The organism is Actinomadura sp. NPDC023710, assembly GCF_040639875.1.
Lineage (GTDB): Bacteria > Actinomycetota > Actinomycetes > Streptosporangiales > Streptosporangiaceae > Spirillospora > Spirillospora citrea.
The window spans coordinates 336,145-389,305 of sequence record NZ_JBFAGB010000002.1; the positions used below are offsets into that span (position 1 = coordinate 336,145).

At 72.7% G+C, this 53,161-nt stretch carries 63 protein-coding genes and 1 tRNA gene (2 of these 64 running past the window's edge); 27 read left to right on the forward strand and 37 right to left on the reverse strand.

What is annotated here, in order from left to right; translation table 11 throughout:
- From AB0H37_RS03645 to AB0H37_RS03655, 3 genes are all read left to right on the forward strand, one after another.
- On the forward strand, nt 1–47 hold the final stretch of the coding sequence (locus AB0H37_RS03645) for an SDR family oxidoreductase (RefSeq protein WP_360611119.1). The gene continues 703 nt to the left of window position 1, outside the view; 47 of the gene's 750 nt are visible here — the last part of the coding sequence; its start codon lies beyond the left edge, outside the window; it ends in the stop codon at nt 45–47.
- A 49-nt stretch (nt 48–96) separates the two neighbouring features.
- On the forward strand, nt 97–468 hold the full coding sequence (locus AB0H37_RS03650; RefSeq protein WP_179837192.1) for a MerR family transcriptional regulator: 372 nt from the start codon (nt 97–99) through the stop codon (nt 466–468).
- Nucleotides 469–540: 72 nt separating this feature from the next.
- Complete coding sequence (locus AB0H37_RS03655) at nt 541–1,161, forward strand: LysE family translocator (RefSeq protein ID WP_329086328.1); 621 nt, start codon at nt 541–543, stop codon at nt 1,159–1,161.
- A 48-nt stretch (nt 1,162–1,209) separates the two neighbouring features.
- Here AB0H37_RS03655 and AB0H37_RS03660 read toward each other — a convergent pair whose 3' ends face one another.
- The 8 genes from AB0H37_RS03660 to purU form a co-directional block, all read right to left on the reverse strand.
- Nucleotides 1,210–1,653 carry a helix-turn-helix domain-containing protein gene (locus AB0H37_RS03660; protein WP_179837194.1) on the reverse strand — a complete coding sequence of 148 codons (444 nt, stop codon included), beginning with the start codon at nt 1,651–1,653 and terminating at the stop codon, nt 1,210–1,212.
- 39 nt (nt 1,654–1,692) lie between these two features.
- Complete coding sequence (locus AB0H37_RS03665; protein WP_360611122.1) at nt 1,693–2,856, reverse strand: thiolase family protein; 1,164 nt, start codon at nt 2,854–2,856, stop codon at nt 1,693–1,695.
- Between the two features lie 378 nt (nt 2,857–3,234).
- Entirely contained in the window at nt 3,235–3,396 is a 162-nt protein-coding gene (locus AB0H37_RS03670) for a hypothetical protein (protein ID WP_179278653.1), read from the reverse strand.
- Between the two features lie 48 nt (nt 3,397–3,444).
- On the reverse strand, nt 3,445–4,116 hold the full coding sequence (locus AB0H37_RS03675; protein ID WP_360611124.1) for a response regulator: 672 nt from the start codon (nt 4,114–4,116) through the stop codon (nt 3,445–3,447).
- A complete protein-coding gene (locus AB0H37_RS03680; protein WP_360611126.1) occupies nt 4,113–5,819 on the reverse strand; it encodes a sensor histidine kinase in 1,707 nt (568 codons plus the stop codon). The genes AB0H37_RS03675 and AB0H37_RS03680 overlap by 4 nt, the downstream gene beginning before the upstream one ends.
- A gap of 410 nt (nt 5,820–6,229) precedes the next feature.
- Nucleotides 6,230–6,805: a hypothetical protein gene (locus tag AB0H37_RS03685; protein ID WP_329086317.1), complete on the reverse strand. Its 576-nt coding sequence runs from the start codon at nt 6,803–6,805 to the stop codon at nt 6,230–6,232.
- Nucleotides 6,806–6,911: 106 nt separating this feature from the next.
- Nucleotides 6,912–7,526, reverse strand: a complete 615-nt coding sequence (locus tag AB0H37_RS03690) for a DUF6286 domain-containing protein (protein WP_360611128.1) — start codon at nt 7,524–7,526, stop codon at nt 6,912–6,914.
- Nucleotides 7,527–7,646: 120 nt separating this feature from the next.
- Entirely contained in the window at nt 7,647–8,507 is an 861-nt protein-coding gene (gene purU / locus AB0H37_RS03695; protein WP_329086315.1) for a formyltetrahydrofolate deformylase, read from the reverse strand.
- A 209-nt stretch (nt 8,508–8,716) separates the two neighbouring features.
- Between purU and AB0H37_RS03700 the strand changes: the two genes are divergently transcribed.
- From AB0H37_RS03700 to AB0H37_RS03715, 4 genes are read left to right on the forward strand one after another with little or no spacing between them, the layout of a single operon-like run.
- The gene (locus tag AB0H37_RS03700) at nt 8,717–9,658 is read left to right on the forward strand and encodes a PHB depolymerase family esterase (protein ID WP_360611131.1); all 942 of its coding nucleotides are present in this window, start codon (nt 8,717–8,719) and stop codon (nt 9,656–9,658) included.
- Nucleotides 9,659–9,700: 42 nt separating this feature from the next.
- Nucleotides 9,701–10,885, forward strand: coding sequence for an amino acid deaminase/aldolase (locus AB0H37_RS03705; protein WP_329098572.1), 1,185 nt, complete (start codon nt 9,701–9,703; stop codon nt 10,883–10,885).
- A 30-nt stretch (nt 10,886–10,915) separates the two neighbouring features.
- Entirely contained in the window at nt 10,916–11,587 is a 672-nt protein-coding gene (locus AB0H37_RS03710) for an SIMPL domain-containing protein (RefSeq protein ID WP_179837201.1), read from the forward strand.
- A 52-nt stretch (nt 11,588–11,639) separates the two neighbouring features.
- On the forward strand, nt 11,640–11,957 hold the full coding sequence (locus AB0H37_RS03715) for a zf-HC2 domain-containing protein (RefSeq protein WP_218935380.1): 318 nt from the start codon (nt 11,640–11,642) through the stop codon (nt 11,955–11,957).
- Here AB0H37_RS03715 and AB0H37_RS03720 read toward each other — a convergent pair.
- Nucleotides 11,908–12,216, reverse strand: a complete 309-nt coding sequence (locus tag AB0H37_RS03720) for a DUF3618 domain-containing protein (RefSeq protein ID WP_179837202.1) — start codon at nt 12,214–12,216, stop codon at nt 11,908–11,910. The genes AB0H37_RS03715 and AB0H37_RS03720 overlap by 50 nt on opposite strands.
- A gap of 154 nt (nt 12,217–12,370) precedes the next feature.
- Between AB0H37_RS03720 and bcp the strand changes: the two genes are divergently transcribed.
- Entirely contained in the window at nt 12,371–12,838 is a 468-nt protein-coding gene (gene bcp / locus AB0H37_RS03725) for a thioredoxin-dependent thiol peroxidase (RefSeq protein ID WP_229809970.1), read from the forward strand.
- 34 nt (nt 12,839–12,872) lie between these two features.
- Here bcp and AB0H37_RS03730 read toward each other — a convergent pair.
- A tRNA-Leu gene (locus AB0H37_RS03730) sits at nt 12,873–12,957 on the reverse strand.
- The gene (locus AB0H37_RS03735) at nt 12,920–14,521 is read right to left on the reverse strand and encodes an MFS transporter (protein WP_360611134.1); all 1,602 of its coding nucleotides are present in this window, start codon (nt 14,519–14,521) and stop codon (nt 12,920–12,922) included. The genes AB0H37_RS03730 and AB0H37_RS03735 overlap by 38 nt, the downstream gene beginning before the upstream one ends.
- A gap of 38 nt (nt 14,522–14,559) precedes the next feature.
- Here AB0H37_RS03735 and AB0H37_RS03740 point away from each other — a divergent pair, with 38 nt between their 5' ends.
- The 4 genes from AB0H37_RS03740 (at nt 14,560) to AB0H37_RS03755 (ending at nt 18,268) form a co-directional block, all read left to right on the forward strand.
- Nucleotides 14,560–15,177 carry a TetR family transcriptional regulator gene (locus AB0H37_RS03740; RefSeq protein WP_360611136.1) on the forward strand — a complete coding sequence of 206 codons (618 nt, stop codon included), beginning with the start codon at nt 14,560–14,562 and terminating at the stop codon, nt 15,175–15,177.
- Nucleotides 15,178–15,333: 156 nt separating this feature from the next.
- Nucleotides 15,334–16,311: a sensor histidine kinase gene (locus AB0H37_RS03745; RefSeq protein ID WP_360611138.1), complete on the forward strand. Its 978-nt coding sequence runs from the start codon at nt 15,334–15,336 to the stop codon at nt 16,309–16,311.
- Between the two features lie 131 nt (nt 16,312–16,442).
- Nucleotides 16,443–17,348, forward strand: a complete 906-nt coding sequence (locus tag AB0H37_RS03750; RefSeq protein WP_360611140.1) for an MEDS domain-containing protein — start codon at nt 16,443–16,445, stop codon at nt 17,346–17,348.
- The gene (locus AB0H37_RS03755) at nt 17,348–18,268 is read left to right on the forward strand and encodes a sensor histidine kinase (protein ID WP_360611142.1); all 921 of its coding nucleotides are present in this window, start codon (nt 17,348–17,350) and stop codon (nt 18,266–18,268) included. Before AB0H37_RS03750 ends, AB0H37_RS03755 begins: the two co-directional genes overlap by 1 nt.
- Nucleotides 18,269–18,299: 31 nt before the next feature.
- Here the strand turns inward: AB0H37_RS03755 and rdgB are convergent, their stop codons facing one another.
- From rdgB to clpS, 11 genes are all read right to left on the reverse strand, one after another.
- The gene (gene rdgB, locus AB0H37_RS03760; protein ID WP_360611144.1) at nt 18,300–18,914 is read right to left on the reverse strand and encodes an RdgB/HAM1 family non-canonical purine NTP pyrophosphatase; all 615 of its coding nucleotides are present in this window, start codon (nt 18,912–18,914) and stop codon (nt 18,300–18,302) included.
- On the reverse strand, nt 18,911–19,630 hold the full coding sequence (gene rph / locus AB0H37_RS03765; protein WP_179837207.1) for a ribonuclease PH: 720 nt from the start codon (nt 19,628–19,630) through the stop codon (nt 18,911–18,913). The genes rdgB and rph overlap by 4 nt, the downstream gene beginning before the upstream one ends.
- Before the next feature lie 76 nt (nt 19,631–19,706).
- Nucleotides 19,707–20,456: an MBL fold metallo-hydrolase gene (locus AB0H37_RS03770; protein WP_179837208.1), complete on the reverse strand. Its 750-nt coding sequence runs from the start codon at nt 20,454–20,456 to the stop codon at nt 19,707–19,709.
- A 28-nt stretch (nt 20,457–20,484) separates the two neighbouring features.
- Complete coding sequence (murI, locus tag AB0H37_RS03775) at nt 20,485–21,324, reverse strand: glutamate racemase (RefSeq protein ID WP_179837209.1); 840 nt, start codon at nt 21,322–21,324, stop codon at nt 20,485–20,487.
- A 113-nt stretch (nt 21,325–21,437) separates the two neighbouring features.
- Nucleotides 21,438–22,268, reverse strand: coding sequence for a thioesterase family protein (locus AB0H37_RS03780; RefSeq protein WP_179837210.1), 831 nt, complete (start codon nt 22,266–22,268; stop codon nt 21,438–21,440).
- Between the two features lie 108 nt (nt 22,269–22,376).
- Nucleotides 22,377–23,324 carry a cysteine synthase gene (locus AB0H37_RS03785; protein WP_179837211.1) on the reverse strand — a complete coding sequence of 316 codons (948 nt, stop codon included), beginning with the start codon at nt 23,322–23,324 and terminating at the stop codon, nt 22,377–22,379.
- Between the two features lie 21 nt (nt 23,325–23,345).
- Complete coding sequence (locus tag AB0H37_RS03790) at nt 23,346–23,618, reverse strand: MoaD/ThiS family protein (protein ID WP_179837212.1); 273 nt, start codon at nt 23,616–23,618, stop codon at nt 23,346–23,348.
- Between the two features lie 91 nt (nt 23,619–23,709).
- Entirely contained in the window at nt 23,710–23,898 is a 189-nt protein-coding gene (locus tag AB0H37_RS03795) for a hypothetical protein (RefSeq protein ID WP_329086298.1), read from the reverse strand.
- Between the two features lie 31 nt (nt 23,899–23,929).
- Nucleotides 23,930–24,343 (reverse strand): M67 family metallopeptidase, encoded by a 414-nt coding sequence (locus AB0H37_RS03800; protein ID WP_360611148.1) that lies wholly within the window; start codon nt 24,341–24,343, stop codon nt 23,930–23,932.
- A gap of 24 nt (nt 24,344–24,367) precedes the next feature.
- Entirely contained in the window at nt 24,368–24,892 is a 525-nt protein-coding gene (locus tag AB0H37_RS03805) for a DUF2017 domain-containing protein (protein ID WP_329086294.1), read from the reverse strand.
- A 4-nt stretch (nt 24,893–24,896) separates the two neighbouring features.
- A complete protein-coding gene (gene clpS, locus AB0H37_RS03810) occupies nt 24,897–25,193 on the reverse strand; it encodes an ATP-dependent Clp protease adapter ClpS (protein ID WP_179839018.1) in 297 nt (98 codons plus the stop codon).
- Between the two features lie 121 nt (nt 25,194–25,314).
- Between clpS and AB0H37_RS03815 the strand changes: the two genes are divergently transcribed.
- The 3 genes from AB0H37_RS03815 to AB0H37_RS03825 all read left to right on the forward strand — a co-directional run bounded on the left by AB0H37_RS03815 (nt 25,315) and on the right by AB0H37_RS03825 (nt 27,873).
- Nucleotides 25,315–26,667, forward strand: coding sequence for a nicotinate phosphoribosyltransferase (locus AB0H37_RS03815; protein ID WP_360611214.1), 1,353 nt, complete (start codon nt 25,315–25,317; stop codon nt 26,665–26,667).
- A 76-nt stretch (nt 26,668–26,743) separates the two neighbouring features.
- On the forward strand, nt 26,744–27,325 hold the full coding sequence (locus AB0H37_RS03820; protein WP_179837216.1) for a nicotinamidase: 582 nt from the start codon (nt 26,744–26,746) through the stop codon (nt 27,323–27,325).
- Nucleotides 27,326–27,327: 2 nt separating this feature from the next.
- Nucleotides 27,328–27,873, forward strand: a complete 546-nt coding sequence (locus tag AB0H37_RS03825) for a gluconokinase, GntK/IdnK-type (protein ID WP_360611151.1) — start codon at nt 27,328–27,330, stop codon at nt 27,871–27,873.
- 235 nt (nt 27,874–28,108) lie between these two features.
- On the opposite strand, the gene AB0H37_RS03830 is transcribed toward AB0H37_RS03825, so the two are convergent.
- Nucleotides 28,109–28,717 (reverse strand): hypothetical protein, encoded by a 609-nt coding sequence (locus AB0H37_RS03830; RefSeq protein ID WP_360611153.1) that lies wholly within the window; start codon nt 28,715–28,717, stop codon nt 28,109–28,111.
- A 956-nt stretch (nt 28,718–29,673) separates the two neighbouring features.
- On the opposite strand from AB0H37_RS03830, the gene AB0H37_RS03835 reads away from it, so the two are divergent.
- Nucleotides 29,674–29,877, forward strand: a complete 204-nt coding sequence (locus AB0H37_RS03835) for a hypothetical protein (protein ID WP_360611155.1) — start codon at nt 29,674–29,676, stop codon at nt 29,875–29,877.
- A 98-nt stretch (nt 29,878–29,975) separates the two neighbouring features.
- Here AB0H37_RS03835 and AB0H37_RS03840 read toward each other — a convergent pair whose 3' ends face one another.
- Nucleotides 29,976–30,161, reverse strand: coding sequence for a DUF397 domain-containing protein (locus tag AB0H37_RS03840; protein WP_360611157.1), 186 nt, complete (start codon nt 30,159–30,161; stop codon nt 29,976–29,978).
- Entirely contained in the window at nt 30,152–30,940 is a 789-nt protein-coding gene (locus AB0H37_RS03845) for a helix-turn-helix transcriptional regulator (RefSeq protein WP_360611159.1), read from the reverse strand. The genes AB0H37_RS03840 and AB0H37_RS03845 overlap by 10 nt, the downstream gene beginning before the upstream one ends.
- A 150-nt stretch (nt 30,941–31,090) precedes the next feature.
- On the opposite strand from AB0H37_RS03845, the gene AB0H37_RS03850 reads away from it, so the two are divergent.
- Entirely contained in the window at nt 31,091–31,231 is a 141-nt protein-coding gene (locus AB0H37_RS03850; protein WP_360611160.1) for a hypothetical protein, read from the forward strand.
- The gene (locus AB0H37_RS03855) at nt 31,228–31,593 is read left to right on the forward strand and encodes a hypothetical protein (RefSeq protein ID WP_360611162.1); all 366 of its coding nucleotides are present in this window, start codon (nt 31,228–31,230) and stop codon (nt 31,591–31,593) included. Before AB0H37_RS03850 ends, AB0H37_RS03855 begins: the two co-directional genes overlap by 4 nt.
- Before the next feature lie 4 nt (nt 31,594–31,597).
- Here the strand turns inward: AB0H37_RS03855 and AB0H37_RS03860 are convergent, their stop codons facing one another.
- The 4 genes from AB0H37_RS03860 to AB0H37_RS03875 all read right to left on the reverse strand — a co-directional run bounded on the left by AB0H37_RS03860 (nt 31,598) and on the right by AB0H37_RS03875 (nt 35,498).
- Nucleotides 31,598–33,340 (reverse strand): DEAD/DEAH box helicase, encoded by a 1,743-nt coding sequence (locus AB0H37_RS03860; RefSeq protein ID WP_360611216.1) that lies wholly within the window; start codon nt 33,338–33,340, stop codon nt 31,598–31,600.
- Between the two features lie 36 nt (nt 33,341–33,376).
- A complete protein-coding gene (locus tag AB0H37_RS03865; RefSeq protein WP_360611164.1) occupies nt 33,377–34,441 on the reverse strand; it encodes a zinc metalloprotease in 1,065 nt (354 codons plus the stop codon).
- A 207-nt stretch (nt 34,442–34,648) separates the two neighbouring features.
- Complete coding sequence (locus AB0H37_RS03870; RefSeq protein WP_179837220.1) at nt 34,649–34,912, reverse strand: DUF3039 domain-containing protein; 264 nt, start codon at nt 34,910–34,912, stop codon at nt 34,649–34,651.
- 10 nt (nt 34,913–34,922) lie between these two features.
- The gene (locus AB0H37_RS03875; RefSeq protein WP_179837221.1) at nt 34,923–35,498 is read right to left on the reverse strand and encodes a YqgE/AlgH family protein; all 576 of its coding nucleotides are present in this window, start codon (nt 35,496–35,498) and stop codon (nt 34,923–34,925) included.
- A gap of 161 nt (nt 35,499–35,659) precedes the next feature.
- Here AB0H37_RS03875 and AB0H37_RS03880 point away from each other — a divergent pair, with 161 nt between their 5' ends.
- Nucleotides 35,660–36,325 (forward strand): hypothetical protein, encoded by a 666-nt coding sequence (locus AB0H37_RS03880; protein ID WP_360611166.1) that lies wholly within the window; start codon nt 35,660–35,662, stop codon nt 36,323–36,325.
- A gap of 42 nt (nt 36,326–36,367) precedes the next feature.
- On the opposite strand, the gene AB0H37_RS03885 is transcribed toward AB0H37_RS03880, so the two are convergent.
- Together AB0H37_RS03885 and AB0H37_RS03890 are read right to left on the reverse strand one after the other, a co-directional pair.
- Nucleotides 36,368–37,771 (reverse strand): NAD-dependent malic enzyme, encoded by a 1,404-nt coding sequence (locus AB0H37_RS03885; RefSeq protein WP_329086270.1) that lies wholly within the window; start codon nt 37,769–37,771, stop codon nt 36,368–36,370.
- A gap of 524 nt (nt 37,772–38,295) precedes the next feature.
- Nucleotides 38,296–39,252 carry a tetratricopeptide repeat protein gene (locus AB0H37_RS03890; RefSeq protein ID WP_360611169.1) on the reverse strand — a complete coding sequence of 319 codons (957 nt, stop codon included), beginning with the start codon at nt 39,250–39,252 and terminating at the stop codon, nt 38,296–38,298.
- A 439-nt stretch (nt 39,253–39,691) separates the two neighbouring features.
- Between AB0H37_RS03890 and AB0H37_RS03895 the strand changes: the two genes are divergently transcribed.
- Both AB0H37_RS03895 and AB0H37_RS03900 read left to right on the forward strand, forming a co-directional pair.
- Nucleotides 39,692–40,600, forward strand: coding sequence for an ATP-binding cassette domain-containing protein (locus tag AB0H37_RS03895; protein ID WP_360611218.1), 909 nt, complete (start codon nt 39,692–39,694; stop codon nt 40,598–40,600).
- Nucleotides 40,593–41,879, forward strand: a complete 1,287-nt coding sequence (locus AB0H37_RS03900; RefSeq protein ID WP_360611171.1) for a hypothetical protein — start codon at nt 40,593–40,595, stop codon at nt 41,877–41,879. The genes AB0H37_RS03895 and AB0H37_RS03900 overlap by 8 nt, the downstream gene beginning before the upstream one ends.
- 41 nt (nt 41,880–41,920) lie before the next feature.
- Here AB0H37_RS03900 and AB0H37_RS03905 read toward each other — a convergent pair whose 3' ends face one another.
- Nucleotides 41,921–42,229 (reverse strand): DUF3817 domain-containing protein, encoded by a 309-nt coding sequence (locus AB0H37_RS03905; RefSeq protein ID WP_360611172.1) that lies wholly within the window; start codon nt 42,227–42,229, stop codon nt 41,921–41,923.
- Nucleotides 42,230–42,352: 123 nt separating this feature from the next.
- On the opposite strand from AB0H37_RS03905, the gene AB0H37_RS03910 reads away from it, so the two are divergent.
- The gene (locus tag AB0H37_RS03910; protein ID WP_360611174.1) at nt 42,353–43,150 is read left to right on the forward strand and encodes a DUF2127 domain-containing protein; all 798 of its coding nucleotides are present in this window, start codon (nt 42,353–42,355) and stop codon (nt 43,148–43,150) included.
- Between the two features lie 34 nt (nt 43,151–43,184).
- Nucleotides 43,185–43,898: a DUF4230 domain-containing protein gene (locus AB0H37_RS03915; protein WP_360611176.1), complete on the forward strand. Its 714-nt coding sequence runs from the start codon at nt 43,185–43,187 to the stop codon at nt 43,896–43,898.
- A gap of 319 nt (nt 43,899–44,217) precedes the next feature.
- Here the strand turns inward: AB0H37_RS03915 and AB0H37_RS03920 are convergent, their stop codons facing one another.
- Nucleotides 44,218–45,417, reverse strand: a complete 1,200-nt coding sequence (locus tag AB0H37_RS03920; protein ID WP_360611178.1) for an acetyl-CoA C-acetyltransferase — start codon at nt 45,415–45,417, stop codon at nt 44,218–44,220.
- A gap of 107 nt (nt 45,418–45,524) precedes the next feature.
- Here AB0H37_RS03920 and mce point away from each other — a divergent pair, with 107 nt between their 5' ends.
- The 3 genes from mce to AB0H37_RS03935 all read left to right on the forward strand — a co-directional run bounded on the left by mce (nt 45,525) and on the right by AB0H37_RS03935 (nt 49,181).
- A complete protein-coding gene (mce, locus tag AB0H37_RS03925) occupies nt 45,525–45,959 on the forward strand; it encodes a methylmalonyl-CoA epimerase (RefSeq protein WP_360611180.1) in 435 nt (144 codons plus the stop codon).
- A gap of 329 nt (nt 45,960–46,288) precedes the next feature.
- Nucleotides 46,289–47,620, forward strand: coding sequence for a DivIVA domain-containing protein (locus tag AB0H37_RS03930; protein ID WP_179837232.1), 1,332 nt, complete (start codon nt 46,289–46,291; stop codon nt 47,618–47,620).
- 100 nt (nt 47,621–47,720) lie between these two features.
- Entirely contained in the window at nt 47,721–49,181 is a 1,461-nt protein-coding gene (locus AB0H37_RS03935; protein ID WP_360611182.1) for an AI-2E family transporter, read from the forward strand.
- A gap of 28 nt (nt 49,182–49,209) precedes the next feature.
- Here the strand turns inward: AB0H37_RS03935 and AB0H37_RS03940 are convergent, their stop codons facing one another.
- The 4 genes from AB0H37_RS03940 to AB0H37_RS03955 all read right to left on the reverse strand — a co-directional run bounded on the left by AB0H37_RS03940 (nt 49,210) and on the right by AB0H37_RS03955 (nt 52,770).
- Nucleotides 49,210–50,001, reverse strand: coding sequence for an alpha/beta fold hydrolase (locus AB0H37_RS03940; RefSeq protein ID WP_329086249.1), 792 nt, complete (start codon nt 49,999–50,001; stop codon nt 49,210–49,212).
- 63 nt (nt 50,002–50,064) lie between these two features.
- Nucleotides 50,065–50,787 carry an alpha/beta hydrolase gene (locus tag AB0H37_RS03945; RefSeq protein ID WP_329086247.1) on the reverse strand — a complete coding sequence of 241 codons (723 nt, stop codon included), beginning with the start codon at nt 50,785–50,787 and terminating at the stop codon, nt 50,065–50,067.
- Between the two features lie 56 nt (nt 50,788–50,843).
- Nucleotides 50,844–51,155 (reverse strand): ATP/GTP-binding protein, encoded by a 312-nt coding sequence (locus AB0H37_RS03950; protein WP_179837235.1) that lies wholly within the window; start codon nt 51,153–51,155, stop codon nt 50,844–50,846.
- A 28-nt stretch (nt 51,156–51,183) separates the two neighbouring features.
- A complete protein-coding gene (locus tag AB0H37_RS03955; protein WP_329086245.1) occupies nt 51,184–52,770 on the reverse strand; it encodes a 3-hydroxybutyryl-CoA dehydrogenase in 1,587 nt (528 codons plus the stop codon).
- 55 nt (nt 52,771–52,825) lie between these two features.
- On the opposite strand from AB0H37_RS03955, the gene AB0H37_RS03960 reads away from it, so the two are divergent.
- Nucleotides 52,826–53,161, forward strand: partial view of an LLM class flavin-dependent oxidoreductase gene (locus AB0H37_RS03960; RefSeq protein ID WP_360611220.1) — the beginning only. The gene runs 648 nt beyond the window's last position; 336 of the gene's 984 nt are visible here — the first part of the coding sequence; it begins with the start codon at nt 52,826–52,828; the stop codon falls past the right edge of the window.

The following is a 53,161-nucleotide window of genomic DNA, read 5'->3' on the forward strand; positions in this document are numbered from 1 at the left end:
TCACCGGCGTCGTCCTCGCGGTGGACGGGGGCGCGGTGATCGCCTGAGCGCGGGCGGGCGCGGCACCTGGTAGGACTGGGGCCGGAGGTGGTGGCGGTGCGGATCGGCGAGCTGGCGCGGATCACCGGGACGACGCCGCGCGCGCTGCGGCACTACGAGGAGGCGGGTCTGATCACGTCCCGCCGGGCGGAGAACGGGTACCGGATCTACGACCAGAGCGCGGCCGTGCGGGTCCGCAACATCCGGGAGCTGCTCGCCGTCGGCCTCACCCTCGACGACGTGCGCGCCTTCTCGGTCTGCCTGGACGGCGACGTCGCGGCCTCGCCCCCGTCCGCCAGGGGCCTCCAGATCGCACAGGACCGCCTCGCGATCCTCGACGCCCGCATCAGCGCCCAGGCCGAAGCCCGCGACCGCCTCGCGACCGCCCTGGCCCGGGCGGGCGAGCGACGCCCCGCACCGGCCCGCTGACGCGCGACTTCCGAAGGCCCCGCCCGGGTCGGCCAGTTCCGAACAAACCGGGAACCGTGTGATGATCGCGACATGCCGATCGACGCGCATCTGCTCGCGGTGTTCTTCGTGACCTCGATCATCGCCATGGTGATCCCCGGTCCCGACATGCTGTTCGTCCTCGGGTGCGGCATGCGGGGCGGCCCGCGGGCGGGGCTGCTCGCCACGGCCGGAGTCGCGACGAGCGAGGCCCTGCACATCGCCGTGGCCGCGGCGGGGCTGGCCGCGCTCTTCGCGGCGGTACCGGTCGCGTTCACGGTGGTGCGGGTCGCCGGGGCCGCCTATCTGATCTATCTGGGCGTCCAGACCCTGCGGCACCGCAGGGACGTGGACGCGGCACCGGACGGCGTCTCGGGGCGGCGGGCGTATCTCAACGGGCTGCTGACCAACCTGCTGAACCCGAAGATGGTCACCTTCACCGTCGCGTTCCTGCCCCAGTTCATCGATCCCGGGCTCGGGCATGTCTGGGCGCAGTTCGCGATCCTCGGCGCCATCCTGATCGCGCTGGAGTTCCTCGTGGACGGCACCGTCGGCGTCCTCGCCGGACGCATCGGAGACTGGCTGCGCCGCCGCCACACCGCCCGCCGCAGGCTCAACGCCACGGTGGGAACCCTCTTCATCGGCCTGGGCATCCGCCTGGCCGCGGAGCGGTGACGCCGCGAACCGCACCCGCCCGGGAAGGCGCCGCCCGGGAAGGGGTGGTCAGGGGCGGGCGCCTCGGCCTGTGGGGGAGTGCGCGCCTTGGCGGGCCTCGTTGCCGCAGTGACGGCAGACGACCAGGGGGCTGACCGTCTCGCCGCAGGAGTGGTGCCACCGGACGGGCGGGTCGTCCGGGTGCAGGTGCCGGTCGCCCCAGGCCATCAGCACGAGCAGGACGTCGCACAGCTCTGTGCCGGCGGGCGTGAGGCGGTACTCGTGGCGCACCGGATGGTCGCTGTAGCGCTCCCGGCGGATGATGCCGCCCGCCTCCAGCTTGCGGAGGCGGGCGGTGAGGATGTCGCGGGACGCGCCGGTGTTGTGGACGATCTGGTCGAAGCGCCGCACTCCGTAGCTCAGCTCCCGGATCGCCAGCAGGCTCCAGCGCTCGCCGACCAGGTCCAGGGTGTCGGCGATCGAGCACTCGCGCGGATCGGCGTCCTTCGGCATACCGGGAAGCCTAGCCGCCGGACCTGGCCGGACCGCCCGTCAGAGCCGCTCCACGACGGTGGCGTTGGCCAGCCCGCCCGCCTCGCACATGGTCTGGAGGCCGAACCGGCCGCCGCGGTCCTCCAGGGCGTGCAGCAGGGTCGTCATGAGGCGGGCGCCGCTCGCGCCGAGCGGGTGGCCGATGGCGATCGCGCCGCCGCGCACGTTGACGCGCGCGAGGTCGGCTCCGGTCTCGCGCGCCCACGCGAGGACGACCGGTGAGAACGCCTCGTTCACCTCGAACAGGTCGATGTCGTCCAGGGTGAGGCCGCCGCGCTCCAGCACCTTCGCGGTGGCGGGGATGATCGCGGTGAGCATCAGCAGGGGGTCGTCGCCCGTCACGGCGAAGGCGTGGAAGCGGGCGCGCGGGCGCAGGCCGAGCCGCGCGGCGACGTCGGCGCCCATGACCAGGACGGCCGCGGCGCCGTCGTTGACCGGGGAGGCGTTGCCCGCGGTGATCTTCCAGCCGATCTCGGGGAACCGCTCGGCCATGCGATCGTCGTCGTAGGCGGGCCTCAGGCCGGCGAGGATCTCCGGCGACGTCCCCGGGCGGACGGTCTCGTCCCGCTGCCCGGTCCAGGCGACCTCCCGGTCGAACTCGCCGTTCTTCCACGCCTCTGCGGCGCGGCGGTGGGACTCGTAGGCGTAGGCGTCGAGCTCCTCCCGGGACAGGTCCCAGCGGGCGGCGATCAGCTCGGCGCTGATTCCCTGGCCGACGAGCCCGCCGGGGTAGCGGTCGGGGAGCAGCGTTCCGAACGGGTCGCTGCCCGGCAGCACGCTCGACCCCATCGGCACCCGCGACATCGACTCGACCCCGCAGGCGATGGCGATGTCGTAGGCGCCGCTCTGCACGCCCTGCGCCGCGATGTGCAGGGCCTGCTGGGACGAGCCGCACTGCCGGTCGACCGTCATCGCGGGAACGCTCTCGGGGAACCCGGCGGCGAGGACGGCCGTGCGGGTGATGTTGAGCGCCTGGTCGCCGGCCTGGGTGACCACGCCGCCGATCACGTCGTCCACGGCCGCCGGGTCGAGGCCCGCCCGCTCGACCAGGGACGCCAGCGTCCGCGCCAGCAGGTCGGCCGGGTGGTCGCCGTGCAGGGCCCCGTTCGCCCTGCCCTTGCCCAGCGGCGTGCGCACCGCTTCCACGATCACCGCGTCCCGCATGAACCCCACCTCCGTTGTGTTTTCCAACTCACTCGGGCAGTATCCGCTCGGCCGACTGGAGAGCACAATCCACATCGCGAGTGAGTTGGATTACACAACTAAGTGCGCAAAAAACCCGGGGGCCGCAGCCATCGCCACAACCCCCGGGTCTTCGGGCCGCTCAGCGGGAGGGGCCCGTGCCGTGGTCCGTCTCTACCCTCCATGCGTCGAAGAGCCCCTCGGGCGGGCCGCCCGAATGTCGTCGGTCGGACAAGCGTGCCTCCTCGATCTCCTCGACGTCGCGTTCACTATGGACGTTAGTCCCACAAGCCGACATAGACCCAAAATGGGAGTCCAAACCGCCGTCAAGCATCGGGGACCGCCGTCCCGGCGGACCGTCTAGCCCTTGTACATCTCCCGCATCTTGCGCGCGGCGTCGCCCGGTTTGCGCTTCGGCCCCTTGCCCGTGGCCTCCTCGCCGCGGCGCGGCCGCTTCTCGCGCTCAGGTTCGGACTCCGCCTTGCCCGTGGGCTTCCCGGGCTTGCCAGGCTTGTCGTTCACGACAACTCCCCCGATGTCGTTCCAACTGTCGGTCCTTAGGTACCCCGTCTAGCGGGGATAGAAGCGCACCTCAGGACGGCCGACCTGGCCGTAGTGGGGCCGGCGGTCCGCCAGCCCGCTCTCCGCCAGGTACTCCAGGTACCTGCGCGCGGTGACCCGGGAGACGCCGCTGAGATCGGCGGCAGCGGCGGCGGAAAGGCCCTCGGCGGCCGACACGAGCACGTCGGTCACGGCCTGGAGGGTCTCCCCGCTCATCCCCTTGGGCAGCGCGTGGTGGTCGGGGGTGCGCAGGGTGGCGAGCATCCCGTCCACGTCCGCCTGCCCGCTGACCTCCCCCGAGCCGACCGCCTGCTCCCGGAACCGCGCATACCGGACGAGCTTGTCGCGCAGCGAGGCGAACGTGAACGGTTTCAGCAGGTACTGGACGATGCCCACCGCCACGGCGGTGCGGATCACCGCGAGGTCCCGCGCGGACGTCACGGCGATGACGTCCACGTCCCGTCCCCCGGCGCGCAGCGCGCGGCAGACGGTGAGGCCGTGCGTGTCCGGCAGGTAGAAGTCCAGCAGGACGACGTCGACCTGCGTGCGCCCGCAGAACCGCAGCGCGTCCGCCCCCGAGTGCACGACCCCGGCGACGGTGAATCCGGCGACCCGCTCGACGTAGGTCCGGTGGGCCTCCGCCGCCACCGGGTCGTCCTCGACCACCAGCACTCTGATCACGGCTCGCCGCCCCCGTGCCCCGCCTCGACGGTCCGCCTCGGCAGCGGCAGCCGGACGGTGAACACGGCGCCGTGATCGGGACCGGCGGCGCTCACCCGCACGTCACCGCCATTGCGGCGGACCGCCTGGCCGACCAGGGCGAGGCCGAGGCCGTGCCCGACCGGGCCGCCGGACGACTTCGTCGTCCACCCGCGCCGGAACAGCGCGGGCACGGCGGACGGGTCCACGCCCGGCCCGCTGTCGGACACCTCCAGCACGAGCGCCCCGTCCTGCTCGCCTGCGCTGACGGCGACGCGCGGCGGCCGGTCGCCGGCGCCCTCGACGGCCGCGTCGACCGCGTTGTCGATGAGGTTGCCGAGAATGGTGACCAGGTCGCGCGGCTCGATCGTGCCCTCGATCACGCTGTCCTCGCCGATCACGAGCTCCACGCCGCGCTCCCCCGCCTCGGCGGACTTGCCGAGCAGCAGCGCGGCCAGCACCGGCTCGCCGACCGAGCCGACGACCCGGTCGGTGAGCCGCTGCGCGCTCGCCAGTTCGGCGGTCGCGAACTCGACGGCCTGCTCGGAACGGCCCAGTTCCACCAGCGACACCACCGTGTGCAGCCGGTTCGCGGCCTCGTGCGCCTGCGAGCGCAACGACTCGGCGAACCCGCGCACCGTGTCCAGCTCACCCGTCAGCGCCTGCAGCTCGGTGTGGTCCCGCAGGGTGACGACGTTTCCCATCACGCGGTCCCGCGACCGGACGGGCGAGGTGTTCACCACGAGCACCCGCGTGTCCCCCACATGGATCTCGTCCGACCGCCGCTCGCCCGACACCAGCGTCGCCACCAACTCCTCCGGCAACCCCAGCTCCGCCACGTTCCGCCCCCGCAACTCCCCCGAGGCCCGCCCGCGCGGCATCCCACCCCCGCGCACCGCGGCGGGTGGGGACGGGGTGCGGGGGCCGCCGAGGTCGAGGAGGTGTCGTGCGGCGTCGTTGCAGAGGACGATGCGGCCCGCGCGGTCGAGGATCAGGAGGCCTTCGCGGACGGCGTGCAGGATCGCCTCGTAGTACTCGAACATGCCGCGCAGCTCGTCGGGGGCGACGCCGCGGGTCTGGCGGCGGAGGCGGGCGGAGACGAGGTAGCTGCCCGCCATCCCGACGGCGAGGACGGCCGCGGCGACGGCGCCGAGGGCCAGCAGGCGCTGGCGGAGCTCGGCCGAGATCGCCTTGACCGTGATCCCGACCGCGACCAGGGCGACCACCCGGTGGTCCTCGCCGAAGACGGGGGCGACGGTGCGCACGGACGGTCCGAGCGTGCCGGTGTAGGTCTCGGTGAACGTCCGGCCCGCGAGCGCGGGCGCGGTGTTGCCGACGAACGGCCCGCCGATGCGCGACGGGTTCGGGTGCGTGTAGCGGATCCCGGCCGGGCTCATGATCGTGATGAAGTCGACGCCGGTGTCGTGCCGGACGCGTTCGGCGTAGGGCTGCAGGAGGCGGCTCGGGGCCGGGTCGGCGAGCGCGGCCCGGACGGTCGGGGCGTCGGCGATGCTCGCCGCGACCGCCGACACCGTCTGGGCCGCGCTGTCGTCGACGGCGCGGCCGGAGTCCAGGAAGGCCAGCGCCGCGCCGGCCGCCACCAGGAGCCCGACGATCGCCGCCTGGAGCACGAGCAGCTGCCGTGCCAGGCTCCAGCGGCCGGGCGCCGCCCATCGAGGACGCACTCCCGCCCCCCTCGCCTCTCGACGTCACCACATCGCACCTTGCCGTGAACGAAATGTACACAAGGGTGACCGCCGTCACGGAACCGCGCATAGTACCTGCGAGCTCACCTCCAGAGCGGCGCCCATGGTGTGCATGCTCCGGCTTCGGCCGGAGGATGGGTGCCGCCGCGGGGCGGCCGCCCGCCCGCCGATCCGACCGGACCGGGCGGGCGCCGCTCCTCGCACCGAGGCCGGGGGTCCTGAGCCGAGGAGGTGCCCCGTGACCCCGCCCGCCTCCTTCATGATCGTCGCATCGGCCGCCGAGCCGTCCGGGACGCGGAAGGCCCCGCTCCCCGCGCCGGGCGGCGCGCCCGTCCAGAGGCCCGGCCGCCCGGCGCCGCGCGTCCCCGCTCCGGCGCCGGGCGGCCGTTTCACGCGGACTCGGGCTGCGGACGGCGCCCGCGCAGGCGCCTGCGGGGCCGTTCGGCCACCGGCCGGAAGCGGATCACCACCGGGAGGTCGGGCATGCCGACCGCGCGGCGGTACCGCTCGACCGGGCCCGCGCCGAGTTCCCCGTACACCTCGCTGACGAGCGCATCGCCCCCGCAGGACACGTTCAGCCGCAGGCGCGGCCGGTCGACCGTCCCGGTGAGGCGGGCGCGGGCGTCCTGGACGCCAGGCAGGCCGCGCGCGTCCCGGTGCAGGACGTCGGCGGCGGCGCGGGCCCGGGCGCGGGTCTCGGGGTCGAGGTCGGGCCACCGGTGGTGGACGACGGCCCGCCCCTGGAGGACCAGCCACAGCTGGCCGGCGAGCGCCAGCACCTCGGCGGCGCCCGCCGCGGCCGGCAGGAACCAGCCGGTCTCCCGGGTGAAGCGCGCCAGGGCGGGGTCGAGCAGCGGCCGCTCCGACAGGGCGCCGAACGCGTCGAAGGCGCCGAGGCCGAGGGCGAGACCGGACGCACCGGCCAGCAGCAGCACCGCCCCGGTCACCGCGAGCGCGATCCTCATCGTCAGTCCTTCCGTCGGTACCGTCGGTCCTTTCGCAGCCCTGTCAGACGTCCCGCCCGGCGCCGTCGGACGCTCCGCCGGCACGGTCGGTCCCTCCGCCGGCACCTCAGTCCTTCCGCCAGCCGAGGCGGACGTCGACCGGCGGCCGGTGCATCGGCTCGATCCGGTCCAGGCGCGCGTCGACCGCGTCGTGGACGAGGTCGGCGAGGTTCGCCGGGTTGCGGTAGTGGGTGGCGGCCCGCACGAGCAGGCCCCGCCGGAAGATCCCGAGGCCCCGGACACGTGCGCGCTCGATGCCGGGGACCTCCAGCGCCGCGGCGGCGAGCGTGCGGCGCAGCGCGGCGCGGCCGATGACGCCCGCCAGCCGCGGATCGGCGCCCGCCAGCGGCACCCCGCGCAGCCGTCCGGGCAGCGCGGCCGCCATGAGGGCCGCCCCGAGGGCGGCCAGCGCGCCCGACGCCGCCAGCACGTCCGGGTCGTTCCAGGCGTGCCGCCGCAGGGCCTCCACGACCGGGGCGACGCCCGGCACCGGGTGGACGGCCGATCCGAGCGCCCCGGCGAGCAGTTCGATCGCGGCCACCCCGGCGAACGCGGTCACCAGCAGCGCCGCGGCGAGCCCCGCGAACGCGCGGCGGGGCCGCAGCTCGCGGACGGCGAGCCGGCGCGCCAGCCGCCTGCCCTGCGCCTCCTCGATCAGCTCCTTGACCAGCGTCTCGGCCATAGCCACCCCCGTGAGCCCTCGGCACATCCGGCTTCGTCACCCATGGTGCGCGAAAGTCACGCGGAGTGAAACACGCCATGCCGACATCTCACGCGTTCGCCGGTCGGGGAAACCCGCAGGTCAGCGGAAGACGACCGTCCGGTCGCCGTTGAGCAGCACGCGGTGCTCGGCGTGCCAGCGGACGGCGCGGGCGAGCGCGAGGCACTCCACGTCGCGCCCCACGGCCACCAGCTCCTCCGGGCTGTGGCTGTGGTCGACGCGCGCGACCTCCTGCTCGATGATCGGCCCCTCGTCCAGGTCGGCGGTGACGTAGTGCGCGGTCGCGCCGATCAGCTTCACGCCGCGCGCGTGCGCCTGGTGGTAGGGGCGGGCGCCCTTGAAGCTCGGCAGGAACGAGTGGTGGATGTTGATGATCGCGCCGGGCAGCTTGGCGCAGAAGTCGTCGGACAGGATCTGCATGTACCGGGCGAGGACGACGAGGTCGACGCGGTAGTGCTCGACCAGCGTCAGGATCTCGGCCTCCTGCGCGGCCTTGCCGCCCGGCCCGGCCGGCAGGTGGTGGTAGTCGATCCCGTACGACTGGGTGAGCGGCCGCAGGTCGGGGTGGTTGGACGCGACCGCGACGATGTCGATGTCGAGCAGCCCGGACCGCGTCCGGTACAGCAGGTCGTTGAGGCAGTGCCCGCCCTTCGACACCATGATCAGCACACGCGGGCGCTCGGCCAGCGGGTGCAGCCGCCACTCCAGGCCGAGCTCGGGCACCAGGGACGCGAACGCCCCGCGCAGCTCGTCGGGGTCGGTGTCGTCGAGCGCCGTGAACTGCACCCGCATGAAGTAGGTGCCGGTCTCGCCGTCGCCGAACTGCTGGCTCTCGACGATGTTGCACCCGCGCTCGGCCAGCAGCCCCGAGACGGCGGCCACGATGCCGGGCCGATCGGGGCAGGACAGGGTCAGCACGTACTCGTTCACGGGTTCGCTCACGGGTCTCATTCTCGCCTCGGCGCGGGAGGCGCCGGCTCAGGACGGGTCCCTCCCGAGCTTACGCGGCGGCGTTCCGTCCCGCCGCTGTACAGGCCGGTCGGGCGGGGATCCGCGCGGCGGCCGGCGGCCCTGCCGCGTGCGCCTTTCCACCGCCCCCTTGTCTACCGGTGAGTAGTTTGAAGCCTTGGCTTGGGGTTACCTTTGCCCCCATGCGGCGAATCGCGCTCGTGGCGCTGGCGGTCACCCTGGCCCTGGCGGGCTGCACCGACAAGACCGGCGAGAAGGGCGGCGAGGGCGGGAAGGGCGGCCGTCCCGCGACGGTCGACGGCGTCCCGACCTCCGAGGGGACGCACAAGCAGAAGCTCGACGTGGGGACGGTCGGGCACCGCGAGTACCTGCTGCACGTCCCGTCCAAGGTCGCGGACGGGACATGGAAGGACGGCAGGCCGGCCGACAAGCCCGCGCTGGTCATCGCCCTGCACGGCGGCCTGGCCACCATGTCGAAGATGCGGGACCTGACCGGCTTCGACAAGCTGTCGGACGAGCACGGCTTCCTCGTCGCCTACCCCGACGGGTTCATGACCACGTGGAACGCGGGCGACTGCTGCGGCGCGGCGAAGGTCGGCAACGTCGACGACGTGGGGTTCCTCGGCAAGCTCATCGACAAGCTCACCGGCGCCAGGCTGGCCGACCCGAAACGCGTCTATGTCACCGGGTTCTCCAACGGCGCCGGGATGGCGTACCGGATGGCCTGCGAGAAGCCGGGCAAGGTGGCGGCGATCGGAGTGGTCGAGGGCGCGCTGGTGACCAAGTGCGATCCGGGCCGTCCGGTCTCGGCGATGATCTTCCACGGGACGGCGGACGGGAACGTCCCCTTCAACGGGGGCGGCAACCGGGACTTCAACGACAAGCGCCCGTTCCCGCCGGTCTCGGACGCGGTGGACTTCTGGCGCAGGCTCGCGGGGCTGCCCCAGCCGCGCGAGCGGGTGAAGGCGCTGAGCGACGACACCCGGTGCGAGAGCACGGGCAAGGGCGGCCGCGGCGTCGCCGTGACCTTCTGCAAGATCGACGGGGGGCGGCACCAGTGGCCCAAGGAGGCGAGCTCGATGCTCTGGAGCTTCTTCGCCGCCCATCCGCGCAGCGGGACGTGAGAGCTTTTCATATTCTCCCGGTAGTATGGCATCGTGACGAGCATGAACCTCCGGGACCGCTATGACGCCGCGACCGCCGGACTAGAGGCGCCGTTCGCCGTCGTCGACCTCGCGGCCTTCCGCGCCAACGCCGCCGACCTCGTGCGCCGCGCCGCGGGCAAGCCCATCCGGGTCGCCAGCAAGTCGGTGCGCTGCCGGGCCCTCCTGGAGGACGTCCTCGCGATGGACGGCTTCGCCGGGATCATGGCGTTCACCCTCCCGGAGGCGCTCTGGCTGGCCGCCGAGGGCGTCAGCGACGACATCCTCGTCGCCTACCCCACGGCCGACCGCAGCGCGATCGCCGCGCTCGCCGACGATCCCCGCGCCGCCCGCGCCGTCACGCTGATGATCGACTCCCCCGAGCACCTCGACCTGATCGAGTCCGCCGCGGGCGACCGGCGCGTGCGGGTCTGCATCGACATCGACGCCTCGTTCCGCACGCTCGGCGGCCGGGTCCGGATCGGCGCGCTGCGCTCCCCGCTGCACACCGCCGCCGACGTCGGGGAGTTCGCCGAGCTGGTCCTCAAGCGGCCCTCGCTCGACCTCGTCGGCCTGATGGCCTACGAGTCGCAGATCGCGGGCGTCGGCGACGTGCCGCCCGGCCGGCCCGCGCGGGGCCGCGTCATCCGCGCCATGCAGCGGCAGTCCCGGGCGGAGCTGGCCCGGCGCCGCGCGGCGATCGTCCGGGCCGTCCGGGGGCTGACCGAGCTGGAGTTCGTCAACGGCGGCGGCACCGGCAGCGTCGAGAAGACCGCGGCCGAGCGGGCCGTCACCGAGGTCGCGGCGGGCTCCGGCCTCTACCAGCCGCACCTGTTCGACCAGTACTCCAACTTCACCGGACGGCCGGCCGCGCTGTTCGCGCTGCCCGTCGTCCGGCGTCCGGCGCCCGGTGTCGTGACGTGCCTCGGCGGCGGCTACCTCGCGTCCGGACCGGCCGACGCCGTCCGCCTCCCCCAGCCCTATCTGCCGACGGGCCTGTCCTACAACGGCAACGAGGGCGCGGGCGAGGTGCAGACGCCGCTGCTCGGACGCGCCGCCGACCTGCTGGCGGTCGGCGACCGCGTCTGGTTCCGCCACACCAAGGCCGGGGAGCTGTGCGAACGCTTCGACGCGCTGCACCTCGTCGAGGACGGCCGGCACGTCCGCACCGTCCCCACCTACCGGGGCGAGGGCCGCACGTTCCTGTGAGCGCCCGCCCGACCGTCTAGGTTGGGGGGCATGAGCGACGCTCCCATGATCAGTGTCCGCGGCGAGGCGGTGCTGGAGGCCGAGCCGGAGATCGCGCGGCTGTCGGTGCACGTCCAGTCGCAGGAGTCGGACCGGCGCGCGGCCCTCGATCGGCTCACCGAGCGGAACCAGCGGTGCCTCGACCTGGTCAAGTCCTACGGCGAGGCTGTGGAGAAGCTGGAGACCGGCGGCCTGTCGATCACGCCGCTGCTGAAGTACAAGCGGCGCGAGGGCGACGTCCGCGCCTACCGCGGCACCGTCTGGATCAAGATCACGGTCAGCGACTTCGCGGTGCTGGGCGAGCTGGTCACCCGGCTCGGCGACCTGGAGCGCACCTACGTCTCCGGGCCGGAGTGGGAACTGCGGCACGACAGCGAGGTGTACCGGCGGGCCGCGCGGCAGGCGGCGAACGAGGCCGTCGAGCGGGCCCGCGGCTACGCCGAGGCGCTCGGGGCCCGGCTCACCGGGCTGGTGGAGCTGTCGGACGAGGGCCTCGGCCGCGACAACGGCGCGGGCGGGCCCGTCGCGCTCGCCGCCGCCTACGGGCGCGCGCCGGGCGGGGCCGCCGAGGAGCCCGAGCCGATCGACCTGGAGCCCGAGACGCAGATCGTCCGCGCCACGGTCGAGGCCCGGTTCACCGCGACGGCGCCCGACCTCGGCTGACCGGCCCGGCCTCCGCTGAACTGCGGGGGCCGCCGCGCCCGTACTCCAGGACGTGGGAGGAACGGACTGCGGGGAGTACCGGATCGGCCTCGGCGTCTACGCCATCGGGCGGCTCGCCGACGCCGAGGCGGACGCGCTGTCGGCGCACCTGGACGACTGCCCGCCGTGCCGGGACGAGCTCGCCCGGCTCCGCGACGTCGCCGAGCTGCTCGCCCGCTCCGCCCGGCAGTGGAACGGCGCCGTCCCGCCGCACCCGAGTCCCGCCCGGAAACGCGGAAGCGCCGGCCGCGGACCGCGGACCGGCGCCTCGGGGGCGGGGCTCAGGGGCGCCTGCGCCTACGGCGCCGCAGGACCAGGGCGGTCACGATGACCGCCGCGCCGACGCCCGCGAGCACCAGCCGCCTGTCGATCTGACCGCCCTCGCCGTCCTCGTCCTCGGAGGGGCGCACCATCGCGCCGAGCGCCTTGGCGACCTGGTCGGCCTCCTCCTTCAGCCGCTCCGCGCCACGCTGCGCGACGTTCCGCGGGCTGACCCGGTCGGCGAGCTCGTCGATGGTGCGGGCCAGTTGCCGCCGGCTGCGCTCTATCTCCCGTTCCAGCGCCTCCGGGTCGCGGCTCTTGTCAGCCATGCCGTGTCCTTATCGTGTCGGGCGTACTCGCGCGGGCCGGGACCGTGACGAGCCGAGCGGTGATCCGCACAGTCTTGCAGGTCTTCCCGGCGGATGCCCGCCGCACCCCAGCCGGTACCGTTGGACCCACCATCCGAGCGAAAGGCGGGACAGGGTGTCCGAGCGGCTGCAGCCGGGCGACGTCGCCCCCGAGTTCGAGCTACCCGACGCCGACGAGACCGCGGTGTCGCTGGCCTCGCTGCGCGGCAAGCGCGTGATCCTCTACTTCTACCCGGCGGCCATGACCCCCGGCTGCACCAAGGAGTCGGTCGACTTCGAGGGAAGCCTGCCCGAGTTGGAGGCCGCGGGCGTCACCGTCGTCGGCGTCTCCCCCGACAAGCCGGCCAAGCTCGCCAAGTTCCGGGACAAGGAAGGGCTCACGTTCCCGCTCCTGTCCGACCCGGACACGAAGGTCCTGCAGGCCTACGGCGCCTACGGGGAGAAGAAGCTGTACGGCAAGGCCGTCGTCGGGGTCATCCGGTCGACGTTCCTCATCGACGCCGACGGCAAGATCGAGAAGTCGTACTACAACGTGAAGGCGGCGGGGCACGTGGAGCGCCTCCGCCGCGACCTCGGCCTGTAGGCACCGCGCCGGCCCGCGCTCCGCGCGGGCCGGGTGCGGGCGGGGGGATTCGAACCCCCACGGTGTCGCCACCAACAGGACCTAAACCTGCCGCGTATACCTGATTTCGCCACGCCCGCCCGTGCCCTCGTCCGGGCTCCCGTTCGAGGGCGCGTTCAGCTTAGCGCCCTGATCGGCGGGTGCGGGAACGGATTCCGCGGCCTCCCGCCGGGGCGCCCGGTACAGGATCGCGACGGCGACCGCGGTGACGGCGAGCGCGATCGACGCGGTGAGGAACGCCGACTGGAGGCCGTCGCTGAAGGCCGCCCGCGCGTGGTCGGCGGCCTGCGGGCCGAGCCGTACCGCCACCGCGACGGACGTCCTCGCCTGCTCGGCGGCCGGGTCCGGAAGGTTCCCGAGGTCGAGGTTCGCGCGGTAGACCGACTGGAGGAGGCTGCCGAGGACGGCGATGCCGAGCGCGCCGCCGAGCTCCCGGGCCAGGTCGTTCATCGCCGAGCCCACGCCCTGCTTCTCGGCGGGCAGCGCGTCGGTGATCGAGGCGGTGGACGGGGTCATGGCGAGGCCCATGCCGGCGCCGAACGGGATGAGGCCCGCGAGCAGCAGCCAGTAGGTGCTGTCCTCGTCCAGCAGCGAGAAGACCAGCATCCCGACGCCGACCAGGAGCAGGCCGGCCGTGATGACGCGGCGCGGGCCGAGCCTCGCGGCCAGCTTCGGCGCGACGACCCGGGCGGACGGCATCATCGCGAGCGCCATCGGCACCAGGCTGAGGGCGCCCACGAGCGCGCTGTCGCCCTTCACCAGTTGCAGGTACTGCAGGATGATGAAGACGAAGCCGAAGAAGGCGAAGAACTGCAGGGTGATCGTGAGGGAGCCGGCCGAGAAGGCCCGGAGCCGGAACAGCCGCGGGTCGAGCAGCGGGTTCGGCCGCTTCAGCTCCCACGCGACGAACCCGGCGAGGACGACCAGGGCGGCGGCGATGCCGAGCAGGGTCCGCGCGGAGGCCCAGCCGTGCGTCGGCGCCTCGATGATCGAGTAGACGGCGGCGCCGAGCCCGGCCACGGTGATCAGCGCGCCGGTCAGGTCGAGCCTCGGCGCGTCCGGCTCGGCGGACTCGGGGACGAACGCGAGCGTCGCGACCAGCGCGACCACGGCGAGCACGACGTTCATCCAGAACACCGACCGCCACGACCAGAACTCCAGCAGGGTCCCCGACACCAGCAGGCCGAAGATGGCGCTGGCCCCGGCGACGCCCGCCCAGGCGCCGACCGCGCGGGTGCGCTGCGCGGCCGGGAACGTCGAGGTGATCGTGGACAGCGTCGCCGGCATGACCAGGGCCGCGCCGACGCCGAGGACGCCGCGCATCGCGATCAGCCAGTTCGGGTCGCCCCCCAGCGCCGCCGCGGCCGAGCCCGCACCGAACACGACGAGCCCGGCGGCGAGGGCGCGCCGCCGTCCGTAGCGGTCGCCGATCGCGCCGCCGAGCAGCAGCAGGGCCGCGAAGACCAGCGCGTAGGCGTCGATGATCCACGACAGCTCGGTGAGGCCGGCGTGGGTGTCGCGGGCGATGGACGGCACCGCCGTGTTGAGCGAGGCCACGGCCGAGACCACCGTGGCGAGGGACAGCATCACCGCCGGCAGCACCGCCCGGTGGACGGCGCCCGGCCCCTGCTTCGTGGTGTTCATACCTCGACCGTGCCTCCGGCCCGGCCTATATTTCAACCATGATGAATAAACCCGGGGCCGGACGCGGGCGCCGGCGCGGCAGCCCCGACACCCGCGAGACGATCCTCGCGGTGGCCCGCCGGCGGTTCCTGGCCGACGGGTACGGGCCGGTCACGATGCGGTCCGTCGCCGCCGAGGCGGGCGTGGACGCCGCGCTGATCAGCTATTTCTTCGGCTCGAAGAAGGGCCTTTTCGGGGCGGTGCTCGGGCTCGTCGCCAACCCGCCCGAGGTGCTGGCGGGCGCGCTGCCCGGCGACCCCGCCGAGCTGCCCGAACGCGTCCTGCGCGCGCTGGTCGCCACATGGGACGACCCCGAGCGCGGCGCGCCGCTGCTGCTCATGGTGCGCGCGGCCGTCCAGGACCCGGACCTGACCCGGCTGGTGCGCGACCTCCTGGAACGCGAGGTGGTCGGCCGCATCGCCGACCATCTCGGCGGCCCCGACGCCACCGCGCGGGCCGGGGCGTTCGGCGCCCAGCTCGCCGGGCTGATCTTCGTGCGCTACATCCTCGCGATGGAACCCGTCGCCTCGATGCCGCCCGATGAATTAATCCGGTACCTCGCCCCCGGCCTCCGCGCCGCCGTCCACAGCCCGTCCCGCCGGTCCCGGATGCGGTGAGCCGGTAGCGGACACGCCGCGGCGGGATTGCGGACGACACATCGGACGATTCGGGCAAAGATTCCCAGCGCGCCCGGGGCGGGCGCTCTAGGCTGGCCGCACCCTTTCACCACGCGCAGCCGGTGACAACATGATCACACATCTGGCGGGACCGCCGTGAGCGCCGGCTCCGCGAGCGCCGATCTCCTGAGCGGCGGCTTCACCCATCGCCTGCTGCCCTTCTCCGGTGCGGAGGAGTTCCTCGGCGGCGCGGTGCCCTTCCTGCGCGCCGGCCTCGACGCGGGCGACCGCGTCCTCGCGGTGTGCGGCACGGGGCGCGAGATGCTGCTGCGCGACGCCCTCGGGCCCGCCGCGGCGGGCGTCGAGTTCACCGAGGCCGCCGCCTGGTACGCGCACCCGTCCCGCTCGCTGGCGGACTGCCTGGGCGTCGCCTGCGAGACCGCGCGGCACGGACGACGGCTGCGCGTCCTCGGCGAGCCCGTCTGGGCGACGCGGCCGCCGCTGGAGGTCGTCGAGTGGCAGCGGGCCGAGGCCGTGCTGAACGAGGCGTTCCGCGACACCGGCGCCGCGATCATGTGCCCCTACGCGGCGTCGCTTCCCGCCTCCGTCGTCGCGGCCGGGCGCAGGACGCACCCCGAGACCGCGCGCGGCGCGCGGGCCCTCCCGAACCCCGGCTTCGTGAGCACCGCGGCCTACTGCGCCCGGTGCGACAGTGAGCCGCTGCCCCCGCCACCGGACGGCGCCGAGACGTTGGAGGTCGAGCGCCCCGACCTGTACTGGCTCCGCGTGTGGGTCACCGACTGCGCGCAGACCACGCTGCCGGGCGGCGACCTGCAGCGGCTCCTGGTCGCGGTCACCGAGGTCGTCACGAACGCGTTCCGGCACGGCGAGCCGCCCGTCGTCCTGCGGACGTGGACCGACGCGTCACCCGGCGCCGCCGCCCTGGTCTGCGAGGTCACCGACCGAGGACGCTGGGAGCCGGACGGCGGGTTCGGGCTCGTCCCGCCGAAGCCGGACGGCGGGCCGCCCGGCGACCGGTTCGGGCTGTGGGCGGTGCGGCTGCTGTGCTCGTTCGTCCAGATCCGGACGGGCCGTAACGGCACCGCCGTGCGGCTGCGCATCGCCCTTCCGTAGCACGACCACGGCGAATCGCCGAGGTGACCACGGCGGTTCGAACGGAGCGTGAGGAACTCCATGCGTTGGGCTTCCAAAGACATCGGACCGGCGTACGCTGAACAGATCCGCCTCACACCGATGGGCAGGCCATGGACACATCCTGGTTCGCCAAGCGCCACGTAAGCGCACTCCGTCCCGGAGATCACGGCTGGCTGGCCTACAGCAGTCAGGAGGAGCGCGACCAGGTCATCGGGCCCTTCGTCCTGGAGGGCCTGGAGACCACCGAGAAGGTCGTGTACGTCGCCGACGTCCCGGCCGATCGGCTGCCCGGCCTCGGCTCGGGGCACCCGATCGACGTGGACGCCCGCGTCAGGTCGGGCCAGCTGCGGGTCATCCCGCTGCGGGAGGCGTGCCTCGACCGCGACGGCGCGTTCGAGCCGGCCAAGATGGCCGACACCGTCAGCCGCGAGGTCGGCGCCGCGTTCGGGCAGGGCTTTCGCGCCGTGCGCCTCACCACCGACCACAGCAGGCTGCTGACCGATCCCGGCCGATCCGACCTCGGCCGGATGCTGGGCTGCGAGCACCGGGTCGGCGACACCGTCTCGCCGAGCACCATGGCAATGGCGATCTGCCAGGTCGACCGGTACGCGTGCCCGCCCGCCGAGCTCACCGCCCTTCGCGACACACACGAGGTCCTCGTGGAAGTGAACCCCGAGTTCGACGACGGGATACTGAAGATCGTGCGCACGTTCGAGCCCGACGGGCTCCGCGTCGAGGGCGAGCTGGACGCCGCGCGGCACTCGGTCTTCGCCGACCAGCTCCGCCGGCTGCGGCCCGGCCGCAGCGTCCACCTCGACCTCTCCCGGCTCGGGTTCATCGACCTCGGCGGGCTGCACCTGCTCGCCAAGCACGCCACCCGGCTGCCCGCCGACGCCGCGCTGGTCCTGGACCACCTGTCGCCCGACGTCGAGAGCGTCATCGACATGGTCGGCTGGCACCGGCTGCCCGGCCTCGCCCGCGGGCGGCGGCTCGCGGAGACGGAGGGCATCGCCTGATGGCACTGGAGCACAAGGCGTTCATGTACCGGGGCACCGACGACTTCCTGTCCGTCACCGTGCCCTTCGTCGAGTCGGGCCTGGAAGGCGACCAGGTCGTGATCGTCGTCACCCGCGAGCCGCATCTGGCCGCCCTGCGGGACGCGCTGGCCCCGCACGGCGACGCGATCATGTACTTCGACTCCGCCGCCTTCTACCAGCACCCCGTGCACACCCTGCGCGACTACCAGACCATCGTGAAGCAGAGCGCGCCGCGCACCGTCTGCGCGCTCGCCGAGCCGCTCTGGCACGGGTGGGACGAGCGCCAGACGCTCGAATGGGTCCGCTACGAATCCCTCATCAACGTGGTCTTCGGCGATTCGGGGGCGCGGGCGCTGTGCCCCTACGACGCGGAGGAACTGCCGCCCCGCATCCTCGACGAGGCGCGCCGCACCCATCCGCTGCTGCTCGCCCCGGGCCACGACGGGGTCAACGGCGACTACATCGACCCGGTGAGGTTCGGATCCGGCTGCGATCGCCGGTTCCGCTCCGACCGCCCGGCCGCCGCGGAGTACCTGTCCATCGACGGCGACGACCTGCACGCGCTGCGCGTGTTCGTCGGCGAGCGCGCCCTCACGCACGGTCTGACCAAGCAGAAGGCGCAGAACCTCGTCACCGCCGCCAACGAGGTCGCCGCGAACGCCCTCCAGCACGGCACCCCGCCGATCGGGCTGTGGACGTGGCAGGACGGCGCCGACCTCGTCTGCGAGATCGGCGACCACGGCTTCTGGCGCCCCGGCCCCGACCCGCTGACCGGCTTCATCCCGCCCGACTCCGCGCTCCAGCGCGGCTTCGGCCTGTGGACCGTCCGCCTCCTGGTCGACCTGATGGAACTGCGCGCCGGATGGGACGGCACCTTCGTCCGGCTCCGCTGCGGGTGACCGGGAGCGGGTGACCGGCCGGGGCCTGTGGTCAGGCCAGGCCGGCGGTTCGGAGGGCGCCGGGGACGATCTCGGCGAGTGCGCGGAAGGCGCGGCCCCGGTGGCTGATGGCGTCCTTCTCCGCGGGCGCCAGCTCGGCGGTCGTGCGGGTCTCGCCCTCGGGAAGGAAGACCGGGTCGTAGCCGAAGCCGCCGGTGCCGCGCGGCTCCCGGATGACGGTGCCGCGCATCCGGCCCTCGACGCAGTGCTCGGCGCCGCCCGGGACGACCAGCGCGGCCGCGCACACGAACGAGCCGCCGCGCCGGTCGTCGGCCACGTCGGCGAGCTGGTCGAGGACGAGCCGAAGGTTCGCGGCGTCCCGGTCGCCGGCGCCGAACCGTCCCGACCAGCGGGCCGACAGGACGCCGGGCATGCCGTTCAATGCGTCCACGCACAGGCCGGAGTCGTCGGCGACGGCGGGCAGCCCGGTGAACGCGGCGATCGCGCGGGCCTTCAGCAGCGCGTTGCCCTCGAAGGTCAGCTCGGTCTCGGGCACGTCGGGTGCGCCGGGGAAGGCGTCGAGGCCGACGACGTCGAGGGCGCCGAGGATCCGGTGGAGCTCGGCGACCTTGCCCTGGTTGTGGGTGGCGAGGACGATCCCGCTCATCGGCCGAGGGCCTCGTTCTGGATGCGGGTCAGCTCGGCGCAGCCGGCGGCGCCGAGGTCGAGCAGCGCGTCCAGCTCGGCCCGGTCGAACGGGGCGCCCTCCGCGGTGCCCTGCACCTCGACGAACCGGCCGTCGCCGGTGCAGACGACGTTCATGTCCGTCCCGGCGGCCGAGTCCTCCTCGTAGCACAGGTCGAGTCGGGGCTCGCCGTCCACGACGCCGACGCTGACCGCCGACACCGAGGTGATGAGCGGGTCCCCCTTGAGCAGGCGGCGCTCGCGCATCCAGCTCACCGCGTCGGCCAGCGCGACGTACGCGCCGGTGATCGCGGCGGTGCGGGTGCCGCCGTCGGCCTGCAGGACGTCGCAGTCGAGCTGGACGGTGTTCTCGCCGAGCGCCTTGAGGTCCAGGCACGCCCGGATCGACCGGCCGATCAACCGGGAGATCTCGTGGGTGCGCCCGCCGATCCGGCCCTTGACGGACTCGCGGTCGTTGCGGGTGTTGGTCGCGCGCGGCAGCATCGCGTACTCGGCGGTGACCCAGCCGAGCCCGCTGTCGCGCCGCCAGCGGGGCACCGAAGCCTGCACGGACGCGGCGCACAGCACCCGGGTCGCGCCGAACTCGACGAGCACCGACCCCTCCGCGTGGTCGAGCCATCCGCGCTGGATGCGGACGGGACGGAGCCGGTCGGATGCACGATCATCGGGGCGAGCCATGCGCCCACCCTAGCGGGCGGGCCCTCGCCGGACGCGGCCTACCGCAGGGTGGCGCCGGTCACCGCGGCGGCACCACTCAGAAGTCGTAGACGGCGCCGACCTCGGCCAGTTCGACCGGGCCGCGGAAGCCGCTGGCCTTCGCCTCGGAGAGCGTCTCGGACGGGTCGTTCCACGGCAGCAGGTGCGTCAGGACCAGCCGGCCGACCCCGGCCCGCTCGGCGTGCTCGCCCGCCTCCCGTCCCGTCAGGTGCATGTCCGGCGGCAGGTCCGGCCGGTCGGCGAACCCCGCCTCGCACAGGAACAGGTCGGAGCCGCGGGCCAGCCGCACCAGGTCGTCGCTGTGGCCGGTGTCGCCGGAGTAGGTCAGGGCGCTGCCGCCGTGCTCGATCCGCAGGCCGTAGGCCTCCACCGGGTGGTTCATCAGCGCGGTGGTCACCGTGAAGGGGCCGATGCGCGTCGGCCCCGGCTCCAGCGGACGGAAGTCGAAGGTGGCGGTCATCTCCGGGTTCGGTTCCAGCTCGTACGCCTTGATCATGTGGTCCGCGGTGTCGCGGGGCCCGTACACCGGGATGCGCGGCGCCGGGCCGTCCGGACAGTACGTCCGCGCGATCCAGTAGACGGTGAGGTCGAGGCAGTGGTCGGGATGCAGGTGCGAGATGCAGATGGCGTCGATGTCCAGCAGGCCGTGGAAGCGCTGGAGGCTTCCGACCGCGCCGTTGCCGATGTCGAGGAGCATGGAGAAGCCGTCCGCCTCGACCAGGTAGCTGGACGCCGGGCTGTCCGGCCCTGGGAAGCTGCCGGAACAGCCGATCACAGTGACCCGCACGCTCACTCCTCCTCTGGGTCCCGAGGAATCAGGTCGTCAAAGCCTTGCTCAACGTGCTCTCCACCGGACCGATCTCCGGCCCGAGGAAGCGGCGGCCGAGCTCGGCGAACACGGCGGGGTCACCGGTGGCGCGGAACCGGTGCCCCGGCCGGGGCGTCGCCTCGGCGCGGGCCAGTCCCCGATCGTGCAGCACTCGGTACACGTCCTTGGCGGTCTCGTCGGCGCTTGAGACCAGTGTGACCCCGTCTCCGACCACATACGAGATGACGCCCGTCAAAAGGGGGTAGTGCGTGCATCCGAGGATCAGGGTGTCGCAGTCCGCGTCCACGATCGGGCGCAGGTAGCCGCGGGCGGCGTCGAGGAGGTCCTCGCCCATCGTCACGCCCGCCTCGACGAAGTCGACGAAGCGCGGGCAGGCGACGCTGACCAGCTCGATGTGCGGCGCGGCGGCGAACGCGTCCTCGTAGGCGCGGCTGTTCACGGTGGCCTCGGTGGCGATCAGGCCGACCCGCCCGTTGGAGGTGGCGCGCGCCGCGCGCCGGGTCGCGGGGTTGATGACCTCCACGACCGGGACGTCGTAGCGTTCGCGGGCGTCGCGCAGCATCGCCGAGCTGGCGCTGTTGCAGGCGATCACCAGCATCTTCACGCCCTCGTCGACCAGCTCGTCCAGCATCTCCAGCGCGAACGCGCGGACCTGCGCGATCGGGCGCGGACCGTACGGCTGGCGGCCCGAGTCGCCGAGGTAGACGATCGGCTCGTTCGGCAGCTGGTCGAGGATGGCACGGGCCACCGTGAGGCCCCCGAAACCGCTGTCGAAGATCCCGATGGGCGCGTCTGGGAGGCCGTCCCCCCGGGCTGGATCTGACATGGTGCACAAGGCTAGGCGACAGCGCCCCGCCCAGGTGCGTCATGCGTTGGACATCACACCGTCACGCACCGGAAAACCGTCCAGCTCACGCCGTTGACACAGGGTCCGGTCGTTCATCGCTCCGAAACGCCGGTGCGTCGCGCCGGCTGGGAGCGGGCGAGGGGGACGCGGGCGATCTGCCGGCTCTGCGCGACGAGGCGGCCGGCGCTGTCCCACACCTCGACCTCCTCGTCGAACCAGCCGCCGGAGAGGAGCCGCCCGGTGCCGTGCACGGCGAGCCAGCCGGGCGCGGGAACGGCCCGCATGTGCCAGGTCAGCTCGACGGTCGGGGCCCAGCCCTGCGCGCCGAGGTTGAGCGCCACGGGCGGCAGCGCGTCCACGGCGAGGGCCAGGGAGTAGCCGTCGGGCTCCTGGCCGCAGCCGTGCCGGAACCAGGCGCGGATGTCCGGGCGCCCGCTCGGCCGCCCGTCCAGCCAGCCCATGGTCGTCGGGTCGAAGCGCATGTCGACCTGGTCGGCGAAGCCGCCGCCGGTGGCGGCGGGCGGCCGGAACCCCGTGCACTCCTCCAGCGGCGGCAGTGTGGCGGGCGCCTCGGTGGCGAAGTCGGGCTCGGCGGACGGGTCGAGGGTGCCGGTGGTGATCAGGGCGTCCACGACGGGACGGCCGTCCTGGACGAGGGTGACGAGGGACGAGGCGGCCGTCCGCCCCACTTTGCGGGAGTCGACGACCAGCTCGGCGGGGCCCGCCTTGGCGACGCGGTGGAAGTTCGCCGCGGTCGAGACCGGGTGCTCGTGCGGAGAGGCGTCCACGGCGGCGCGGGCGAGGACGGCCATCAGGTAGCCGCCGTTCAGCGCCTGGGCGATGCCGTAGCCCTCGTCCAGGACGGCCTCGTACCGGCCCTCACCGGCCGGCTTCACCGCCGTGGAGTCCCCGAACCCGCTCATCCGCACTCTCCCGGCTCGACCGTCCCGGCTGATGCCCGCCGAGACGGTTCTAGAATCACGTTCGAGTACGCACTCTACCCTGCCCGCCCCGACGGGCGACCCCGCCGGTCAGGCCCAGAGCTGGCCTTCGAGCCGGGCCTCGGCCTCCTCCAGGGTGCCGCCGTACGCGCCGGTCGACAGGTACTTCCAGCCGCCGTCGGCGACGACGAACACGATGTCGGCGCGCTCCCCGGCCTTCACCGCCTTCTTCGCCATCCCCATCGCCGCGTGCAGCGCCCCGCCGGTCGAGATGCCGGCGAAGATGCCCTCCTGCTCCAGCAGCTCGCGGGTGCGGCGCAGCGCGTCCAGCGACCCCACCGAGAACCGGGTCGTCAGGACGGAGTCGTCGTACAGCTCGGGGATGAAGCCCTCGTCGATGTTGCGCAGCCCGTACACCAGCTCCCCGTACCGGGGCTCCGCTGCGACGATCCTGACGTCCGGCACCCGCTCGCGCAGGAACCTGCCGACGCCCATCAGGGTGCCCGTCGTGCCGAGCCCGGCGACGAAGTGCGTCACCGACGGCAGGTCGGCGAGGATCTCCGGGCCGGTCGTCTCGTAGTGCGCGAGCGCGTTGGCCTCGTTGCCGTACTGGTACAGCATCACCCACTCGGGGTTCTCCCGGGCCAGGCCCTTGGCCACCCGCACGGCCTCGTTCGAGCCGCCCGCCGCCGGGGAGGAGATGATCCGCGCGCCCCACATCTCCAGGAGCTGGCGGCGCTCGGCGGAGGTGTTCTCCGGCATCACGCACACCATCGAGTAGCCGCGCAGCTTGGCGACCATGGCCAGCGAGATGCCGGTGTTGCCGGACGTCGGCTCCAGAATCGTGCAGCCGGGCGTCAGCAGCCCCTCCTTCTCCGCCTTCTCGATCATGTGGAAGGCGGGGCGGTCCTTCACCGAGCCGGTGGGGTTGCGGTCCTCCAGCTTGGCCCAGAGCCGCACGTCCTCGCTCGGCGACAGCCGCGGCAGCCCGACCAGCGGGGTGCCGCCGAGCGAGTCCAGCAGTGAGTCGAATCGCATGTGGCGCTCGTCCCGGCCGGCTCAGCCGCCGGCGACGGCCGGCAGGATCGTGACGCTGTCGCCGTCGGCGACCTCCGTCTCCAGCCCGCCGAGGAAGCGCACGTCCTCGTCGTTCAGGTAGACGTTGACGAACTTGCGCAGGCCCTTGTCGTCCACGAGCCGGTCGCGCAGGCCGGCGTGCCGGGCGTCCAGGTCGGCGAACAGTTCGTCGAGCGTGCCGCCCTTGCCCTCGACGGCCTTGGCGCCGTCGGTGAGGTTGCGCAGGATCGTCGGGATCCGGACCTCGATCGCCATCGCGATGATCTCCTTTAACGTCGTACGGGACTGCCCGCCCCTCGTGTGGAACCGGGCGGGCGGCGGGATGATTCCAGGCGTGATCAGCGCGTCAGCGACAGTCGTAGACGACCTCGGCGCGCGAGTGCCCGAACAGGAAGCTCTGCACGGGCGGCACCGCTGGGGCCCCGGCACGGCGCCCGGCGCCGCCCGCCCCATGCCCGCTCGTCCACATGTCGACCAGTTTACCGGCCGCGGGGCCGCCGATCCCGGCCGCCTCCGGACCTCCCGCGCCGCGCATCGTCCTCAGCCCGTCCTCTCCGGCGACGCCGTCAGGCCCCCTCGACGACGGCGACCTCCTCCTCGGTGACCTCGCCGTCCACGATCCGGAACGAGCGGAACTCGGTGTCGCCCTCCTCGCGGGTCGAGACGAGGACATAGTGCGCGTTCGGCTCGGACGCGTAGGAGATGTCGGTGCGGGAGGGGTAGGCCTCGGTCGCGGTGTGGGAGTGGTAGATCACCACCGGCTCCTCGTCCCGGTCGTCCATCTCCCGCCACACCTTCAGCTGCTCCTGGGAGTCGAACCGGTAGAACGTCGGGGAGCGCTCCGCGTTGACCATCGCGACGAACCGGACGGGCCGGTCCGAGCCGACCGGGCCGGCGATGATGCCGCAGGCCTCGTCGGGGTGGTCCGCGCGCGCGTGCGCGATGATCTGGTCGACCAGGGCCCGTTCAATCGTCAGCATGGCCGCAAGCTTAGGCGGCGCCTCTTACAGGGCGCGGACGAGACCGTCCTGCAGCATCGTCAGCCAGTCGTAGGCGGCGAACATGGGGGCGCGCGGGTCGCGCGGGTCCATGCCGCCCACCTCCTCGTACCAGTCCTCGGTGATGTCCAGCCTGGTGCCGAGCGCCAGGCGGACGTCGTTCAGCGCCCGCAGCCACTCCTGCACCTGCTTCTCGTCGAGGACGGCGTCGGTGCCGTGCTCGCCCAGCGCCCCGAGGACCGCCTGGGCCGCCTCGCGCTTGCCGTCGCGCAGGCCCATCTCGGTGTAGCGGCGGAACTCCCCGGCGGCCTCGCCGTCGTCGCGGTAGGCGTCCGGGAACAGCCGCGCCAGGACCGGGTCGTCCGACTTCGTGGCGTTCTCGGCGATGCCGAGGGACGCCAGCTCACCGTCCTCGCCCGGCCCCTCGCCGAGGAGGGCGAGCAGCTGCTCCATGAGGGCGCGCAGCAGCGCGGTCTCCTCCGGCTCCAGCCGCACCCGGAAGCCCTCGCGCTTCTTCCTCACATGGCTCATCGGCTCAGTCGTCCTTCTTCACGGTCGCCCACAGGCCGTAGGAGTGCAGGATCTCGACGTCCCGCTCCATCTCCTCGCGGGTGCCGTTGGCCACCACGGCGCGGCCCTTGTGGTGCACGTCGAGCATCAGCTTCTCGGCCTTGGCCTTGGGGTAGGCGAAGACGGCCTGGAACACGTACGTGACGTACGACATCAGGTTGATCGGGTCGTTCCAGACGATCGCCAGCCAGGGCCGGTCGGCGCTCACGTCCTCCGCCCCCTCCGGCCGCTCCAGCTCCACCGGTGCGGGCGCCGTGCTCATGGCGCTCATTGGCCGGGTCTCCCCCTTCTCTCGCGCGCAGTCTCACCCTGGAGGACGCGGCCGCCCACCGCATCCGATGCTATGCGCCGCACCCCCGGCGCGTGTGGCGGCCCGCGTCACCATGGTGCCCGCAGTCGGCCCTAAAGTTCCACTTGTGGACCTTGGTGACGGCACGGCCCTGCTGACCGACCAGTACGAGCTGACCATGTTGCAGGCCGCCCTGCGCAGCGGGACGGAGGGCCGCCGCGCGGTCTTCGAGGTGTTCGCGCGGAGCCTCCCCGCCGGGCGCCGGTACGGGGTCGTCGCCGGCACCGGGCGGCTCCTGGACGCCATCGAGGCCTTCCGTTTCGGCGACGCCGAACTGGAGTTCCTCAGCGAGAACGGCATCGTGGACGAGCCCACGGTGCGCTGGCTTGAGAAGTACCGCTTCACCGGGAACGTCTGGGGCTACCCCGAGGGCGAGTGCTACTTCCCCGAATCGCCGATCCTGACGGTCGAGGGGACGTTCGGGGAGGCGGTCCTGCTGGAGACCATCGCCCTGTCGATCCTCAACCACGACTGCGCGATCGCGTCCGCCGCGTCCCGGATGACGCAGGCCGCGCAGGAGCGCCCGATCATCGAGATGGGGTCGCGGCGCACCCACGAGCGCGCCGCCGTGGCCGCCGCCCGCGCCGCCTACATCGCCGGGTTCACCACCACGTCCAACCTGGAGGCGGGCCGGCTGTACGGCGTCCCGACCGCCGGGACGAGCGCGCACTCCTTCACCCTCCTGCACGACAGCGAGCGGCACGCGTTCGAGGCGCAGCTCGCGGCGCTGGGCGAGGCCACCACACTGCTGGTCGACACCTACGAGGTCGAGCGGGCCGTCCGGACGGCGGTGGAGCTGGCGGGACCGGACCTCGGCGCCGTCCGGATCGACAGCGGCGACCTCGGCGTGATGGCGCGGCGCGTCCGCGAGCAGCTCGACTCCCTCGGCGCGCACGGCACGCGCATCGTGGTGACCGGCGACCTGGACGAGTACGGCATCGCGGCGCTCGGCGCGGCGCCCGTGGACGGGTACGGCGTGGGGACGTCCCTGGTGACCGGTTCCGGCGCCCCCACGGCCTCGCTCGTCTACAAGCTCGTCGCCCGGGCGGACGGCCCGCGGGAGGACGCGCCCATGCGCCCGGTGGCCAAGCGCTCGACGGGCAAGCCGAGCCGCGGCGGGCGCAAGACCGCCGTCCGCCGCGTCGACGGGCACGGCGTCGCCCACGCCGAGACCGTGTTCACCACGGAGCCGACGTCCGGCCCCCACGACCGCGTCCTCCAGGTGGAGCTGGTGCGGGACGGCGAGGTCGTCGGACGCGAGCCGCTCAGCGTCGCCAGGGAACGGCACACGCGCTCGGTCGCCGAACTGCCCCCGACGGCGCGCCGGCTCTCCAAGGGGGAGCCCGCCGTCCCGACCGAGTTCGTCGACGGCGGGCCACGCCGTTGAGCCGTCCCGCGTGGGGGGACAAGGCTGGGGTACGGTCGGTGGAGGTCCGGTGGGGCAACCGGTAGAGGGAGCGGTCATGGGCACGAAGGCTCTGATCATCGTGGACGTGCAGAACGATTTCTGCGAGGGCGGTTCGCTCGCCGTCGGCGGCGGCGCCGCGGTGGCGACCGCGATCTCCGAGTACATGGCCGCCCACCGGTCCGAGTACGCGCACATCGTGGCGACCCGCGACTTCCATCTCGACCCGGGCGGCCACTTCTCCGCCGAACCGGACTTCGCCGACACCTGGCCGCCGCACTGCGTGATCGGCACCCCCGGCGCCGACTTCCACCCCAACCTCGCCCTCGCCCCCATCGAGGCCGTGTTCAGCAAGGGCCGCGAGACCGCCGCCTACAGCGGCTTCGAGGGGTTCTCCGACGACGAGACCCCGCTCGCCGACTGGCTCGCCGCCCGCGGCGTGGACTCCGTTGACGTCGTCGGCATCGCCACCGACCACTGCGTCCGCGCCACCGCGGTGGACGCCGTCCGCGCGGGCCTGCGCACCACCGTCCTGCTGGACCTCACGGCCGGGGTCGGCAAGGCCACCGTCGACCGGGCGCTGGACGAGCTCGGGCAGGAGGGCATCGTCCTGTCCGGCGCCCCGGTGGTGACCGCCTGACCATGCCCCCGGACAACCCCCCGGACACGGCCGAGCCCATGGTCATCCTGGTCGCCGGCGTGTCCGGCAGCGGCAAGACCACGATCGGCGCGCTCCTCGCCGAACGCCTCGGCTGGGAGTACGCCGAGGCCGACGCGTTCCACTCCGAGGCCAACGTCGCCAAGATGCGCGCGGGCCACCCCCTCACCGACGCTGACCGGCTCCCCTGGCTGCGCGCCATCGCCGCGTGGATCGCCGACCGCCTCGCCACCGGCCGCCCCGGCGTCGTCACCTGCTCCGCCCTCAAACGCCGGTACCGCGACCTGCTGGCCGGCGGCCACGCGGGCGTCCGCCTGGTCCTGCTGGACGGCGACCGCGACACGATCGCCGCCCGCATGCGCTCCCGCAAGGGTCACTTCTTCAAGGCCGAGCTCCTCGACTCCCAGTTCGCCGACCTCGAACCCCCGGGCCAGGACGAGAACATCATCACCGCCCCCGTCACGGGCACCCCCGAGGAAACCGTCACCCACATCCTCAAGTCTCTGGACCTGACCCCCACCTCCCCCTGACCTCATGCCGATGACGGTGATCGCCTGACGTCACTTCCGAGTGCCGTGCAACGAGACCGGGTCGTGGCGGCCCGCACGCCCGGTTCGGCGATCACACCTACTCCACCATGGCCACGCGTCCCAGATCGGAACGAAGAGAGACCCGGCTGGTGCCGGGCCTCTCGATGTGCGGGGCTTTGGCCGGCGCCGAAGCCTTGGTGAAGGGTGACGGCCGGCGGCCGTTGCCCGTGGCTGGTCAGGTGCTCTTGCGAAGGGTCTCGCGCCAGCACTCGCCCAAGATCCACAGGGCTCGGTCGTCCCAGTCGCCGTGAACGTCGACGTTCCCTCCCTTGGGGGAGATGGTGAGGGAACTGGGGGCGGCCGCCTCGACCTGTACGGACCCGCCGTTGGTGTTTGCGGAGAGTTCACCGCTGGTCTTGCCGACCTTGATCGAGCTCCACCAGCCCTTGGTGGACAGAACGGCCGTGGAGTTCGTGGGGATCTCCTCGACCCTGATGCGCCCGAAGGCGGTCAGTTGGACGCGCCCGATCGGGCCGGTGGTGGTGATGCGACCTCGCGTGTACGCCTGGATGAGGTAGGCGAAATCGCGCGGAACGCGGACGGTGACCGCCCTGACGAGCGCGCCCCATTCCCACAGGCGATCACAACGGACGAAGCAGTATCCGTTGGTGGTGGGATCCAGGATGACCCACTCGGGGATCCTGCGGAGTCCGAGGCCGCTCAGGACGACCTGAACGTCCGGGCGGTCTTCGGCGACGATGGTCATCGCGCCGAATCCACCATGGAGAATCGGGCTGAGGCCGGGTTGCACGGTCAGAAGGCGCTGCTTGAGAAGACGACGCATGTCGTACTCCTTGAGTAGTGGTGTCTGGGTTGCGTTGCACTCGCGCTGATGCGCGGGTGCTTCACATCACCGTCCGCATGCTGAATCGCTTCGCAATCAGGCGATGCCGCTCTGCCTGCAAATCTTTGGCCTGAGTTCCCCGCCCCCTCCCCGACAGCACCGGGCGGGGAGCCGTCGCAGACGGCACCTGACAGCATCCGCGACGGCGGACGGCATCGGCGCCAGCGTCCTCAGGCCGGGCGCCATCAGCGGCAGCATTCACAACTTCCGGGCTGCCCGCCGCCCCGCGCGCCCCTTTGCAGGGGCAACCAGACCAGCTTGACAAGGCGGTCACAGTATGGAAATCCACGCCTTTTCACATCATCTACGAGGCCTGGCCGGCCTTCCTTTCGCGCCCTGATTCGAGGGCTCGACCTCTGAGCACGCACGTGCCGGTACTCCTCCAGGCCGACGCCCGCCCTTCGTGGGCGTCCAGCACCTGCGCGTGAGAGGCGCTGTTGCGCGCGCGGGCCACCCTCTCACCGACGACGACCACCTCCCCTGGCGGAGCCAGGCCCTCGTTCACTTCTGATCGAACCGCCGGACTATGGCACGTCTCGAACCGGTGGGTGACGGTGTGCCGTGATCACAAAGAAGCGACGTCTCCGGCAGAGGGAACAACACGGGCCCGAGCCCGGCTCGCTCGCGGACATGGGATGCATCGAACCTCACCTCACCTCCCCTCGATGTACGTGATCACGTACATCGACCGCGAGTTGTCGCGTGGGTCTCGACCATGCGCTCGTCGCCTCGAGGCCGACGGATCACCTGCATCTGCTTGCGCGGGGCGACCGGTCACGGACGGTGCGCGGCAGGCACCTCACCTCACGAGAGGTGCGACATACAACCGGAGGGTTCTCATGAACCACGAAACCGCACACCTCAAACTCTGTCTCAGGATCGTGGCGGGTCTCGGTGTGTTCGCTTCGATCGGCGGCTTCATCGGCGTCCTGATCGGGGTCATCATCGGCCTCATCGTCAGGGTGTCCGTCCCGCTGAGCCTTGGCGTCTTCATCGGCGCCGTCTTCCTGGCGCTCGGCGCCTTCGTCGGCTGCAGGTTCTACATCTGGGCCGAGTTCTACAACAGGCGTGCCCGCTCCAGGGGCAACCGGACCGTCTGAGAGGGCGGTCCCGCGTGAGAGGCTCGCGCCTCTCCGCATCACCGACGAGGGCCTGGCTCAGCCGGGCCCTCGTTCTGCTTCTGATCGGACCCGCCAGGCTAGGCGTTCTTGATGGCCTCGCCGAGGTGACGAAGTGCCCGGGGGGTGGTGAGGAGCTTGGGGCCGTCCGGGTCCTTGCTGTCACGGACGGCCACCACCTCGCCGCCACGGGCGAGCTCAACGCAGTCGCCACCGTTGTTGGAGCTACGGGACGCCTTGCGCCACACGACGGTGCTCAAGTCCATTTCTCCTGCGCCACCTTCGCTATCAGTTCGAGGGACTGGTCTACGGGATACGCGGCGGACTGAATTGACGTGAACAACCCGGCGAGCCGATTGAGTTCGGCCCGGTCCGTGGTCGTGTCGCCGTTGATCGGGTTGTCCTTGTACCCTACCTCGCTCCCGTCCGGGAGGGTGCCTATGACGAATGCTCCGCCGATGCCTTCGTGCACGCGGAGCGGAATGATCTGGATACGCACGAGGCGGGACGAGACGTCGATGAGACGCTGGAGCTGTTCGCGCATCACTTCCGCTCCGCCGGCGTCGCGATAGAGCACGCTCTCGTCCAGCACGTACAGGAGTCTGGGCGGCGACCCGTCCGGGCTCAGGATGTCCTGCCGCGCCAGGCGGGCCTCGATGGCCGCCTCGTCGTCGAGAACAGCGGCGGCGTACGCGGGCACTTGGAGGAGGCCGGGCACGACCAGCGGCTGATAGCTCCGGATCCTCTCGAACTTCGGTTCTTGCATGGCCCAGTCGACGAACCATGCGGGGACCGCGTTGGTTCCCTTGTAGAGGCCGTCCCACAGGTGGGTGAGGGCTTCGCGGGTGTCGAGGACGCGATCGGCGTGGACGGCGAGGAGCCGGTCTGGGCGGGACTCCCCGCGTTCCACGGAACCGACCGTGCTCTTCGAGTAGGGCGCGCTCTCCTGGATGAGTTCGCAGAAGGCGGCGATGCTCAAGCCCGCCGCCTCTCGATAGCGCCGTAGTTCGGAGCCGAGAAGCGCGTTCGGCGACTCCCAGGGCATAAGTGGCACCTAGGCGACGACTACATCGCGCGTACCATGGTCACGGAATTAGTCACGAACGCCTATAGGCACACCGACACGAAAGCCATTTCCGTGCGTCTCGTCTTGGAAAACGGCTACTTCGTGGTGGAAGTGTAGGACAGGTCCGATGTGGCCCCGGTCCTCCACGGCGAGAACGCCACGGCCGAGTCCGAGCGGGGGCTGCTCATGGTCTCTCTGCTGGTCGACGAGTGGGGCGTCCGGGCGCTGGACGGCGGCGGGAAGGTGACATGGGCTCGGCTCCATGGATGAGGGTGGCGCGCGGCCGGCTGGTGATGGCGTGGTGGCGTGTCCGGTTCGGGCATGCCACCGCCGAACGGCATGTCGACGTCCTGGCCGCCGCGACGCACGCTCACGGCTGGTCCCACCTTCAGGTCTACGTGGAGTCGCCGCCGGTGCTGTGGGTCTTCCCCGAGGGTGAGGGAAGTCTCGCGGTCAGTGTCACGGCGGAACGCACCGGCGGGCGGTGGGTCTACCGGGTCTCAGGGGCGATGCTCTACCCCTCCGACGGCCCTCAGCGCGTGGCGGGCGTCCTCAGCGACGTCCTCTGGGATCGTCTGAGCGCGCGTCGTGCATCCGGCTCCGCGGCAGACTCGGCCGCGGCGCGGCGGTGACGCGTCAGTGGCGGCGTTTGGTGGCCCATTCGCGGATCTTGGCTATGCGCCCGCGGATCTCCTCGGCGCTCGCCTGGGGGACGGGCGGGCCGCCGCAGGCGCGCCGCAGCTCGTTGTGGATGACCCCCTGCGGCTGGCCGGTCCGGTGGTTCCAGGAGTTGACGAGGCCGTTCAGCTCGCGGCGCAGGGCCGCGATGTCCTCGGCGGCGGTCCGGTCGGCGCGGGGGTCGCCGGTCTTGCGCCTGCGCTCGTTGGCGATCTGCTCGGCCTGCCGCTTGCGCAGCAGCGCCGACACCTGGTCGGGCTCCAGCAGGCCGGGGATGCCGAGGAACTCCTCCTCCTCGGCCGACCCCGGCTCGGCGTTCATGCCGAACTCGCCGCCGTCGTAGAGCACGCGGTCGAACGTCGCGGACGCCTCCACCGTCTCGAACGGCAGCTCCTCGCCGACGTCGGGCGAGTCCTGCTCGCGGTTGGCCTCGGCGAGCAGATCGTCGTCGAGGCCGTCCTCGCGGACGGGCCGGTCGAGGACGTGGTCGCGCTCCTCCTCCATCTCGGAGGCGTGGCCCATCAGCGTCGGCACCGACGGCAGGAACACCGACGCGGTCTCGCCGCGCTTGCGGGCGCGGACGAAGCGCCCGATGGCCTGCGCGAAGAACAGCGGCGTGCTGGTGGAGGTGGCGTACACGCCGACGCACAACCGCGGGATGTCGACGCCCTCGGACACCATGCGGACCGCGACCATCCAACGGTCGTCGGTCTCGCCGAACGCCTTGATCTTCTTGGACGCGGTCGGGTCGTCCGACAGCACGATCGTGGCGCCCTGCCCGGTCACCGCGCGCAGCATCTTGGCGTAGGCGCGGGCGGCCTCGTGATCGGTGGCGATGACCAGGCCGCCCGCGTCCGGGATGACGCGGCGCAGTTCGGTGAGGCGGCGGTCGGCCGCGGCCAGCACCTGTGTGATCCAGTTGCCCTTGGGGTCGAGCGCGGCCCGCCACGCCTGGGACGTCTGGTCCTGGGTGAGCGGCTCGCCGAGGGTCGCGGTGATCTCGTCGCCCGCGCGGGTGCGCCAGCGCATCTCGCCCGCGTACGCCAGGAAGATCACCGGTCGGACGACGCCGTCGGCGAGGGCGGGGCCGTAGCCGTAGGTGTAGTCGGCCCGGCTCCGCCGGACGCCGTCCGGCCCCTCCTCGTACTGGACGAACGGGATCGGGTTGATGTCGGTGCGGAACGGCGTGCCGGACAGGGCGACCCGCCGCGTCGCCGGCTCGAACGCCTCCCGGACGGCGTCGCCCCACGACAGACCGTCGCCCGCGTGGTGCACCTCGTCGAAGACGACCAGCGACTTGCGCGCCTCGGTGCGGTTGCGGTGCAGCGCCGGGCGCGCGGCGACGGTCGCGTACGTGACGGCGACGCCGTGGAAGTCCTTGCCGACGGGGCCCTGCCCGTTCTGGTACTCGGGGTCGATCCTGATGCCGACGCGGGCCGCCGACTCGGCCCACTGCCGCTTGAGGTGCTCGGTCGGGCACACGATCGTGAGCGACGAGACGACGCGGCGCTCCATCAGCTCGCGGGCGAGCCGGAGCGCGAACGTCGTCTTGCCGGCGCCCGGCGTCGCGACGGTGAGGAAGTCGCGCGGGCCGGGCGCCGTTCCGTCCGCGCCGAAGTACGCCTCCAGCGCCTGCTGCTGCCAGGCGCGCAGGGAGGACGCGGTCCCCCAGGCGGCCCGCTCGGGGAAGGCGGGGGGCATGCTCGATGCGGCGAAGGTGCTCACGGTCATTGAAGGCTACCGAGCCGCACCGACAGATCGTGCCGCGCCCGGCGCACCTGTGCCGAGATCCACACGGTGGCGGCCGGGCTTTCGGGACCGGTACGCCGCCCACACGGCACGGATGCGGCGGCCCTGACCTGTGGTGAAGCCCCGCATGCAGGCGTCGTGCGCGTAGTCCATGAAATTGTGGATCGGATCGCGGCCGCGCTGCGGGCACGTGTCGCGGCCCTGCGGACAGCCCTGCGCCGGCTCCTGCTCGTACGGAGTGTCGGCGACCCCGTCGCCCGGCGACACGCACCCGCCCTCGAACGTGTGCATCAGGCCGAGCCAGTGCCCGATCTCGTGGACGGCCGTGAACCCGTGGTTGAACGGCGCGTACGACCCGTACGGCAGGCTGCGGAAGTCGACGATGACGCCGTCCAGGCGCGGGTCGCGCCGGTACCACTGCGGGAAGGTGGAGAAGCCCAGCACGTCCGAGCCGACGGCCGCCGTGTAGAGGTTGAGCGTCCCGCGCCCGCCCTTGCGCAGGCGCCGCTTGATCGGGCCCTCGTTGCGCTGCGGGTTGTGGAACCAGGCCGAGTTGTCGGTGCGGTCCAGGGAGTCGAGCCGGAACCTCACATGGGTGTCGGAGCCGCCGAGGCGTCCGCCGTAGGCCGCGTTCAGCGTGGCGATCTGGCGCCGGACCGCCGCCGTGGACAGCCGCCCGGAACCCCCGCTGTGGACGACGTGGAACCGCACCGGCACGACGAGGCTCCCCGTCGCGCGCCGTTCCGACCCGCGGCGGGCCGAGCCGGGGAGCGTCTCGCCGAGCAGGCGCGAGTCGAGGAGGGCCTCGTCGGTCGTCCCGAACCGGTCGAGGAGCGTGCGGCGGAGGTCGGCGAGCATGGCGGTGGCCTGCTCGTGGCCGAGGTCGGCCCGGTCGCGCGCCTGGGCCGATCTCGCCGCCCCGCCCGAGGCGCCCCTCCCGCGGAGGGCGGTCCCGCTGGCGGCGGCCGTCCCGCCCGTCGTGCCCGCGCGGACGCAGTCGTCGCCGCCGGCGGCGGGAGCGACCTTCGTCCGTTCCCACTCCCCCTCACTCACCGAACCTGGAACAGCACACACCGTGACCGTCAGTGCGCACAGTGAAACCCCGGCCAAGCGCCGCATTCAATCCCCCGATTGTTCAGGGACGTCCCTTTCGGGGCATCCCGCGATAAGAAAGGCCGAGGTCCCGCGGCACATGACCGCAGGACCCCACGCGCGCACGCCTACCCGGCGCCGCGCCGTCGGCCGCCGTTCAGCGGCCGGTCACTCCTCGCCCTTGCCCCCGCCCGACTGCATGGACTCGTAGATCTCCTTGCACTCCGGGCAGACGGGGTACTTCTTCGGATCCCGGTTCGGCACCCAGACCTTGCCGCACAGCGCGATCACCGGCGTACCGGTCACCGCGCTCTCGGTGATCTTGGCCTTCTTCACGTAGTGGGCGAACCGCTCGTGGTCGCCGTCACCGTGGGAGAGGTCCGGCTTGACATCGGTCTGGGTGTCGCCGTCGGGAAGGATCTTCGTACTCACACCGTTCACCTTAGTTCAGCGTCGGGTCCTCGGGGAATGTGGCGACGAAGGCCAGGTCGCCGCCCTGCCTGCGCAGCACGTCCTGCCACAGCCGGTCCGGGTCGCCGGCGAACACGTCCCCCGCCTCGGCGGGCACCAGGTACCACGAGCCCTCCTCGACCTCGGTGCGCAGCTGCCCGGGCGACCAGCCCGCGTATCCGGCGAACACGCGCAGTTGCAGCAGCTCCGCCGCGAGCAGGCCGGGCGGGGCCTCCAGGTCGACCAGGCCGACCCGGGCGACCTCATGGCCGCCGTCCAGGGCGCGCCATCCGAGCGGCTCGTCCTCGCCGGGGAGCCGGGCCAGGGCGAGCGCGTTCTCCAGCGCGACCGGCCCGCCCTGGAACACCACGGCCGGTCCGGTCACCAGCTCCGCCCACGGCGGCAGCACGCGGTCCACCGGAATCTCGGTCGGCCGGTTGAGGACAACCCCGAGGGTTCCCCCGTCGCCGTCGTGCTCGACCAGCAGGACGACGCTGCGCCGAAAGTTCGGATCCTCCAGCTGTGGAGTGGCCACCAGCAGGAGCCCGACCCTGATCCCGTCTTCCATGGGTCCCATGATGCGTTGCCCGGACCTCCGGCGGCACGCCTCCTCGCTCGTTAGCCTGTTACGCATTCCTATCGATGGGGATATCGGCACCACAAGGTCCTGGGTTAAGAATGATCTAGGATCATCGGCCACCCGCTTGGTGCGGGCCGGGAGGACCAGCGATGCAGTTGCCCAGGGTCGTCATCGCCGCCGTGTTCATCGTGATCGGGGCGCTGATCGCGATCCCGGCCCTGTTCAGGTCGGACGGCTCCGCGTCGCCGACCTCCGGTGCCGCGTCCACGTCGGCGAGCCCGAGCCCGTCCGGCGGTTCACCGTCCGCCTCGGGCAAGCCCACCCGGACCCCGACGCGCACCCCGACCCGCACACCGACGGGGGCTCCGGCGCGGCCGGTGACGGCCACCATCGGATCGGTGTCCTGCCCGGACCGCACCGTGAACGTCAGGGTCCGCAACACCGGAACGCAGACCGAGGACTTCTCCGTCGAGAAGAACGACGACACCGCCGCCGTCCCCGGCAAGATCGGCCCGGGCGCCACCCGGACGGTCGCGGTGAAGCTGCGCGAGGACCGCGGCACCCGCATCACCGTCCGGTGGGCGAACCGGCAGATCGGGAGCGCCTCCGCCAAGGCGAACTGCAAGAAGGCCGGCGGCGCCGCGCCGCGCGAGACGCCGCCCGGCAAGCTGCCGCACACCGGCCCCGACACCGTGCTGTGGGCGCGGGCCGCGACCGGCGTCGCCGTCATCCTGACCGGCGCGATCATCTTCTGGTGGGGCGGCACCTGGCCGCGCCGCCGCGAGCAGATGTTCGCGGGCAGGAAGTCCGACTGAGCGCAGCGGCGGGCCCGCGCCGCGGGCCCGCCTTCCGGGCGCCTACGCCTCGGTGCGGGGACGGCCGCCCGCGGCCTCGCGGACGGCGCCGGCCACGCGGGTGCTGACGTCCGGGTGGAAGACGCTCGGCACGATGTAGTTCGGGCCGAGCTCGTCCGGGGTGACGACCTCGGCGAGGGCCTTGGCCGCGGCCGCGAGCATGTCGAGGGTGACGCCGTCGGCCTGGGCGTCCAGCAGGCCGCGGAACACCCCGGGGAACGCCAGCACGTTGTTGATCTGGTTCGGGTAGTCGCTGCGCCCGGTGGCGACCACGGCGGCGTGCTCGCGCGCCTCGTCCGGCGAGACCTCCGGCTCGGGGTTGGCGAGCGCGAACACGATCGCGTCGGGGCTCATCGTGGCGATGTCGTCACCGTTCAGGATGCCGGGGGCGGACACGCCGATGAACACGTCGGCGTCCTTCACCGCGCCGCGCAGGTCGCCGGAGTAGCCGCCCTCGTTGGTGTGCTCGGCGATCCAGCGCAGCGAGTCGTCCAGGTCGTCGCGGCCCTTGTGCACGGCGCCGGCGTAGTCGCAGACGACGAGGTTGCGGGCCCCCGCGTACATCAGCAGCTTCAGGATGGCGCTGCCGGCCGCGCCCGCGCCCGCCATGGTGATGCGCACGGTGCCGATGTCCTTGCCGACGACGCCCAGCGCGTTGGTCAGCGCGGCGAGCACGCAGATCGCGGTGCCGTGCTGGTCGTCGTGGAAGACGGGGATGTCCAGCAGCTCGCGCAGCCGGGCCTCGACCTCGAAGCAGCGCGGCGCGGAGATGTCCTCCAGATTGATGCCGCCGAAGGCGGGCGCGAGGATCTGCACCGTCCGGACGATCTCGTCGGTGTCCTGGGTGTCCAGGCAGATCGGCCACGCGTCGATCCCGGCGAACCGCTTGAACAGCGCCGCCTTGCCCTCCATGACCGGCAGCGCGGCCTCCGGGCCGATGTTGCCGAGGCCGAGCACCGCCGAGCCGTCGGTCACCACGGCGACGCTGTTGCGTTTGATCGTCAGCCGGCGGACGTCCTCGGGGTTGCGGGCGATGGCCAGGGAGACGCGGGCGACGCCGGGCGTGTAGGCCATCGACAGCTCGTCGCGGTTGCGCAACGGCACCTTCGACTGCATCTCGATCTTGCCGCCGAGGTGCATCAGGAACGTCCGGTCGCTGACCTTGTGGATCTTGACGGACTCGATCCGCTCCAGCGCACCCGCGATCGCCTCGGCGTGCTGGGTGTCGCGGGTGGCGATCGTGACGTCGATGCGCAGGGTCTCGTGACCGGCGGTGTTGACGTCGAGGGCCGTGACGATGCCGCCCGCGTTCTCGACCACATGGGTGATCTGGCTGACGGCCCTGCCGCCGGCCGGGACCTCCAGCCGGACGGTGATGGAGTACGACACGCTTGGCACGCTCGCCACGACAGCTGCTCCCTATTTATACGGGTTTGTCCACATCCGAGCGCGCCGCTCACCAGGGGACGGTGCGTCCGGAGCCGCCGCCCGGTCCCGTCCCGCGGCTCGCAGAGCCCGGGCCGCGACGACGATCGGCTCGACGGTCGCGGGCACGGGCGCCCCCGTGGTGTCGATCACGAGCCGGTGCCGGGCACGGGCGGTGTCGATCACGAGGCGGCGGAGCCGCGGACCGGCCGGATCGGCCCCGTGGAGTACTTCACCCGTGGAAGTGCTCCACACGGCCGCACGGGCGCGGTCATCAGTCAACGAGCATACGCTCACCAGCGCGGTCAGGTGTCCCGCTCGCCCCAGCTCGCCACCCTTCGGCCGTCGCCCGTGTGCCGGCACGGGACGCCGTCCGCCCGCGCCACGCGGCCGCGATCATCTCCGGCACGCACCCGGAACACGGTGACGACACGAGCCGGAACGGCGCCGCGCGCCAGAAGACGGGCCCGGGTCGCACAGCGGCCCGGGCCGGACCGGCGGCCTGGTCAGAACAGGGCGGACTGGAGGCCGCGGCGGGCCTTGCCGATGCGCGGGTCGTCCGGGGGCAGGAGCTCGAACAGCGACAGCAGGTGCTTGCGCGCCGCGTCGCGGTCGTCGCCGGCGCCGCGCCGTACCGCGCCCACCAGCCGGTCGAAGGCCTCGTCGATGCGCCCGGACACCATCTCCACGTCGGACGCGCTGATCTGCGCCTGGACCTCGCCGGGCTTCTCGGCCGCCTCCTGGAGGACGCGCTCGGCGTCCAGCGAGCGCACGCGCAGGCTCAGCTCGACCAGGGCGAGGCCCTGCCTGGCCTGGCCGTCCCTCGGGTCCGCGGCGAGGATCCGCTCGAACGCGACCTTGGCGCTGTCCAGGTCGCCGCGCTGCAGGGCGTCCTCGGCCTCGCCGTACACCGGGTCGGCTGCGGGGGCCTCCGCACCGGGGGCCGGCTGCTCGCCCTCGGGGGCGTCCGGCAGGATGCCCTCCTTGCGCAGCGCGTCGAAGAGCTGGTCGATGGCCTGGCGGACCTGCGGCTCGGGCGCGGCGCCGTTCAGGAACGGCAGCAGCTGCCCGGCGACGACCGCGGCCACGAACGGGATGCCGCGCACGCCCATCTGCTGCATGTAGGCGCCGAGCTGCGGGTTCGCGTCGATGTCGACCTTGGCCAGGATCCACTTGCCGGCCGCCTCGGTGGCGAGCTTCTCCAGGATGGGGCCGAGCTGCTTGCACGGTCCGCACCACTCGGCCCAGAAGTCCACCAGGACGGGAACGGACTGCGACCGTTCCACGACCTCGGTGTTGAAGGTCTCGTCAGTGACGTCCAAGACGTAGGGGCCGCCGGGCGCGGCCGCGGCCGGAGCCGGCGCACCGCCGCCCTGGGCCCGGCGTTCCTGCTGCTTCCTTGCCGCGGCCTGGCGCGCTCCCAGGTCGATGGCCCCGTGCAACGAAAAGTCCCGAGAAGGCATGGGACCATCCTGCCCCATGACCGCGCCCGGCCGTACGTCCGTACGCTCCCAGCGGAGCGCGGCGCCCGCGCCGGACGCCCGGCGCGTCCGCACGGGGTCCGTATGGATGGCATATCCAGAGAATTGTCCGGCTTTTTTATTCTCTTTCCCGCCGCGCCCCGGGGCAAAGACTTCCGTCGTCTCGCCGTAAAGGCGATTAGATTGCTGACAGCCATCACCAAGCCCGGTTATAGTCACGATGTCGATGCATTGCGGCCCGGCAAAAGCGACCGGGCCGGAGCCGCCGGGGGGCGGCCCGGCCTGCGGGCGTGCCGCGTGGCGGGTTGGGGGACCCGAGGCCACCGGCGCGGCAGGCGCACCGTCCAGCCGCCGCGACAGCATGACGAACAACGGGGGGAAACTTGTGATCGCGGAGCATTCCGTGATCGTGGCCCGAGGAATGGGTGTCCGCCGCGGGGGGCGGTGGCTCCTGCGCCCGGTGACCTTCGGCGTGCCCGAAGGCGTGGTCGGCTTGGCCGGTCCACCGGGTGCCGGTAAATCCACTCTGCTGGCCACGTTCGCGACCTTGCGCAGACCGAACACCGGCGCGCTGCACATTCTGGGGCACGACATCACGAACGCCGCCGGGCAGCGGGCCGCCCGTGCCGGGATCGGTTACCTGCCGGCCCGCTTCTCGCGCGCGGAGGGCATGACGGCCGGCGAGTTCGTCGCCTACGCCGCGTACTACAAGCGGACGAGCGCGTCCGCCGCGCAGAGCATGATCCGTCGCTTCGACCTCACCGAGGCCGCCGGGACGGAGCTGGCACTGCTGCCGCCGGACGTCCGGCTGCGCGCCGGACTGGCCGCCGCCTGCGTCCACGAGCCCGGCCTGGTGCTGCTCGACGACCCCTTCGGCGAGCTGTGCGCCGCCGCCGAGCCCTGGCCCACGGGCGCCGCGGGCCCCGGACGGCACTCGCTCACCGCGGCCATGGCCGAACTGGTCCCCGTGCTGCGCACGCTGGCGCCCACCGTGGTCGTCACCGCCGACGCCGCCGGGACGCTCACCGGCTGGTGCGACCGCCTCTTCACCCTCGCCCGCGGCCGGCTCTCCGAGCAGCCCACGCACTCGGCCGCCGCCCGCCGGGGCCGCTCCCCCGCCGACCGCCGCGGCGCCGCCGCCCCGCGGGGTGCTCTCCATCCGCAGACCGTCGACGCGATGACCCGGCGCCGCCCGGCCCGGCGCACGCTGCCGCAGGTGTCCCTGCCGCAGCTCGCCCTGCCGCCGCTGGTCCTGCCGCACCTGCCCCTGCCACAGCTTGCGAAGGCGCGGGCGCGGCGGTCGCCCGCCGAGAGCCCCACCGGTGTCTGACCTCGGGCGGGTGCTCCGGTTGGACGCCCGCCGCACGGCACTGCTCGTCGCGGTGCCGGTCCTCACCGTGCTCGGCACGACGGCGGCGTGCCTGTCGCTGAGCCCGGCGGTCGCGTACTGGGACAACACCGTCGTGGCGCTGGTCAACGCCGTCCGGCTCCTGGGCCCGGCGGCCGCGGGGCTGGCCGCGTGGACGGCCGTCCGGGAACGCCCGCTCGACTACCTGCGCGACCTCACCGCCCGCTCTCCCGCGACCGGCGTGCTCTTCGACCTGCTGCTGCTGTCGTCCGCCGCGCTGGTCTCCTACGTCGTGGTCACGGCGGTGGTCGTCACCGTCACCCTCCTGCACGCGCACGCCGGGCAGCCGCATCCGCTCGGCGTGGTCTCGGGCGCGGTCGCGCTCGTCCTGCACGTCGTCATGGGCTACCTGACGGGACGCGTCGCACCCCACCGCGCCACCGCGGCCCTGGTGCTCGCCGCGACGTCCCTGTGGGCCGCTCTGCGCGTCCCCGGCATGTCCTGGTGGAGCCTGCTGCCCCCGGCAGCGTTCCCTCGCATCCAGCTGTTCACCACCCTGCGTCCGGAGGTGTTCGCCGTCCAGGTCCTCTGGGCCGCCGGGCTGACCACCGCGCTGATCCTCGGCTACGTGATGTGGGCGACGCGGCGGTTCCTGCTCGTCCTCCCCCTGGCGGTGGCGCTGGCCGCGACCGTCTCCGCCACCCTCGGCCTGCACCGCTCCGGCGGGACGGTCGCGCCCGCCCAGGCGGAGCCGGTGTGCCGGAGATGGCCTCTCACCGTCTGCGTGCACCCCGCCCTGCGGGACGCGCTGCCCCCGCTGATGGCGGTGGCCACCCCGCTCGCCGCGCGGCTGAACGGCACGCCCGGCGCCTTCACGATGGTCGAGCAGCGTCCCGCCTGGACGCCCGTCACGGTGGCGGACGGCGTCGCCGCCGTCCACCTCGACGAGGACCTGGCCCCGGGATACGCGTCCCGGGCCGTCCGGCAGATCAGCGAGGCGCTCAAGGACGCGCGGTCCTGCGCGTCCGGCGACGGGTACCGCGCGGTGGTCGACGCGTGGCTTCTCGGCGACGAGCCCCCGGCCATGGCCGACACGCGCGCGGGGCACCGGTTCGCGTCCTGGACCGAGCAGCGGCGGCGCGACTGGCTGCGGCTCCACTTCGCCGAGTACCGCGCCTGCACGCTCCGCCCGCAGGACTTCCACGTCCCCCGCAACACGGAGGGCCGCCTCCACGACGTCCTGGACACCCGGCCTGCGTGACCGCGGCGGGACCCCCCGGCCGGCCGCGGTCACGCAGGAGGTCAGGCGCCCCGCCCGGCCGGTTCCGGCTCGGCGGCGGGCCGCGTCCAGTGCCGCTCCACGAAGAACGGCGCGACGGGCAGGACGGCGGCGCCGAGCGCGAGGGCCGTGCGCCCGAGGTCCCAGCCGAGCTGCTCGCGGACGAGGAAGACCAGGCCGACGTAGGCCATGAACAGGACGCCGTGCACCGGTCCCATCACCTGCACGCCGATCGGCGCGTCCGCCCCGTACTTCAGCGGCATCGCGACCAGCAGCAGAAGGAGGAACGAGAACGCCTCGGCGACGGAGACGAACCGGAAAGCACGAATCATGTCCACGCCCCGCTCAACGGCGCGGCATCGGCCCGCGGTTTCCGCGCCCTCTATGGCGTTGCTCACACGACCGTGTGCAAACCGTGACGTATGCGGACCCCGGCGGACCTCTAGTGTGTCCGCGTGGACTGGAGCCTGCTGACCTGCGCGCGCAAGGGACACATCACCTACGCGCCGGACGAGGAGACGCTGCGCGAGCGGCTCGTCGTCTCGTCCCCCATCGGCGCGGCGTGGCGATGCCTGCGCTGCGGGACCTACGTGCACGGCGAGCCGCACGGAACCGGCCCGGCCGACCGGGCGCCGCTGGTCAAGCGCGGCCGGGAGCTACGCGACGCCTTCATCATGCGGTTCTTCGCCGTGGAGCGCGGCATCCGCGGCCTGATCGTGCTGGTCGCCGCGTACGGGGTGTGGCGCTTCGCGGACAGCCGCGGATCGATCGAGCGGATCTTCGAGAAGGAGATCCCTCTGCTGCGCCCCATCGCCGAGCAGGTCGGCTGGGACCTCGACCACTCCAAGGTCGTCACGTCCCTGCGGCACGTGTTCGACCTGGACGCGCGGACGCTGCGCTGGCTGGCCGTCGGCCTCATCGTCTACGGCGCGATCGAGCTGATCGAGGCGGTCGGGCTCTGGCTGCTGCAGCGCTGGGGCGAGTACTTCGCGGTCGTCGCGACGTGCTTCGGGCTGCCGATCGAGGTCTACGAGCTGGTGGAGAAGGTCACCGCGCTCCGCATCGGCGCGCTGGTGCTCAACATCGGTCTCATCGTCTACATCGTCGTCACCAAACGGCTATTCGGCGTGCGGGGCGGCCGGGCCGCCCACGAGGCGCATCTTCGCAGCGAGTCGCTGATCGAGGTGGAGCAGGCGACCCACGAGTCGGACCTGCGGCACCCGACTCCGGCCGAGCCCGAACCCGCCGGATGAGGTAGCGAACGCCGCTGCCGGGAATGTCGGATACATGGCTCGCTCGGAAACGAAGAACGACGCGAAGAACGACGCATCCGTCAAGTCGTCCCCCGGCCGGTCCCGCCCCCCGCGGCGCGGCCTGCTCACCCCGGTCGCGATCATCGTCGCCACCGTCGCGCTCGTCCTGGTCGCCCAGCAGGTGCTGCACGGCCTCCCCCACTGGCTGAACCCGTTCGCGGAGGAGACGAAGGACCGCAGCGGCCCCGTCCTGCTGAAGTCGATCCGCGACCTGCACCGCTACGAGGCGGCGAGCGGCAACTTCCAGGTCGTCGTGGACCTGGAGAAGGACGCCAAGTTCCTGCCGTCCTCGCTGCGCGGCAAGCGGACCCTGTTCGTCGGCAACGGCTCGGTCGACGCCTACGTGGACCTCTCGCGGCTCGGTTCGGGCGCCCTCAAGGTCAACGCGGACCGGACGGCGGCGACGATCTCACTCCCGCCCGCCCAGCTGGAGAAGACGAACCTCGACACGAAGAACAGCTACGTCTACGCGACCCAGCGCGGCGTCTTCGACCGCTTCGGCGACTTCTTCAGCAGCAACCCGAACAACCAGCAGCAGCTCTACGTCCTGGCGTCCCAGAAGATCCAGACGGCCGCCGGCCAGAGCGGCCTGAAGCAACGCGCCGACGCCAACACGAAGTCGATGCTGGAGAACATGCTCAAGGCCCTCGGCTTCACAACGGTGACCATCACCCCCGCCCCCCAATAACCCGCACCACCTCAGCCACCCCCGCGACCAAGCACGACCCCAACCCCCGCAACCGCGTCCGAAGGCAGGTTCGAGCGAAGCGAGAACCTGCCTTCGCAGCGAGCCGCAAGGCGAGCCGAAGCGATGCCAGCGATCGCCCGTGTTCCGATCGGGAACGAGCCGCTAGGCGAGAACCCGAGTCGGAACCCCCAACGACCCCGACAATCGCGATCGCGTCCGAAGGCAGGTTCGAGCTTGCGAGAACCTGATCGCGCAGCGAGCCGCAAGGCGAGCCGAAGCGATGCCAGCGATCGCCCGTGGTCCGATCGAGAACGAGCCGCTAGGCGAGTTCCCGAGTCGGAACACGAATAAGAACAGCATCGCCCTGGCCGCCGCCGCCGCAGAGGGCGGCGGCGCCGGTGCCGCCGCCTCGGCGCTTCAGCTCGTAGGCCAGGTGCAGGAGGATGCGGGCGCCGGACATGCCGACCGGGTGGCCGACGGCGATGGCGCCGCCGTTGACGTTGACCTTCTCGGGGCCGACGCCGAGGTCGCGCATCGACTGGATGCCGACGGAGGCGAACGCCTCGTTGATCTCGATGAGGTCGAGGTCGTCGACGGTGAGGCCCTCCTTGCCGAGGGCGTGCTTGATCGCGTTGGACGGCTGGGACTGCAGGGAGTTGTCCGGCCCCGCGACGTTGCCGTGCGCGCCGATCTCGGCGAGCCAGGTGAGGCCGAGCTCCTCGGCCTTGGCCTTGGACATCACCACGACCGCCGCGGCGCCGTCGGAGATCTGCGAGGCCGAGCCCGCGGTGATCGTCCCGTCCTTGCCGAACGCCGGGCGCAGCCTGGCCAGGCCCTCGGCGGTGGTGTCGCCGCGCACGCCCTCGTCGGCGGCGAACACGACCGGCTCGCCGCGCCGCTGCGGGACCTCGACCGGGGCGATCTCCTCGTCGAACACGCCGTTCTTGATCGCCTCGGCGGCGCGCTGGTGGGAGCGGGCGGAGAACTCGTCCTGCTCCTCGCGGGAGATGCCCAGCTCGGCGTTGTAGCGCTCGGTCGACTCGCCCATGGAGACGCCGTCGAAGGCGTCGGTGAGGGCGTCGTGGGCCATGTGGTCGAGGAGCTCGACGGAGCCGTACTTGTAGCCGCCGCGCGACTTCGGCAGCAGGTGCGGGGCCTGGGTCATCGACTCCATGCCGCCCGCCACCACGAGGTCGAACTCGCCCGCCCGGATGAGCTGGTCGGCCAGCGCGATCGCGTCCAGCCCGGAGAGGCAGACCTTGTTGATCGTGATGGACGGGACGCTCATCGGGATGCCCGCCTTGACCGCCGCCTGCCGGGACGGGATCTGGCCCGCGCCCGCCTGCAGCACCTGACCGAGGATCACGTACTGCACCTGGTCACCGGACACCCCGGCACGCTCCAGCGCCGCCTTGATCGCGTGCGCCCCGAGGTCGGCCGCGGAGAAGTCCTTCAGCGAGCCCATCAGGCGCCCGATGGGGGTGCGCGCTCCGGCGACGATCACGGACGAGGTGGTCATGTGGGGGCCTCCAGGGTGGTGCTGCGGCGACGTTTGCCACGATACCCACGGGAGCGGCGTTCGGTTCCGTTCGCCCCCGCCTGGCCGTCCGAGGAGGGACAAAGCCCATGCTGACCCGTATCGACCACATCGGCATCGCCTGCCGCGATCTGGACGCGACCGTCGAGTTCTACAAGGCGACCTACGGCTTCACCGACGCGCACTTCGAGGTGAACGAGGAGCAGGGCGTGCGGGAGTGCATGCTCAAGATCAACGACACGAGTGACGGCGCGGCGAGCTACCTGCAGCTCATCGAGCCGATCCGGGAGGACTCGGCCGTCGCCAAGTGGATGGAGAAGAACGGCGAGGGCGTCCACCACATCGCGTTCGGGACGGACGGGACGGTCGCCGGCGAGGCCGCCGGAATCGCCGGCAAGGGCGTGCGCGTGCTGTACGACGCGCCGCGCAACGGGTCGATGGGATCCTTGATCAACTTTTTGCATCCCAAGGACTGCCACGGCGTCCTGACGGAGCTGGTGCAGAAGCGGCCGGACGCCGAATGATCTTGTACGCCGGGCCTGGCGGGGGCGCGCCAGGATCGTGACGTGTTCGATATCACGGTCACGGACCGCGCGGCATGGACCGCCGCTCTGTGACCGTTCGGACACATCTGGTGTATTTGCACCCCCCACACCTGGGCCGCCGCGACCCCGTCACAGGTCCGAACAAAAGGGACATTCCACGCAGCGCGTCAAGATGAGCCCCCAACACGGCAGTGTCCGGAGTACGCTTCATTCGCCGGAAGAGGTCTCGGGCAAGTGCGTCCGTCATGCCAGGCGATCGACCGGTCCCCGGAACCACCCGTAGCCCCGTCACATCAGGATTGAGCCACATGCAGTCCGACATCGACGCCCAGCTCAGCAACTTCTTTGAAGACACGCCCCCGCGCGAGTTCGACGTGGTGCTTCGCGGCTACGACCGGCACCAGGTCGACGAGCACATCAAGCAGCTCGACAACGAGGTGCGGCAGACCCGCGAGCAGACCCAGGCCCTGCAGCGCGAGCTGTCGGACGCCCATCGCCAGCTGCAGGAGCAGGAACGTCCGACCTACTCCGGCCTCGGCGCCCGCATCGAACAGCTGCTGCGGCTCGCCGAGGAGCAGGCGACCGAGCTGGTCCAGGCGGCCCGCTCGGAGGCGAACGAGATCAAGGCCGCGGCCAAGGTCGACGCCGCCGAGCAGCGCGCCACCGCCGAGAACGACGCCTCCGAGCTGCGCGCCAACGCCCAGCGCGAGGGCGACGACATGCGGCAGGCGGCCGAGCGGGAGGCCGAGGAGGTGCGCACCTCCGCCCACCGCGAGGCCGACGAGCTGACCTCCACCACCGAGCGCGAGGTCGCCAAGCTGCGGGCCACCGCCGACCACGAGGTCGCCGAGAAGCGCGCCGGCGCCGAGCGTGAGATCGCCAAGCTGCGCACCACCACCGAGCGCGAGGTGGCGCAGCTGCGCGCGTCCACCAAGCGGGAGCGCGACGAGATCCTCACCACGGCCAAGCGGCAGGCCGACGAGATGCGGGCCCAGGCCCAGCGCATCCTGGAGGAGAGCGAGGCCCAGCGCGCCCAGGCCGAGGCCGAGTTCGAGATCCAGCTCGCCGCCCGACGCGAGGAGGCCGACCGGCAGGACGCCGAGCGCCACTCCGCCGCCCAGGCCGCGACGCAGAAGCTCGTCGCCGAGGCCGAGCAGCGCGCCGCGTCCGCCGAGCAGCGCGCCGCGAAGGCGACGCAGCAGGCCGAGCAGACCCGGCGCGAGGCCGACTCGCACGCCAAGCAGCTGATGGCCAACGCGCGCAAGAACTCCGACAACGTGATCGCCGAGGCCAAGTCGCAGGCCGAGCAGCTGCTCGCCGAGACCAAGTCCGAGGCCGACCGCGTCCGGACGGCGGCGCAGCGCCAGGTCGACGAGCTCACCCGGCAGCGCGACAGCATCACCAGCCACCTCAACCAGCTGCGCCAGCTCATCGGCGGCGTCGCGCCGTCGATGGGCTCCGAGCCCGAGCTGGCCGCGCCCCCGGAGAAGGCCGCGATCCCGGCCGCCGAGCCGAAGCCGGCCCCGGCGCCGCAGGCCCAGCCCAAGCAGCAGCAGCAGCCGGCCGCCAAGGCCGCACCCGCCAAGCCGGCCCAGGCCAAGAAGTCCGAAGAGGACGACGAGGACTGGTGGCAGGAGTGACCCCTTAAAGGTCGGGCATGACGGGAAGCCTGGAGGCGGTGAAACGCCTCCGGGCTTTCCGTCGTCTCAACCCCGTAGACGCACGACAGAGGAGAGCGGCGTGCCCGACGAGACCCCCCAGGACGACGGCCGTGAGCCCGTGCCCGGCGAGGGACGGTCCGCGACCGGCCGCCGGGTCCCCGCTCCGGCGCCGCCCGCCGACGACACCGACGAGGCGGACCGCGACGGCGGACCGTCCGGCGAGTCCCGCGACGGCGAGACCGGCACCAGCGAGACCGGCTCCGGCAAGGACGACACCGGTGACGACGACAGTGTCGCGCCCAGTGGTGCGCTGATACCCGAGGAGATCGAGCAGCCCGTGGGGGAACGCGACCCGGCGACCGGCGCCCCGGTCACCCTTCCGGCTGCGGCGGCCACCGCCGAGCCGGTGGCGCCCGAGCCCGGCGCGCCCGACCCGGCGCACGACGTCGAGCAGCGCAAGCGCGAGGCCGGCGTCGACCACCTGTTCCCGTTCGGCAAGCCCGGCCAGCCGCTCGGCCGCGCGCACCCGTTCGTGTTCGGGTTCACCGCGGCGCTCGGCGTCATCACGGCCTGGATGCTGGTGAAGGCCGCGACGAACGCCAAGTCGGTGCTCGTCATGATCGTGGTCGCGATGTTCCTCGCGGTCGGCCTCAACCCGGCGGTGGAACGGCTCCGCAGGTTCGGCCTCCCGCGCGGGGCCGCGGTCGCCACGGTGTTCCTGATCGTGATCCTGTTCTTCGCCGGATTCGTCGCCTCCCTCGTCCAGCCGGTGTCCGAGCAGGTCACCGAGCTGCGGCACAACATCCCCGAGTACGTCCAGCAGCTGCAGAACAACAAGACGCTGGCCGACTGGGACAAGCGCTACGGCCTGCTGGAACGCGCCGAGAAGACGGTGAACGGCGACGGCTTCCAGAAGGGCCTCACCGACACCGCCACCGGCATCGGCAAGGTCGCGATCAACGGCATCTTCCAGACGATCACGATCCTGATCCTGACGCTGTACTTCCTCAGCTCGCTGCCGCAGATCAAGACGTTCTTCTACCAGCTGGCGCCGCGCACCCGGCGGGCCCGCGTCGCCCTGCTCGGCGACGAGATCCTCGACCGGATCGGCGGCTACGTCGCCGGCCAGTTCACGATCGCGCTCATCGCGGGCGTGTGCTCGTACATCTTCCTGTCGATCCTCGGGGTGAAGTACGCGCTCGCCCTGGCGCTGATCGTCGCGGTGACCGACCTCGTCCCGCTCATCGGCGCCACGATCGGCGCGGTGGTCGTCTCCCTGGTGGCGTTCCTGACCGGGACCACGACCGACCTCATCGTCTGCGCGATCTTCTACGTCGTCTACCAGCAGGTGGAGAACTACCTCGTCTACCCGCGGGTGATGAAGCGGACCGTGGACGTCCAGCCGGCGGTGACGATCGTGGCGGCGCTGGTCGGCGCGGCGCTGCTCGGCGTGGTCGGCGCGCTGCTGGCGATCCCCACGGCGGCCGCGATCTCGCTGCTGATCCGCGAGGTCGCCATACCGCGCCAGGAGACGCTGTAGGCCGGGCTCCGGGGCGCCCGCGCCGGGCTCAGCGCGCGGTGCGGGCGAGGGCGGCGGCGAACTCCGCCACCGCCTGGTTGAACAGGTCGGGCTGCTCCACCGCGCACAGGTGCCCGGCGCGCGGGATGACCAGCAGTTCGGCGTTCGGCATCGCCTCGGCCATGGCGCGGGCCTCGTCCTCGGTGGCCGGCGCGTCCTCGTCCCCGATCATGACGAGCGCGGGGACGCGGAGGCCGCCGAGCGTCGCGGAGGAGTCCGCGCGTCCCGCCATGGCGCGCTGCGCCCACGCGGCGGCGAGCGGCGGCGCCGCCTGGACGAGCCCGCGGACCCGCCCGTAGACCAGCGCCCGCTGCCGGAGGGTGGTGGGGCCGACGAGACCGGGCAGCACCTCGTCCACGAGGACGCGGGTGCTGTGCTCGCTTTCCAGTGTCTCGGCCTGCCGCAGCCGGTTCTCCCGGGCGGGGGCGGTGTCGGCGGTGGCGCGGGTGGCGGCCAGCACGAGGCCGAGGACGAGGTCGGGGTGCCGCCGGCACAGCGCCATCGCCACGTACCCGCCCATGGACAGCCCGCCGACGACGGCCCGCCGGACGCCGAGCGAGCGGCACGCGCGGGCGACGTCGTCGGCCATCGCGTCGACGGACGGCTCGTCGTCGCCCAGCAGGGAGCCGCCGAAGCCGCGCAGGTCGGGGGTGACGACCCGGAACCGGGCGGCGAGGCCCTCCCGCTGGGCGAGCCACATCGCCGACGACAGCGGGAAGGCGTGCAGCAGTACGAGCGGTGTGCCGGTCCCCACGTCCCTTGCGTACAGCTGCACCGTCATTGGGCAATGGTCGCCCGCCGGCGCGGCCGGTGGGACGGAGTGGCCGCGATCGGCCGCACGTGTTTATCTGTCCGTTTCATCCCATTCGGTGGGGAGCGGGCAGGCGGCCGGCGCGACCCGCTTGACGATCTCGTTCAGCACGATCCGGACGTAGGGTTCGCCCACCCAGAGGTGCTTGGCGTCGTCCACCGCGACCACCTCGGCCTGCGGGACGCGCTTGAACCGCTCCCGCGCCTCCGCCGGGCGCAGGTAGTCGTCGAACTCCGGCACCAGCGCCACGACGGGCCGCCCGTCGGCGCCCCACGCGTCGAGGTCGGCGTCGCCTGCCCTCTTCAACGGCGGCGACAGCAGGATCGCACCCTCCACCAGCGGGTCGAGCCCCCACTTGAGCGCCAGTTCGGTGCCGAACGACCAGCCGAGCAGCCACGGCCGCGGCAGGTCGTGGTACTCGGTGTACTCCAGCGCCGCCGCCACGTCGAACCGCTCGGTCTCGCCCTCGCCGAACTCGCCCTGGCTCGTGCCGCGCGCGGACGTCGTCCCCCGCGTGTTGAAGCGCAGGACGGCGAGGCCCGCGAGCGCGGGCAGCCGGAAGGACGCCTTGCGCAGGACGTGGCTGTCCATCATCCCCTCGGCCGTGGGCAGCGGATGCAGGCAGACCAGCGTCGCCACCGGCGGCCGCTCCGGCGGCAGTGCCAGCTCGCCGACCAGCTCCAGGCCGTCGGACGTGTGCAGCGTGATCTCCTCACGCCGCGCCGGCAGCACCGAGGCCGCCCTGATCTCCGCCATCGTTCTCTCCGTCTCACTCGGCCGGGCGGCGTCCGCCGCGCTCCGGACGCCGGTCGTCAGTAGCGCGGGGCGTTGCGCGACCGCAGGACGCGGGGCGACCGGCGGGTCCGGGCCTGCCAGCAGGGCCGGTGCCAGTGCCGCCGGTCGTCGCCGCCGTCGCCCGCCCGCCACGCGACGACATGGCCGACGCCCGGCGGGATCTCCTGGTCGCATCCCGGGCAGCGGTACGGCTTGGCCGCCCCCGCCCCGGAGACCGACCGGACGATCCATTCTCCGTCCGGCCCCTCCTCGGTCTCCTGAGCCCACGAAGCGCCCCCGCCTCCGGCGGAACGTCCAGATGCGGCACGGCGATTCTTCCGGGGGCTCATGCCCTAAAGCATATGAACTCGACCACCTTCACGAACGCAGGGGCTTTTCCGCCGTCGCGTGTTCCACGAGGAGGGGAGCCGGCGCCAGGGCCGGGTCGCGGGTCTCCGCGTGGAGGGCGCGCAGGACGGCGACGGCGCGATCGGGGCCGATGCGGTCGAGGTCGGCGATGGGGCCGGTCGGATAGCCGCAGCCCAGTGTCATCGCGGCGTCGATGGAGTCGGCATCGGCGTATCCGGCGCCGAGCATGGCGGCGGCGTCGTTCAGGTACGGCAGCCGCAGGGCGTCCACGATGAACCCGGCGCGGTCGCGGCAGCGCACGACGGTGAGGCCGAGACGCGCGAGGAGGGCGGCGGCGCGGTCGGCGACGTCCGGAGCGGTCGCGACCGTGGCCGACATCTCCACCAGGGCGCCGGCCGGGTCGGGGAGGTGCAGCCCGACGACGTCGGACGGACGCCCGGTGGCCATGGCCTGCCGGATCGCGGAACCGTCCGCGGAGCCGTCCAGCGAGGTGACGGCGATGACCGTGCCGGGCTTGACGGCCTGGACGGCGGCGGACAGCAGCGCCCGCGCCGCCTCGGGGTCCTGCGCGGCCTCGATGACCAGGTCGCAGCCGGCGAGTTCGGCGGCGGAGTCCACGACCTGGCCGCCCGCCCGGTCGCACAGCGCGGCGACCGCGTCCGCGAGCGGCCCGACGCCGACGACGCCCACGGTCGGCGCCGCGGCCTCGGGCGGCCCCTCGTCACCTGGCCCGGACTTGTCGTAGGTGTGGAAGCCGCGGCCGGTCTTGCGGCCGAGGAGCCCGGCGGTGACGAGTTCGCGGAGCAGCGGCGAGGCGGCGTGGCGGCGGTCGCGGGACTCGGCGTAGATCGCGTCCAGCACCTCGACGCAGGTGTCGAGGCCGATCAGGTCCATCAGGGTGAACGGGCCCATCGGCAGGCCGGCGCCCCCCTTCATCGCGGCGTCGATGTCGTCGCGGGTGGCGTGCCCGGTCTCCAGCATGGTCGCGGCCTGGTTCAGGTAGCCGAACAGGAGGCGGTTGGCGACGAACCCCGCCCGGTCCCCGATCGTCACCGGCGTCTTGCCGAGGCCCTTGACCAGGCCGGCCACCCGGGCGACGGCCTCCGGCTCGGTGAGGACGGTCCCGATGACCTCGACGAGCTTCATGACCGGCGCCGGGTTGAAGAAGTGCACCCCGACGATCTTGGTGGGGCGGCCGGTGGTGACCGCGATGTCGGTGACCGACAGGGAGGAGGTGTTGGTGGCGAGGACCGCGTCGTCCCGGCACACGCGGTCGAGCTCGGCGAACACCGTGCGCTTCAGGTCGAGCCGCTCGGGGACGGCCTCGATGACGAGGTCGCAGTCGCCGAGGTCGGCGAAGTCGGTCGACAGGGTGATCCGGCCGAGGATCTCGCGCCGGGCGTCCTCACCGAGCTTGCCGCGCTTGACGGCCCGTCCGGTCGAGGACTCCAGGTTGCCGCGCCCGCGCTCCAGCGCCTCCCGGTTCACCTCGATGCCGACGACCGCGAAGCCGCCGCGCGCCAGCACTTCGGCGATGCCCGCGCCCATCGTGCCCAGTCCGACGACCCCGACCCTGTTGAACGAACCACCAGTCATGAATCGCAGTCTTGCAGAGCGCTCGCCCGTCCCCCAGGGCGGGTACGACGGGGACGTGCGCCTCGGAATCCTCCTCCTCGCCGCCCGTTTCCCCGGCCAGGACGACGCCGCCGCCCTGTCCCGCACCGTCGAGGCCGCGGTCGCCGCCGAGCGCGCCGGGTTCGACGACGTGTGGCTCGCCGAGCACCACTTCATGTCGTACGGGGTGGTGCCGTCCGCGACCGTGCTGGCCGGGCATCTGCTGGCCGCCACCTCGCGGGTCGGCGTCGGGACGGCGGTCAGCGTGCTGTCCAGCCAGCATCCGGTGGCGCTGGCCGAGCAGGCCGCGATGCTGGCGCTGCTGTCCGGCGGCCGCTTCCGGCTGGGCGTCGGGCGCGGCGGACCGTGGCGC

What these genes read in the sequence shown, in the direction of transcription:
- AB0H37_RS03890 (WP_360611169.1), bottom strand. Translation starts at nt 39,252, where the DNA reads ATGCCTTCTCGGGACTTTTCGTTGCACGGGGCCATCGACCTGGGAGCG.
- AB0H37_RS03945 (WP_329086247.1), bottom strand. Translation starts at nt 50,787, where the DNA reads ATGGCGGAGATCAGGGCGGCCTCGGTGCTGCCGGCGCGGCGTGAGGAG.
- AB0H37_RS03855 (WP_360611162.1), top strand. Translation starts at nt 31,228, where the DNA reads ATGAGGGTGGCGCGCGGCCGGCTGGTGATGGCGTGGTGGCGTGTCCGG.
- AB0H37_RS03795 (WP_329086298.1), bottom strand. Translation starts at nt 23,898, where the DNA reads ATGCGCGGCGCGGGAGGTCCGGAGGCGGCCGGGATCGGCGGCCCCGCG.
- AB0H37_RS03710 (WP_179837201.1), top strand. Translation starts at nt 10,916, where the DNA reads ATGAGCGACGCTCCCATGATCAGTGTCCGCGGCGAGGCGGTGCTGGAG.
- AB0H37_RS03840 (WP_360611157.1), bottom strand. Translation starts at nt 30,161, where the DNA reads ATGGACTTGAGCACCGTCGTGTGGCGCAAGGCGTCCCGTAGCTCCAAC.
- AB0H37_RS03920 (WP_360611178.1), bottom strand. Translation starts at nt 45,417, where the DNA reads ATGACCACCTCGTCCGTGATCGTCGCCGGAGCGCGCACCCCCATCGGG.
- AB0H37_RS03785 (WP_179837211.1), bottom strand. Translation starts at nt 23,324, where the DNA reads ATGCGATTCGACTCACTGCTGGACTCGCTCGGCGGCACCCCGCTGGTC.
- AB0H37_RS03845 (WP_360611159.1), bottom strand. Translation starts at nt 30,940, where the DNA reads ATGCCCTGGGAGTCGCCGAACGCGCTTCTCGGCTCCGAACTACGGCGC.
- AB0H37_RS03665 (WP_360611122.1), bottom strand. Translation starts at nt 2,856, where the DNA reads ATGCGGGACGCGGTGATCGTGGAAGCGGTGCGCACGCCGCTGGGCAAG.
- AB0H37_RS03875 (WP_179837221.1), bottom strand. Translation starts at nt 35,498, where the DNA reads ATGGAAGACGGGATCAGGGTCGGGCTCCTGCTGGTGGCCACTCCACAG.
- AB0H37_RS03700 (WP_360611131.1), top strand. Translation starts at nt 8,717, where the DNA reads ATGCGGCGAATCGCGCTCGTGGCGCTGGCGGTCACCCTGGCCCTGGCG.
- AB0H37_RS03720 (WP_179837202.1), bottom strand. Translation starts at nt 12,216, where the DNA reads ATGGCTGACAAGAGCCGCGACCCGGAGGCGCTGGAACGGGAGATAGAG.
- AB0H37_RS03750 (WP_360611140.1), top strand. Translation starts at nt 16,443, where the DNA reads ATGGACACATCCTGGTTCGCCAAGCGCCACGTAAGCGCACTCCGTCCC.
- AB0H37_RS03735 (WP_360611134.1), bottom strand. Translation starts at nt 14,521, where the DNA reads ATGAACACCACGAAGCAGGGGCCGGGCGCCGTCCACCGGGCGGTGCTG.
- AB0H37_RS03780 (WP_179837210.1), bottom strand. Translation starts at nt 22,268, where the DNA reads ATGAGCGGGTTCGGGGACTCCACGGCGGTGAAGCCGGCCGGTGAGGGC.
- AB0H37_RS03830 (WP_360611153.1), bottom strand. Translation starts at nt 28,717, where the DNA reads ATGCGTCGTCTTCTCAAGCAGCGCCTTCTGACCGTGCAACCCGGCCTC.
- AB0H37_RS03655 (WP_329086328.1), top strand. Translation starts at nt 541, where the DNA reads ATGCCGATCGACGCGCATCTGCTCGCGGTGTTCTTCGTGACCTCGATC.
- AB0H37_RS03930 (WP_179837232.1), top strand. Translation starts at nt 46,289, where the DNA reads ATGCAGTCCGACATCGACGCCCAGCTCAGCAACTTCTTTGAAGACACG.
- clpS (WP_179839018.1), bottom strand. Translation starts at nt 25,193, where the DNA reads ATGAGCACGGCGCCCGCACCGGTGGAGCTGGAGCGGCCGGAGGGGGCG.
- AB0H37_RS03660 (WP_179837194.1), bottom strand. Translation starts at nt 1,653, where the DNA reads ATGCCGAAGGACGCCGATCCGCGCGAGTGCTCGATCGCCGACACCCTG.
- AB0H37_RS03805 (WP_329086294.1), bottom strand. Translation starts at nt 24,892, where the DNA reads ATGAGCCATGTGAGGAAGAAGCGCGAGGGCTTCCGGGTGCGGCTGGAG.
- AB0H37_RS03815 (WP_360611214.1), top strand. Translation starts at nt 25,315, where the DNA reads ATGGTGCCCGCAGTCGGCCCTAAAGTTCCACTTGTGGACCTTGGTGAC.
- AB0H37_RS03940 (WP_329086249.1), bottom strand. Translation starts at nt 50,001, where the DNA reads ATGACGGTGCAGCTGTACGCAAGGGACGTGGGGACCGGCACACCGCTC.
- AB0H37_RS03825 (WP_360611151.1), top strand. Translation starts at nt 27,328, where the DNA reads ATGCCCCCGGACAACCCCCCGGACACGGCCGAGCCCATGGTCATCCTG.
- AB0H37_RS03860 (WP_360611216.1), bottom strand. Translation starts at nt 33,340, where the DNA reads ATGCCCCCCGCCTTCCCCGAGCGGGCCGCCTGGGGGACCGCGTCCTCC.
- AB0H37_RS03685 (WP_329086317.1), bottom strand. Translation starts at nt 6,805, where the DNA reads ATGAGGATCGCGCTCGCGGTGACCGGGGCGGTGCTGCTGCTGGCCGGT.
- AB0H37_RS03915 (WP_360611176.1), top strand. Translation starts at nt 43,185, where the DNA reads ATGGCTCGCTCGGAAACGAAGAACGACGCGAAGAACGACGCATCCGTC.
- AB0H37_RS03820 (WP_179837216.1), top strand. Translation starts at nt 26,744, where the DNA reads ATGGGCACGAAGGCTCTGATCATCGTGGACGTGCAGAACGATTTCTGC.
- AB0H37_RS03690 (WP_360611128.1), bottom strand. Translation starts at nt 7,526, where the DNA reads ATGGCCGAGACGCTGGTCAAGGAGCTGATCGAGGAGGCGCAGGGCAGG.
- AB0H37_RS03950 (WP_179837235.1), bottom strand. Translation starts at nt 51,155, where the DNA reads ATGAGCCCCCGGAAGAATCGCCGTGCCGCATCTGGACGTTCCGCCGGA.
- AB0H37_RS03905 (WP_360611172.1), bottom strand. Translation starts at nt 42,229, where the DNA reads ATGATTCGTGCTTTCCGGTTCGTCTCCGTCGCCGAGGCGTTCTCGTTC.
- murI (WP_179837209.1), bottom strand. Translation starts at nt 21,324, where the DNA reads ATGTCAGATCCAGCCCGGGGGGACGGCCTCCCAGACGCGCCCATCGGG.
- AB0H37_RS03705 (WP_329098572.1), top strand. Translation starts at nt 9,701, where the DNA reads ATGAACCTCCGGGACCGCTATGACGCCGCGACCGCCGGACTAGAGGCG.
- AB0H37_RS03800 (WP_360611148.1), bottom strand. Translation starts at nt 24,343, where the DNA reads ATGCTGACGATTGAACGGGCCCTGGTCGACCAGATCATCGCGCACGCG.
- rph (WP_179837207.1), bottom strand. Translation starts at nt 19,630, where the DNA reads ATGGCTCGCCCCGATGATCGTGCATCCGACCGGCTCCGTCCCGTCCGC.
- rdgB (WP_360611144.1), bottom strand. Translation starts at nt 18,914, where the DNA reads ATGAGCGGGATCGTCCTCGCCACCCACAACCAGGGCAAGGTCGCCGAG.
- AB0H37_RS03755 (WP_360611142.1), top strand. Translation starts at nt 17,348, where the DNA reads ATGGCACTGGAGCACAAGGCGTTCATGTACCGGGGCACCGACGACTTC.
- AB0H37_RS03740 (WP_360611136.1), top strand. Translation starts at nt 14,560, where the DNA reads ATGATGAATAAACCCGGGGCCGGACGCGGGCGCCGGCGCGGCAGCCCC.
- AB0H37_RS03895 (WP_360611218.1), top strand. Translation starts at nt 39,692, where the DNA reads ATGGGTGTCCGCCGCGGGGGGCGGTGGCTCCTGCGCCCGGTGACCTTC.
- AB0H37_RS03790 (WP_179837212.1), bottom strand. Translation starts at nt 23,618, where the DNA reads ATGGCGATCGAGGTCCGGATCCCGACGATCCTGCGCAACCTCACCGAC.
- mce (WP_360611180.1), top strand. Translation starts at nt 45,525, where the DNA reads ATGCTGACCCGTATCGACCACATCGGCATCGCCTGCCGCGATCTGGAC.
- AB0H37_RS03880 (WP_360611166.1), top strand. Translation starts at nt 35,660, where the DNA reads ATGCAGTTGCCCAGGGTCGTCATCGCCGCCGTGTTCATCGTGATCGGG.
- AB0H37_RS03955 (WP_329086245.1), bottom strand. Translation starts at nt 52,770, where the DNA reads ATGACTGGTGGTTCGTTCAACAGGGTCGGGGTCGTCGGACTGGGCACG.